56 protein-coding genes and 1 tRNA gene (1 of these 57 running past the window's edge) are annotated in these 56,438 nt (G+C 62.1%); 26 read left to right on the plus strand and 31 right to left on the minus strand.

The features are described 5' to 3' along the window. Positions 1-299: 299 nt before the first annotated feature. Complete coding sequence (locus GU3_RS00005; RefSeq protein WP_014290495.1) at positions 300-836, plus strand: gamma carbonic anhydrase family protein; 537 nt, start codon at positions 300-302, stop codon at positions 834-836. A 58-nt stretch (positions 837-894) separates the two neighbouring features. Here GU3_RS00005 and GU3_RS00010 read toward each other — a convergent pair whose 3' ends face one another. Together GU3_RS00010 and aroE are read right to left on the minus strand one after the other, a co-directional pair. Continuing rightward, on the minus strand, positions 895-1,155 hold the full coding sequence (locus GU3_RS00010) for a DUF1488 domain-containing protein (protein ID WP_014290496.1): 261 nt from the start codon (positions 1,153-1,155) through the stop codon (positions 895-897). Beyond that, a complete protein-coding gene (aroE, locus tag GU3_RS00015; RefSeq protein WP_014290497.1) occupies positions 1,152-1,976 on the minus strand; it encodes a shikimate dehydrogenase in 825 nt (274 codons plus the stop codon). The genes GU3_RS00010 and aroE overlap by 4 nt, the downstream gene beginning before the upstream one ends. A gap of 162 nt (positions 1,977-2,138) precedes the next feature. Between aroE and hdfR the strand changes: the two genes are divergently transcribed. Further along, a complete protein-coding gene (gene hdfR, locus GU3_RS00020) occupies positions 2,139-2,996 on the plus strand; it encodes an HTH-type transcriptional regulator HdfR (RefSeq protein ID WP_041543372.1) in 858 nt (285 codons plus the stop codon). Here the strand turns inward: hdfR and hemF are convergent. The 6 genes from hemF to GU3_RS17420 are packed head-to-tail and all read right to left on the minus strand — an operon-like array spanning position 2,993 to position 7,680. After that, positions 2,993-3,901, minus strand: a complete 909-nt coding sequence (gene hemF, locus GU3_RS00025) for an oxygen-dependent coproporphyrinogen oxidase (protein ID WP_014290499.1) — start codon at positions 3,899-3,901, stop codon at positions 2,993-2,995. The genes hdfR and hemF overlap by 4 nt on opposite strands. Positions 3,902-3,924: 23 nt before the next feature. Then, positions 3,925-4,488 carry an L-threonylcarbamoyladenylate synthase gene (locus GU3_RS00030; protein ID WP_014290500.1) on the minus strand — a complete coding sequence of 188 codons (564 nt, stop codon included), beginning with the start codon at positions 4,486-4,488 and terminating at the stop codon, positions 3,925-3,927. 33 nt (positions 4,489-4,521) lie between these two features. Continuing rightward, positions 4,522-5,064: a type I DNA topoisomerase gene (locus GU3_RS00035; RefSeq protein ID WP_014290501.1), complete on the minus strand. Its 543-nt coding sequence runs from the start codon at positions 5,062-5,064 to the stop codon at positions 4,522-4,524. 48 nt (positions 5,065-5,112) lie between these two features. Next, positions 5,113-5,586: a DUF494 family protein gene (locus tag GU3_RS00040; protein ID WP_014290502.1), complete on the minus strand. Its 474-nt coding sequence runs from the start codon at positions 5,584-5,586 to the stop codon at positions 5,113-5,115. Positions 5,587-5,588: 2 nt separating this feature from the next. Further along, complete coding sequence (gene dprA, locus GU3_RS00045) at positions 5,589-6,686, minus strand: DNA-processing protein DprA (protein ID WP_014290503.1); 1,098 nt, start codon at positions 6,684-6,686, stop codon at positions 5,589-5,591. After that, the gene (locus GU3_RS17420) at positions 6,667-7,680 is read right to left on the minus strand and encodes a LysM peptidoglycan-binding domain-containing protein (RefSeq protein ID WP_014290504.1); all 1,014 of its coding nucleotides are present in this window, start codon (positions 7,678-7,680) and stop codon (positions 6,667-6,669) included. Before GU3_RS17420 ends, dprA begins: the two co-directional genes overlap by 20 nt. A 153-nt stretch (positions 7,681-7,833) precedes the next feature. On the opposite strand from GU3_RS17420, the gene def reads away from it, so the two are divergent. Genes def through trkA form a run of 4 tightly spaced genes read left to right on the plus strand, consistent with a single transcriptional unit; the run spans position 7,834 to position 12,002 of the window. After that, positions 7,834-8,343, plus strand: a complete 510-nt coding sequence (gene def, locus GU3_RS00055) for a peptide deformylase (RefSeq protein WP_014290505.1) — start codon at positions 7,834-7,836, stop codon at positions 8,341-8,343. Between the two features lie 20 nt (positions 8,344-8,363). Continuing rightward, positions 8,364-9,308: a methionyl-tRNA formyltransferase gene (gene fmt, locus GU3_RS00060; RefSeq protein ID WP_014290506.1), complete on the plus strand. Its 945-nt coding sequence runs from the start codon at positions 8,364-8,366 to the stop codon at positions 9,306-9,308. Positions 9,309-9,333: 25 nt separating this feature from the next. Next, the gene (gene rsmB, locus GU3_RS00065; RefSeq protein ID WP_014290507.1) at positions 9,334-10,629 is read left to right on the plus strand and encodes a 16S rRNA (cytosine(967)-C(5))-methyltransferase RsmB; all 1,296 of its coding nucleotides are present in this window, start codon (positions 9,334-9,336) and stop codon (positions 10,627-10,629) included. Continuing rightward, the gene (gene trkA / locus GU3_RS00070) at positions 10,626-12,002 is read left to right on the plus strand and encodes a Trk system potassium transporter TrkA (RefSeq protein WP_014290508.1); all 1,377 of its coding nucleotides are present in this window, start codon (positions 10,626-10,628) and stop codon (positions 12,000-12,002) included. Before rsmB ends, trkA begins: the two co-directional genes overlap by 4 nt. Here the strand turns inward: trkA and rmuC are convergent. Genes rmuC through GU3_RS00085 form a run of 3 tightly spaced genes read right to left on the minus strand, consistent with a single transcriptional unit; the run spans position 11,978 to position 14,530 of the window. After that, positions 11,978-13,378: a DNA recombination protein RmuC gene (rmuC, locus tag GU3_RS00075; RefSeq protein WP_014290509.1), complete on the minus strand. Its 1,401-nt coding sequence runs from the start codon at positions 13,376-13,378 to the stop codon at positions 11,978-11,980. The two genes, trkA and rmuC, sit on opposite strands and share 25 nt — an antisense overlap. A 2-nt stretch (positions 13,379-13,380) precedes the next feature. After that, positions 13,381-13,614, minus strand: a complete 234-nt coding sequence (locus tag GU3_RS00080) for a hypothetical protein (RefSeq protein ID WP_014290510.1) — start codon at positions 13,612-13,614, stop codon at positions 13,381-13,383. Next, positions 13,607-14,530 carry a PfkB family carbohydrate kinase gene (locus tag GU3_RS00085; protein WP_014290511.1) on the minus strand — a complete coding sequence of 308 codons (924 nt, stop codon included), beginning with the start codon at positions 14,528-14,530 and terminating at the stop codon, positions 13,607-13,609. The genes GU3_RS00080 and GU3_RS00085 overlap by 8 nt, the downstream gene beginning before the upstream one ends. A gap of 250 nt (positions 14,531-14,780) precedes the next feature. On the opposite strand from GU3_RS00085, the gene GU3_RS00090 reads away from it, so the two are divergent. Beyond that, positions 14,781-16,463 (plus strand): methyl-accepting chemotaxis protein, encoded by a 1,683-nt coding sequence (locus GU3_RS00090; RefSeq protein WP_014290512.1) that lies wholly within the window; start codon positions 14,781-14,783, stop codon positions 16,461-16,463. Positions 16,464-16,517: 54 nt separating this feature from the next. Here the strand turns inward: GU3_RS00090 and GU3_RS00095 are convergent, their stop codons facing one another. Further along, positions 16,518-17,651, minus strand: coding sequence for an aminotransferase class V-fold PLP-dependent enzyme (locus GU3_RS00095; protein ID WP_014290513.1), 1,134 nt, complete (start codon positions 17,649-17,651; stop codon positions 16,518-16,520). 277 nt (positions 17,652-17,928) lie between these two features. On the opposite strand from GU3_RS00095, the gene ybcJ reads away from it, so the two are divergent. Next, positions 17,929-18,144: a ribosome-associated protein YbcJ gene (gene ybcJ, locus GU3_RS00100; RefSeq protein ID WP_014290514.1), complete on the plus strand. Its 216-nt coding sequence runs from the start codon at positions 17,929-17,931 to the stop codon at positions 18,142-18,144. Between the two features lie 46 nt (positions 18,145-18,190). Here ybcJ and GU3_RS00105 read toward each other — a convergent pair whose 3' ends face one another. Beyond that, a complete protein-coding gene (locus tag GU3_RS00105; protein ID WP_041543382.1) occupies positions 18,191-19,549 on the minus strand; it encodes a Na+/H+ antiporter family protein in 1,359 nt (452 codons plus the stop codon). Between the two features lie 93 nt (positions 19,550-19,642). After that, positions 19,643-20,455: a hypothetical protein gene (locus tag GU3_RS00110; RefSeq protein WP_014290516.1), complete on the minus strand. Its 813-nt coding sequence runs from the start codon at positions 20,453-20,455 to the stop codon at positions 19,643-19,645. Between the two features lie 206 nt (positions 20,456-20,661). On the opposite strand from GU3_RS00110, the gene GU3_RS00115 reads away from it, so the two are divergent. Then, positions 20,662-21,579 (plus strand): LysR substrate-binding domain-containing protein, encoded by a 918-nt coding sequence (locus GU3_RS00115; protein WP_014290517.1) that lies wholly within the window; start codon positions 20,662-20,664, stop codon positions 21,577-21,579. A gap of 55 nt (positions 21,580-21,634) precedes the next feature. On the opposite strand, the gene GU3_RS00120 is transcribed toward GU3_RS00115, so the two are convergent. Next, positions 21,635-21,711 (minus strand) — tRNA-Pro (locus GU3_RS00120). Positions 21,712-21,764: 53 nt separating this feature from the next. Then, on the minus strand, positions 21,765-22,463 hold the full coding sequence (locus tag GU3_RS00125) for an MOSC domain-containing protein (protein ID WP_014290518.1): 699 nt from the start codon (positions 22,461-22,463) through the stop codon (positions 21,765-21,767). Between the two features lie 194 nt (positions 22,464-22,657). On the opposite strand from GU3_RS00125, the gene GU3_RS00130 reads away from it, so the two are divergent. From GU3_RS00130 to GU3_RS00155, 6 genes are all read left to right on the plus strand, one after another. Beyond that, positions 22,658-23,647 carry a 2-hydroxyacid dehydrogenase gene (locus GU3_RS00130; RefSeq protein WP_014290519.1) on the plus strand — a complete coding sequence of 330 codons (990 nt, stop codon included), beginning with the start codon at positions 22,658-22,660 and terminating at the stop codon, positions 23,645-23,647. A gap of 9 nt (positions 23,648-23,656) precedes the next feature. Next, entirely contained in the window at positions 23,657-24,067 is a 411-nt protein-coding gene (locus GU3_RS00135; RefSeq protein ID WP_014290520.1) for an META domain-containing protein, read from the plus strand. Next, the gene (trxC, locus tag GU3_RS00140; RefSeq protein ID WP_193372539.1) at positions 24,064-24,498 is read left to right on the plus strand and encodes a thioredoxin TrxC; all 435 of its coding nucleotides are present in this window, start codon (positions 24,064-24,066) and stop codon (positions 24,496-24,498) included. Before GU3_RS00135 ends, trxC begins: the two co-directional genes overlap by 4 nt. Positions 24,499-24,658: 160 nt before the next feature. Then, positions 24,659-25,660: a glutathione S-transferase family protein gene (locus GU3_RS00145; RefSeq protein ID WP_014290522.1), complete on the plus strand. Its 1,002-nt coding sequence runs from the start codon at positions 24,659-24,661 to the stop codon at positions 25,658-25,660. After that, on the plus strand, positions 25,657-26,499 hold the full coding sequence (locus GU3_RS00150; RefSeq protein ID WP_014290523.1) for a pirin family protein: 843 nt from the start codon (positions 25,657-25,659) through the stop codon (positions 26,497-26,499). Before GU3_RS00145 ends, GU3_RS00150 begins: the two co-directional genes overlap by 4 nt. Positions 26,500-26,528: 29 nt before the next feature. Further along, positions 26,529-26,945: a CoA-binding protein gene (locus GU3_RS00155; RefSeq protein ID WP_014290524.1), complete on the plus strand. Its 417-nt coding sequence runs from the start codon at positions 26,529-26,531 to the stop codon at positions 26,943-26,945. A 164-nt stretch (positions 26,946-27,109) separates the two neighbouring features. Here GU3_RS00155 and GU3_RS00160 read toward each other — a convergent pair whose 3' ends face one another. The 5 genes from GU3_RS00160 to GU3_RS00180 form a co-directional block, all read right to left on the minus strand. Next, positions 27,110-27,598 carry a copper chaperone PCu(A)C gene (locus tag GU3_RS00160; protein WP_014290525.1) on the minus strand — a complete coding sequence of 163 codons (489 nt, stop codon included), beginning with the start codon at positions 27,596-27,598 and terminating at the stop codon, positions 27,110-27,112. Between the two features lie 136 nt (positions 27,599-27,734). Further along, positions 27,735-28,265 (minus strand): response regulator transcription factor, encoded by a 531-nt coding sequence (locus GU3_RS00165; protein ID WP_014290526.1) that lies wholly within the window; start codon positions 28,263-28,265, stop codon positions 27,735-27,737. Then, the gene (locus GU3_RS00170) at positions 28,262-29,530 is read right to left on the minus strand and encodes a HAMP domain-containing sensor histidine kinase (protein ID WP_014290527.1); all 1,269 of its coding nucleotides are present in this window, start codon (positions 29,528-29,530) and stop codon (positions 28,262-28,264) included. The genes GU3_RS00165 and GU3_RS00170 overlap by 4 nt, the downstream gene beginning before the upstream one ends. 129 nt (positions 29,531-29,659) lie before the next feature. Continuing rightward, positions 29,660-31,612: a Na+/H+ antiporter NhaC family protein gene (locus GU3_RS00175; protein ID WP_014290528.1), complete on the minus strand. Its 1,953-nt coding sequence runs from the start codon at positions 31,610-31,612 to the stop codon at positions 29,660-29,662. Between the two features lie 13 nt (positions 31,613-31,625). Continuing rightward, on the minus strand, positions 31,626-32,999 hold the full coding sequence (locus GU3_RS00180) for a glutamine synthetase family protein (protein WP_014290529.1): 1,374 nt from the start codon (positions 32,997-32,999) through the stop codon (positions 31,626-31,628). Positions 33,000-33,274: 275 nt separating this feature from the next. On the opposite strand from GU3_RS00180, the gene GU3_RS00185 reads away from it, so the two are divergent. The 3 genes from GU3_RS00185 to GU3_RS00195 are packed head-to-tail and all read left to right on the plus strand — an operon-like array spanning position 33,275 to position 36,916. Continuing rightward, entirely contained in the window at positions 33,275-34,024 is a 750-nt protein-coding gene (locus tag GU3_RS00185; RefSeq protein ID WP_014290530.1) for a gamma-glutamyl-gamma-aminobutyrate hydrolase family protein, read from the plus strand. A gap of 26 nt (positions 34,025-34,050) precedes the next feature. Then, complete coding sequence (locus GU3_RS00190) at positions 34,051-35,412, plus strand: aspartate aminotransferase family protein (RefSeq protein ID WP_041543385.1); 1,362 nt, start codon at positions 34,051-34,053, stop codon at positions 35,410-35,412. 10 nt (positions 35,413-35,422) lie between these two features. Continuing rightward, positions 35,423-36,916, plus strand: coding sequence for an aldehyde dehydrogenase (locus GU3_RS00195; protein ID WP_014290532.1), 1,494 nt, complete (start codon positions 35,423-35,425; stop codon positions 36,914-36,916). Positions 36,917-36,978: 62 nt separating this feature from the next. Here the strand turns inward: GU3_RS00195 and GU3_RS00200 are convergent, their stop codons facing one another. The 8 genes from GU3_RS00200 to GU3_RS00235 all read right to left on the minus strand — a co-directional run bounded on the left by GU3_RS00200 (position 36,979) and on the right by GU3_RS00235 (position 45,094). Beyond that, on the minus strand, positions 36,979-37,692 hold the full coding sequence (locus GU3_RS00200; RefSeq protein ID WP_237711160.1) for a response regulator transcription factor: 714 nt from the start codon (positions 37,690-37,692) through the stop codon (positions 36,979-36,981). Positions 37,693-37,834: 142 nt separating this feature from the next. After that, positions 37,835-38,941 (minus strand): class II histone deacetylase, encoded by a 1,107-nt coding sequence (locus tag GU3_RS00205; protein ID WP_014290534.1) that lies wholly within the window; start codon positions 38,939-38,941, stop codon positions 37,835-37,837. 20 nt (positions 38,942-38,961) lie between these two features. Next, positions 38,962-40,401: a Na+/H+ antiporter NhaC family protein gene (locus tag GU3_RS00210; protein WP_014290535.1), complete on the minus strand. Its 1,440-nt coding sequence runs from the start codon at positions 40,399-40,401 to the stop codon at positions 38,962-38,964. A 189-nt stretch (positions 40,402-40,590) separates the two neighbouring features. Beyond that, the gene (locus GU3_RS00215) at positions 40,591-41,169 is read right to left on the minus strand and encodes a cupin domain-containing protein (RefSeq protein WP_014290536.1); all 579 of its coding nucleotides are present in this window, start codon (positions 41,167-41,169) and stop codon (positions 40,591-40,593) included. 79 nt (positions 41,170-41,248) lie between these two features. Then, positions 41,249-42,247 carry an ArsA family ATPase gene (locus tag GU3_RS00220; protein WP_014290537.1) on the minus strand — a complete coding sequence of 333 codons (999 nt, stop codon included), beginning with the start codon at positions 42,245-42,247 and terminating at the stop codon, positions 41,249-41,251. Between the two features lie 369 nt (positions 42,248-42,616). Continuing rightward, positions 42,617-42,889: a cory-CC-star protein gene (locus GU3_RS00225; RefSeq protein ID WP_014290538.1), complete on the minus strand. Its 273-nt coding sequence runs from the start codon at positions 42,887-42,889 to the stop codon at positions 42,617-42,619. Then, complete coding sequence (locus GU3_RS00230) at positions 42,886-44,568, minus strand: carbon starvation protein A (RefSeq protein WP_014290539.1); 1,683 nt, start codon at positions 44,566-44,568, stop codon at positions 42,886-42,888. The genes GU3_RS00225 and GU3_RS00230 overlap by 4 nt, the downstream gene beginning before the upstream one ends. A 280-nt stretch (positions 44,569-44,848) precedes the next feature. Next, positions 44,849-45,094, minus strand: a complete 246-nt coding sequence (locus GU3_RS00235; RefSeq protein ID WP_014290540.1) for a DUF2960 domain-containing protein — start codon at positions 45,092-45,094, stop codon at positions 44,849-44,851. A 107-nt stretch (positions 45,095-45,201) separates the two neighbouring features. On the opposite strand from GU3_RS00235, the gene GU3_RS00240 reads away from it, so the two are divergent. The 8 genes from GU3_RS00240 (at position 45,202) to GU3_RS00275 (ending at position 55,049) form a co-directional block, all read left to right on the plus strand. Further along, entirely contained in the window at positions 45,202-47,037 is a 1,836-nt protein-coding gene (locus GU3_RS00240; RefSeq protein WP_014290541.1) for an ATP-binding protein, read from the plus strand. Next, on the plus strand, positions 47,034-48,389 hold the full coding sequence (locus GU3_RS00245; protein ID WP_014290542.1) for a sigma-54 dependent transcriptional regulator: 1,356 nt from the start codon (positions 47,034-47,036) through the stop codon (positions 48,387-48,389). The genes GU3_RS00240 and GU3_RS00245 overlap by 4 nt, the downstream gene beginning before the upstream one ends. Before the next feature lie 58 nt (positions 48,390-48,447). Beyond that, on the plus strand, positions 48,448-48,873 hold the full coding sequence (locus GU3_RS00250; RefSeq protein ID WP_014290543.1) for an OsmC family protein: 426 nt from the start codon (positions 48,448-48,450) through the stop codon (positions 48,871-48,873). 378 nt (positions 48,874-49,251) lie between these two features. Then, positions 49,252-51,453 (plus strand): TRAP transporter permease, encoded by a 2,202-nt coding sequence (locus GU3_RS00255; RefSeq protein WP_014290544.1) that lies wholly within the window; start codon positions 49,252-49,254, stop codon positions 51,451-51,453. 9 nt (positions 51,454-51,462) lie between these two features. Next, the gene (locus tag GU3_RS00260; protein WP_014290545.1) at positions 51,463-51,912 is read left to right on the plus strand and encodes a universal stress protein; all 450 of its coding nucleotides are present in this window, start codon (positions 51,463-51,465) and stop codon (positions 51,910-51,912) included. 49 nt (positions 51,913-51,961) lie between these two features. Next, positions 51,962-52,954, plus strand: coding sequence for a TAXI family TRAP transporter solute-binding subunit (locus GU3_RS00265; RefSeq protein WP_014290546.1), 993 nt, complete (start codon positions 51,962-51,964; stop codon positions 52,952-52,954). Between the two features lie 103 nt (positions 52,955-53,057). Continuing rightward, the gene (locus GU3_RS00270) at positions 53,058-53,618 is read left to right on the plus strand and encodes a TetR/AcrR family transcriptional regulator (protein ID WP_014290547.1); all 561 of its coding nucleotides are present in this window, start codon (positions 53,058-53,060) and stop codon (positions 53,616-53,618) included. Between the two features lie 72 nt (positions 53,619-53,690). Next, positions 53,691-55,049 (plus strand): hypothetical protein, encoded by a 1,359-nt coding sequence (locus tag GU3_RS00275; protein ID WP_014290548.1) that lies wholly within the window; start codon positions 53,691-53,693, stop codon positions 55,047-55,049. A 29-nt stretch (positions 55,050-55,078) separates the two neighbouring features. Here the strand turns inward: GU3_RS00275 and GU3_RS00280 are convergent, their stop codons facing one another. After that, positions 55,079-56,260 (minus strand): EAL domain-containing response regulator, encoded by a 1,182-nt coding sequence (locus tag GU3_RS00280; RefSeq protein ID WP_014290549.1) that lies wholly within the window; start codon positions 56,258-56,260, stop codon positions 55,079-55,081. Positions 56,261-56,270: 10 nt separating this feature from the next. After that, positions 56,271-56,438: the final stretch of a response regulator gene (locus GU3_RS00285; RefSeq protein ID WP_014290550.1), read on the minus strand. Its footprint extends 2,088 nt past the window's final position; only the last 168 of its 2,256 coding nucleotides appear in the window; its start codon lies off the right edge, out of view — the gene reads right to left on this strand; its stop codon occupies positions 56,271-56,273.

A 56,438-nucleotide genomic window follows, 5' to 3' on the forward strand; every position in this document is an offset into this window, starting at 1 on the left:
CTGCTTTCGCTGGTCAGGGCTGCGTATTCTACGCCGTCCTATTTATTCGTCAAGCATTGGAACCGAAGTTTTTACTGCTTGTTGACCGTGGCGTGTTCCGCCGTGTCAGTGAGGGCGCATTATAGGGAGCCGCGATTTTTGCGCAAGGGCTTTTTTGACAAAAAACGGGGTTTCAGCACCGAACGCTTATTAACCCAGCAAAATCACATGTTAGCCACAGAGTTATACACAGATCCTGCACTTTTATCTGGGTTTCGGTACTATATTGCCCTGTCAGCCCCCAATAAAGAGATGAAGGCATGAAATCATTAAAGGCATACCAGGGAATAGTTCCAACGCTGGGCGAGCGCGTGTTTGTAGAAGAGTCTGCCGTGCTCTACGGCGACATTACGCTGGGTGACGACAGTAGCATCTGGCCTCTGGTTGCCGCCCGAGGCGATGTGAACCACATTCGCATTGGTGCCCGTACCAATATTCAGGATGGCAGCGTGCTGCACGTCACCCGTAAAAGCGAATCACGCCCCGACGGCCTGCCTCTGCTGATCGGTGATGACGTAACGGTTGGCCACAAGGCCATGCTGCACGCCTGCACCATAGGAAACCGGGTACTGGTGGGCATGGGCGCCATTATTCTGGATGGTGCCGTAGTGGAAGACGATGTGATTATCGGTGCTGGCAGTCTGGTGCCGCCGGGCAAGCGGCTGGAAGCCGGCTTTTTGTATGTCGGCTCACCGGTGCGTCAAGCCCGGCCGCTGACCGAAGCAGAAAAAGCCTTTCTGCCCGAGTCGGCCGACAACTATGTACGCCTGAAAGATGAATATCTGCAGCAAGATTGAGGTGTGAGGTGTGAGGTGTGAAATATCTCCTCACTCCTCACCCTTTTCGCATCAGCAATTACAGGCTGATGCTGCCGTCCGGCGCAAAGGCCTCTTCTTCGATTCGTTCGCACACCAGCTCTTCGATATCGAAACGGACCTGCTCAAAAGCCAGGATCACACTGGCCTCGTCAGCCAGTTGCTGGCCGGACAGGTGCTCCAGCCGGTGCAACGCAATAAAGCAGGGAATTTGTCGTCCCTGCCAGTGGGTACTGAACGCCACCCGCTGATCATCGGGTTGCCAGTAAATTTCGTCACCGACGATGATGTCCTGATTCATTGTGCCTGCTCCAGCCTGGCCCTGAGCGCCAGCAACACCGGCTCCATGTCGGGGCGCACACCGCGCCAGAGATAGAAACTCTCCGCCGCCTGCCCCACCAGCATGCCCAGACCATCGTAACGTTTACTTACTCCCTGCTCGGCCGCCCAGCACAAAAAGGGAGTTTCTTCCCGGCCATACATCATATCGTAGACCTGAGTACCGGAATGACAAAGGCTGGCAGGCAGCGTTAGTCGCTCTCCCTGAAGGCTGGCGGAGGTACTGTTGATGATAAGATCAAAGGCACCCTGCAGATCATCCATTGTCTGGTGAGTCACCGGCCCCAGTCCGGCAAAGCGTGTTGCCAGCGCCTCGGCGCGGGCCTGGGTACGGTTGGCTACCACCAGCGCGGCCGGCCGTTCGGCCAGCAGCGGCCCCATCACGCCCCGGGCCGCCCCGCCCGCCCCCAACAGCAGAATGCGCTGCTCCGCCAGGGGTACGCCCAGGCGATGAAGATCCATCACCAGACCGGCGCCGTCGGTGTTGTCGGCCAACAGGCGGCCGTCTTCCAGCACCTTGAGGGTATTGACCGCCTCCGCCAGCGTGGCGCGCTCGCTCAGTTCATCGGCCACCGCCAGGGCATCGGTCTTGAACGGTACGGTAATATTGCAGCCACGCCCCCCTTCACGCACAAAATGACCCAGGCCGCCTTCAAAGTTGTCCAGCGGCAACAGCAGGCGCTCATAGCTCATGGCCTGCCCGGTCTGCTCGGCAAACGCCTGATGAATAAAGGGAGACTGACTGTGGGCAATGGGGTTACCGATAACGACATATCTGTCCATGATGGCTCTCGCTGCTGGTCGGGCGGCCGCCTGATCTCGGCGGCTAACCGTGATGTTCAAAGGGGATTGGAATTATATTGCCACGAACGGCGTTTTTTTGGTTGCATTAGCCGCTGAAACGAATAGATTTTGCGCTAACGAACAAAATAATTGTGGTTGGCCTTGGATACCGAACTTTTAAAAACCTTCCTGGAAGTGTCCCGTACCCGTCACTTCGGCAAGGCGGCAGAGCATCTTTATCTGACCCCCTCGGCGGTCAGCTTTCGCATTCGCCAGCTGGAAAGCCAGCTGGGGGTGACCCTGTTCACCCGGCTGCGCAACAACATTCAGCTGACTTCGTCCGGCGAGGCGCTGATCCCCCATGCCGAGTCCATGCTGCTGGCCTGGGCCCGGGCCCAGCACGAGGTGGCGCTGAGTGAACGGCAAACCCAGCAACTGGCGGTGGCCGGCACCGCCAACCTGTGGGACGCCTATCTGCAGAACGGCCTGCACCGGCTTTATTGCGAGCTGCCGGCGCTGTCGCTGCGGGCGGACATTCGCACGCCCGAGCAAATGACCCGGGCGCTGCTGAGCCGCACCCTGGATCTGGCCTTTCTCACGGATCCGGCCCGCATTGAGGGCGTACGTCATATCGCCACCCACACCATGGACCTGCAGCTGGTCTCCACCTACCCGGATCTCGATGCCGCCCGGGCCATGGCCCAGGACTATATTCGCATCGACTGGGGCACCGCCTTCAACACCCAGCACGCCAAATTGTTCAATACCGCCACCCCGCCGCTGTTGCACACCGGCTCGGTACGGATTGCCCTGGAATACCTGCTGCATCACGGTGGCAGCGCCTTTTTGCCGAGCTCGATGATCCGGCAATACCAGGATCAGGAGCGGCTGTTTCTGGTGGATGACGCCCCCACCATCAGCCGGGAGGTTTATGCCGCCTTTCTGCCCGGTGGCGAACGCCAGGCCTTGATCGACAAGGTGATCGAGCTGTTCGGTGCCTCCGAAGAGGCAACCGCTTAAACCCAGTCTCTGGGTTCCAGAAACGCCTGCAGCCGGGCCTCATTGGTGCCTGGCTCGGGCTGCCAGTTGTATTCCCAGCGCGCCAGCGGTGGCATCGACATCAAAATGGACTCGGTCCGCCCGCCGGTCTGCAGCCCAAACAGGGTGCCCCTGTCGTAGACCAGGTTAAACTCTACGTAACGCCCGCGCCGGTACAGCTGGAACTGGCGCTCGGTCTCGCCATAAGGGGTCTCCTTGCGGCGTTCGATGATCGGCAGGTAAGCATCCAGATACCCCTGCCCCACCGCCTGCATAAAGGCAAAACACTGCTCAAAGGGCCAGTCGTTGAGGTCATCAAAGAACAGGCCGCCAACTCCCCGGGTTTCATTCCGGTGTTTGAGGTAAAAATACCGGTCGCACCAGTCCTTGTATTTGGGGTAGACCTCCTCACCAAAGGGCTCGCACAGCGCCTTTGATACCCGGTGCCAGTGCCGGCAGTCGTCTTCCACCGGATAGAAGGGGGTCAAATCGAAGCCGCCGCCAAACCACCATACCGGATCGGCACCTTCCTTCTCGGCAATAAAAAAGCGTACATTGGCATGGCTGGTGGGTACATGGGGATTGTGCGGGTGGATCACCAGCGACACGCCCATGGCCTCAAAGGAACGACCGGCCAGCTCGGGCCGGTGTGCCGTGGCCGAGGCCGGCATGGCGGCACCGTATACGTGGGAGAAGTTCACGCCGCCCTGCTCGATCACGGCCCCGTTCCGCAGCACCCGGCTGCGGCCACCGCCACCCTCTTCCCGGCTCCAGTTGTCTTCCACAAAGCGCCCGGTGCCATCGGCCAGCTCCAGTTGCCGGCAGATACGGTCCTGCAGCTCCAGTAAAAACGCCTTCACGGCCGCGGTATCCGGTTTGGTACTCATCATGGTTCCTTGTTGATATGCAGTCAGGCCGGGCGCAGCACGGCGCCGGTAATGCCATCTCGAATAAGCGAGGGATTGGCCCGCCCCCCAGTGTTGCCCGGCAATATATAATCAAGTTCGTTCCCGAGCCGCCCGGCCAGCTCCTCGGCGCTGCGCGCCGGCTCTTCACCGCTTTTGTTGGCACTGGTCGAGACCAGCGGCTTGCCAAAGGCCAGGCAGAGATCGTGGGCCTGGGGATGATCGGTGACCCGCACCGCCAGCGAGTCAAAGCGGCCTTTCAGCCACTCGGGCACCTCGGGCCGGGCCGGAATAATCCAGGTATAGGGGCCCGGCCAGCTTTCCAGGATCACCTCCAGCCGCCCTTCCGGCAGCCGGGTCAGATCCAGATAGGGCAGCAACTGGCTGACATCGGCGGCGATCAGCACCAGCCCCTTGTCGACGGGGCGCTCCTTGATCGCCAGCACCCGCTGTACCGCCTCGCCGTTGTCGGGATCGCAGCCAATGCCAAACACCGCCTCGGTGGCATAGCCAATCACTCCGCCCTGCTCAAGCTGGTCAACGGCGGTAAAAAGCGCTTGCTGAGTCATTGAAACTGAATGTCCTTGTTGAATAAAAGCCGCTTACTGCTGGTAGCCACAGCCCTTGCAGGGGCAATGCAGGCGTCCCTTTCGCTCGGCCAGAATACCAAAGCCGCAGTCGGGACAGGCCTGGGCGACCGGTTTTTCATTGATGATATAACGGCAGCCGGGATAGGCATCGCAAGCATAGAAACGCTTGCCATAGCGGGACGTGCGGGCCACCAGATGACCCTTGCTGCACACCGGGCAGACCGGATCACTGTTGCCCTGATCATTGAGATCGGCCACGTAGTGACAGGCGGGGTAATGAGAGCAGCCGATAAAAAGCCCGTAGCGTCCCTTGCGAATGGCCAGGGTATGGCCACACAGGGGACAGGCGCTGCCTTCCAGCGGTTTCTCCACGTCTTCATCGTGTTCGATGACTTTCAGCGGGCGCAGGTAGTCACAATCGGGATAGGCAGAGCAGCCCAGAAAGGCGCCATGCCTGCCATGACGCAATTGCAGGGGCCGGCCACAGTCGGGGCAGGCCTCATCGGGCCGGGCCGGTGGCTTGCCACTGAACAGACTGGGATCAATTTTCGACATGCCGCGCCTCCGAATTCATCGCTCTGAATTCTACCAGCGCGGCCGGGTTCAGTGAACCGCTCCGTCGGGTTGATCGAACAACAGATCTTCCAGCTGGTGATAAGCCGACTCGCTGCCGGGTACATTGAACAGCACCATCAGCACCACCCACTTGAGGTCGTCAAGTTCGATGACCGGCGAGTCCAGTTCCATCACCCGATCGATCACTATCTCCCGAGTGTCGGCATTGAGTACCTTGATCTGCTCAAGAAACAGCAAAAAGCCGCGGCCCTCGGTATCAAGCTTGTACAGCTCTTCCGGGGTGTAGATACGAAATGAATCGGGGGCGGAACAGGCCCAGGACGGAGGTTCATCCGCTTCCTGCAGCTCGGCCAGACGTTCCAGCCAGGCCAGCGCCTTGAGGATTTCTTCCTTGTTGAAACCCGCTTCGGTCAGTTCTTCGGCGAGTTCATCCTGATCCACCATGGTGTCTACATCCGCATGGATGTAGGTCTCGAACAAGTACATCAGTACTTCGAACATGATCAGCTCCTCCTCGCTCTGACATAACCCCCAGGCACGGACTCCACCCAGCCAGCCAGTTCCAGCTCGACCAACCGGGTTATCACCTCATGCACCGGCTGCCGACAACGGCTTGCTATCACATCCAGCGCCGTTGCCTCTAAACCTACGGTATCCAACAAGTCCGGATAAGGCAATAATTGCTCCGTGGCGGTATGGTGAATTTTGACTGCCGCCGCAGAGAACTGCGCCAGTTCTTCGAGCACGTCGTCCGCCTCACACACCAACTTGGCCCCCTGCTGGATCAACCGGTTACAACCTGCTGCCTGCGGGTTTTGCCGGGCTCCGGGCACGGCAAACACTTCCCGGTTCTGCTCCAGGGCAAAGCGCGCGGTGATCAGCGACCCGCTGCGCTCGGCGGCTTCCATGACCAGCACGCCCAGGCTGAGACCGCTGATGATGCGGTTGCGGCGGGGAAACTGAAAAGCCTGGGGCTTTTCCCAGGGATAACATTCCGACAGCAGTGCACCACCGGCCTCGATAATCTGCCGGGCCAGGCGAGCATGGCGCTTGGGGTGGCACTGGGCCAGCCCGGAGCCGAACACCGCCAGGGTGGTGCCGCCGGCATTCAGGCTAGCCTGATGGGCCAGGCCGTCGATGCCCATGGCCAGCCCCGAGGTAATGGCCAGCCCCGCCTCCACCAGCGGCGGGATCAGGGTTTGGGTGTTTTCCTTGCCGACATAAGAAGGGTGGCGGCTGCCCACCACCGCCAGCTGGGGAAGATCCAGCACCTGCAGGTTGCCTTCCACAAACAGCAGCAAGGGGGCACCGGGCAGCCGGTTGAGCAAAACGGGGTAGCGTTCATCAGCGCGCGTCAATATATGCCGTTGGGGACCAGCCTGACACCACTGCAGCAACCGTTCCAGCAAGGCGTGCCGAGGCACCAGCAACTCGGTGCGCAACCCTTCGTCGATGCCCGCCTCGCGCAAGTGTTCAACATTTTGACAGCCGGCACCCAGCCGCTGCCACAGTGCCCAGCCACGCACCGGCCCCAGCCCGCGGGCCTGCTGCAAGGCAAGCCAGGGCAACAGGGAATGGGAGTCAAAGGCCCTGCTCGTCATATTCCGGCTCACCCAACTGATAGTGACGCTGCACCGGCTCCCGGCTGTCGAGCACCAGGGCCGCGCTGGCGTGTTCAAAGGTCTGGAACACCATGATCCGGGCCACCGCCAGGGGCGGCAGGGGGATCGACGTACCGCCCGGCGGGGCCGGGCGGTACACACCATAAAGGTCGCCCGTGCGCAGGCCGTCTTGCTGGCCCTTGTTCAACAGCACCACCTCATGGCGGGCGGCCACGGCCCCCTCATGGCCCATTGCCAGCACCCGGCCGTCGCCGAGGTCCGGGCCCGGTGCGGGCTGGTAAAACGCCGCCAACGCCTGCCCGGCCGACAGGGGCAGCAGCACATCGCCCGGCCGCATTTCCCGGCTCAGGCTGCGGATCTGCACGCTGGCAAAACGTGGCTCAAGCTGCTCACGCGCATGCACGACGCCCACCAGCATGGCCCGGTGACCATAAACCTCACGGCGGTGTTCGTCGGTCAGCCTGCCCCTGTGCCGATACACGCCATACAGCTGTCCGGGCTTGGTCCGGCCAGCCACGTAGGCCAGCTCGCCCTGGCGCAGCAGATCCCGTCCGTGCCGACTGCCCAGCAGCACCGGCGCCGAGGCCAGCTCGGCGGAGGACAGCAACTGGTAATCACGGGTGTAGTTGATGATGGCGGCCAGGGGCACCGTGGTTACCGCCGACTCGGGCCGCATGCGGGGCGACAACCTGACGACGCCGCCGGGCTGACCCGTGCCTTCGTGCACCAGCCGGGGCTCGCCGTTCACCCAGATCAGGGTCAGCCGGTCGCCGGGGTAAATCCGGTGGGGATTGGCAAGCTGAGGATTGGCCTGCCACAGCCGGGGCCACTGCCAGGGAGAAGCAAGAAAGCGGGCGGAAATATCCCACAGGGTATCCCCCTGACGCACGGTGTAACTGTCGGGATGGCTGGGTTTCAGCGCCAGGGTTCCGGCCTGAGGGGCGCCACAGATCAGCAGTAATATGCCGGTCAAAAGCCATGCTCTCGGTTTTATCATCCCTGCCGCCCCAGACATGCTGTTGGCCATAAATAACCACTCCTGCCGTGGTCTGCCGACTGTTGCTGATTTTTATGTCGCAAATGGCTAAAATACTGACAGTACCGAATACAGGAAAACAGTGTTGTTATGGCCAAAGTATTAGAAGTATTGCGCTTTCCCGATGAGCGGCTGCGTACCGTCGCCAAACCGGTTGACGCCTTCACCCCCGAGTTACAGACCATTGTAGATGATATGTTTGAGACCATGTATGCCGAAGAAGGCATAGGGCTTGCGGCCACCCAGGTCGACATTCATCAGCGCATTATCGTTATCGACGTGTCCGAGGATCGCGAGCATCCGCTGGTGCTGATCAACCCGGAGATCCTGGACAGCCACGGCAGCACCGGCATCGAGGAAGGCTGTTTGTCGGTGCCCGGCGCCCGCGCCCTGGTGCCCCGCGCCGAACGGGTGAAGGTTCGCGCTCAGGATCGCCACGGCGAGACCTTTGAGCTGGACGCCGACGATCTGCTGGCGATCTGCATTCAGCACGAGATGGATCACCTGATCGGCAAGCTGTTTGTCGACTACCTGTCGCCGCTCAAGCGCCAGCGTATTCGTCAGAAAATGGAAAAAATGACCCGCCAGGAACAGCACTGATTCACCGCTAAGGATTCCTCTTGAGCAAACTCAACCTCGTTTTTGCCGGCACGCCCGACTTTGCCGCCCGCCACCTGCAGGCGCTGCTGGATGCCGGCCACCATGTGATTGCCGTTTACACCCAGCCCGACCGCCCTGCCGGCCGGGGCAAGAAGCTCACCCCCAGCCCGGTCAAGGTCACCGCCGAGCAGGCCGGCCTGCCGGTATACCAGCCCCAGAGCCTGCGTGACGAAACCGCCCAGGCCGAGCTGGCGGCCCTCGGTGCCGACCTCATGGTGGTGGTAGCCTACGGCCTGATCCTGCCGCAAGTGGTGCTCGACACCCCGCGCCTGGGCTGCATTAACGTGCACGGCTCCCTGCTGCCCCGCTGGCGCGGTGCGGCCCCCATTCAGCGTGCCATCTGGGCCGGCGATGCCGCCACCGGCGTCACCATCATGCAGATGGACAAGGGCCTGGACACCGGCGCCATGCTGCACAAGGAAAGCCTGCCCATCGAGGCCGGTGATACCTCCGCCAGCCTGTATGAAAAGCTGGCCGTGCTCGGCCCACGAGCGCTGCTGCACACTCTTGGCCAGCTGGCCGACGGCAGCGCCGTGGCCGAACCGCAGAACGACGCCCTGGCCAACTACGCCGAGAAGCTGAGCAAGGAAGAGGCCCGCATCGACTGGACCCTGCCCGCCGCCCAGCTGGAGCGCTGCGTGCGCGCCTTCAACCCCTGGCCGGTGAGCTACTTTCTGGTCGGCGAGCACAACATCAAGCTGTGGCAGGCCGAGGTGCTGGATGAAGCCTCGGCTGCCGCCCCGGGCACCATCATCGCCGCCGGCAAAAATGGCATCGACGTGGCCACCGGCCAGGGCGTGCTGCGCCTGCTGAGCCTGCAACCGCCGGGCAAAAAGGCCATGAGCTGCCAGGATCTGCTCAACGCCCGCAAGGACTGGTTCACCCCCGGCAGCCAGCTGTCCTGACCACCGCCAACCAGAAGAGAACACCATGAAAACTCGCGCCGCCGCGGCCTCCGTGGTTCACCAGGTGATCAACCAGGGCCAGTCCCTTTCCACCCTGCTGCCCCGTTACCAGCAGGAGGTGGCCGCCAAGGATCGCGCCCTGTTGCAGGAGCTGTGTTTTGGCACCCTGCGCTGGTATAGCCGCCTCGACGCCATGGCCAAGCAACTGCTCGACAAGCCGCTCAAGGGCAAATACCAGCCGGTGCACGCCCTGCTGCTGGTAGGCCTGTACCAGTTGCTGTATACCCGCATTCCGGCCCATGCCGCCCTGGCGGAAACCGTCGCCGCCTGCAAGCGGCTCAAGGCCGAGCCTTTCAAGGGGCTGGTCAACGGCGTGCTTCGCAATGTGCAGCGCCAACAGCAGGAGCTGGAAGCCAAGGCCGATGCCCTGCCCCAACTGCGCCTGGCCCACCCCAACTGGCTGATGAAACGGCTGCAACAGGCCTATCCCGATCAGTGGGAAGCCATCATGGCGGCCAACAACCGCCATCCGCCCATGTGGATTCGGGTCAACGAAAACCATCACAGCCGGGAAGATTACTCGGCGCTGCTGGCGGAAAACGGCATCGAGGCCAACGCCGATCCCCTCGCCCCCCAGGCCCTGCGGCTGGCCCGGCCGGCGGACGTCACCACCCTGCCCGGCTTTGACCTGGGTCACTGCTCGGTGCAGGACGCCGCCGCCCAGATGGCGGCCCAGTTGCTGGACGCACAACCGGGCGAACTGGTGCTCGACGCCTGTGCCGCCCCCGGCGGCAAGACCGCCCATATTCTGGAACGCCAGCCGGCGCTGAGCCAGCTGGTGGCCATCGACATGGACGCCGACCGGCTGCAGCGGGTGCACCAGAACCTGGCGCGCATCGGCCTGACCGCCACCGTGCGGCAGGGCGACGCCGCTCACCCCGGCGACTGGTGGCAAGGGCCACAGTTCGATCGCATTCTGCTCGATGCCCCCTGCTCCGCCACCGGCGTGATCCGCCGCCATCCGGACATCAAGTGGCTGCGCCGGCCCGAGGACATCGCCCAGCTGGCCGCATTGCAATCGCAAATTCTCGATGCCCTGTGGCAACAACTGAAGCCCGGCGGTATGCTGCTGTACGCCACCTGCTCCATTTTGCCCGATGAGAACCGCGAGCAGATCAAGGCCTTTCTGGCCCGCACCCCGGACGCGGTGCACCGGCCCCTGCATGCCGGCGACACGCCGGACCAGCCGGGCTGGCAATTGCTGCCGGGTGAGGATGAGCGGGACGGTTTCTATTACGCCAGCATAGCGAAACAGGCATGAAAATCATCATTCTGGGGGCCGGCCAGGTGGGCGGCACCCTGGCGGAAAACCTGGTGGGTGAGAACAACGACATCACCATAGTCGACACCAACACCGAGCGCCTGCGCGAGCTGCAGGACAAGTACGACCTGCGGGTGGTCAACGGTCACGGCGCCTACCCGGCGGTGCTGCGCGAGGCCGGCGCCCAGGATGCCGACATGCTGGTGGCGGTCACCAACAGCGACGAAACCAACATGATCGCCTGTCAGGTGGCCTATTCCCTGTTCAACACCCCCAACAAGGTGGCCCGCATTCGCTCGCCGGAATTTCTGGCCGAGCGGGAGCGCCTGTTTCTGAACGAGGCCATTCCGGTCGATAACCTGATCGCCCCCGAACAGCTGGTCACCGAATACATCTACCGGCTGGTGCAATATCCGGGCGCCCTGCAGGTGGTGGACTTTGCCGAAGGCAAGGTTGGCCTGGTGGCGATCAAGGCCTATTACGGCGGGCCGCTGGTGGGCAACGCCCTGTCCACCCTGCGGGATCACATGCCCAGCATCGATACTCGGGTGGCCGCCATCTTCCGTCAGGACAGACCCATTCGCCCCCAGGGGACCACCATTATCGAGGCCGATGACGAGGTGTTTTTCGTCGCCGCCAGCGGTCACATTCGCGCGGTCATGTCGGAGCTGCAGCGGCTGGAAAACGACTACAAGCGCATCATGATTGTCGGCGGCGGCAACATCGGCGCCGGCCTGGCCCGGCGGCTGGAGCAGCGCTACTCGGTCAAGCTCATTGAGCACAACCCGGCCCGGGCCGAGCAGTTGTCGGAGCTGCTGGAGAACACCATCGTCTTCTGCGGCGATGCCTCGGATCAGGAGCTGCTGATCGAAGAGCACATCGACCAGGTGGACGTGTTTATCGCGGTCACCAACCAGGACGAGGCCAACATCATGTCGGCCATGCTCGCCAAGAAAATGGGGGCGCGCAAGGTGATGGTGCTGATCCAGCGCGGCGCCTATGTCGATCTGGTGCAGGGCGGTACCATAGACGTGGCCATCTCACCCCAGCAGGCCACCATTTCGGCACTGCTGACCCATGTGCGCCGGGCCGACATCGTCAACGTCTACTCCCTGCGCCGGGGCGCGGCCGAGGCCATTGAGGCCATCGCCCACGGCGACAGCACCACCTCCCGGGTGGTGGGGCGCAAGGTCGGCGATCTCAAGCTGCCGCCGGGCACCACCATCGGCGCCATTGTGCGCGGCGAAGAGGTGCTGATCGCCCACGACAAGACGGTGATCGAGCAAAACGATCATGTGGTGCTGTTTCTGGTCGACAAGAAGTTTATTCCGGAGGTGGAGCGGCTGTTTCAGCCCAGCCCCTTCTTTTTGTAACCGGCCTCGGCGGATGCGCCTTCAACACCGCCACTCCCGCCCTCCAGTTGTGCCACCGGGGCGCTGTCCCGGGCCTGTTCACGCAGGTGCTCGGGCAGCGGCTTGACCACCTCCACCCCCAATTCCCGAAACGCCTCGGCCTGGCGCACCAGGTTGCCCCGGCCGTGAGCCAGCCGTTTCATGGCCCGCTGGTAGCTGTCGTCGGCCCGGCGCAGCGAGGATCCCACCGCCTCCATGTCTTCGGTAAACAGCCGCAGTTTTTCATAGAGTTTGCCCGCCGACTCGGCAATACGCCGGGCGTTCTGGTTCTGCCGCTCCACCCGCCACAGGTTCTCGATGGTGCGCAGTGCCACCAGCAAATTGGTGGGGCTGACCAGCAGAATATTGTGGTCGAGGGCGTATTTCACCAACCCGGGCTCGTGCTCCACCGCCACCAGAAAGGCCGGCTCCACCGCCACGAACATCAGCACATAGTCCAGGGTGCGCACCCCCTGCAGCTGGTGATAATCCTTGCGCCCCAGCTCACGAATGTGGCCCCGCACCGAGGTCACATGCTCGCGCAGGGCCTGCTCGCGCTCGGCTTCGGTTTCCCCGTTGAAGTAACGCTCGTAGGCGGTGAGCGAGACCTTGGCGTCGATGATGATGTCCTTGTCCTGGGGCAGGTGCACAATCACATCGGGCTGGTAGCGCTTGCCGTCGGCGTTGGTCAGGCTTTGCTGAGTGCTGTATTCATGGCCTTCCCGTAAACCAGACTCAGACAGCACCCGTGACAGTACCACCTCGCCCCAGTTGCCCTGCTGCTTGCTGTCCCCCTTCAGGGCCCGCGTCAGGGCATGGGTGTCGGCGCTCATCTGCTTGTGCAGCTCGGCCAGGCGCTCGATTTCAAACTTCAGGCTGTGGCGCTGGCGGCTTTCGTCGGCGTAGGTTTCCTGCATGTTGCGGCGAAACCCCTCCAGCTGCTCCCTGAGCGGCCCCAGCAGGGCATCCAGGCTGGTCTGGTTCAGCTCCCGCAGATTGTGGGTCTTCTGCTCAAAGATGCGCTGGGCCAGGTTTTCAAACTGCTGCTGCAGCCGGGTTTCACTGGCCTCGAACTGGGCCTGTTTTTCCGCCGCCCACTGCCGCTCCTGGCGCAGCAGGGTTTCATACTCCTTGAGTCGGCCGTTCATCTTCAGCACCAGCTGCTGCTGTTGCTCCAGCCGCTGGCGGCTGTCCTGCAGCTCGGCACTGCGCTCTACCAGCGCCTGCTGCCAGTGTGCCCCCTGCTGGGTCGCCAGTTGCAGGCGCACGCCCATGGCCAGCCGGGTCAATCCCCAGCCGGCGAAGGCAGACAGGGCGGCCAGCCCCAGTGGCCAGTAGTGGGGCAACCAGTCGGTCATACTCATCTCCGTCTGGTGATCAGCGCCAGCACGCGACGGTTGAACCGCCACCACAACAGCACATAAAACAGGTAGAGGGACACCAGCACCCCTTTGTGATGATTGACGCCGTTATCGAACTCGGCGAGCGGCACACCCAGTATCTCCACATAGCCGAACACCAGCAGGGGAAACATCAGAAACACCGACCAGCGCCAGCACAACGCCAGGGCGGAAACCAGAAAACTGTCATTCACTGAAGCCGTCTCCACTCACCTTCTCTGTCACGAGCTTACCAGCGCCGGCCGGGAAATTCAGCTCACCGGCCAGGTAGTCCCGCAACAGCCCGGAGGGAATGGAGCTGATTGATGCCAGGGTAAAGGCCGCCCAGCGGCCGGCCTCGGTCAGGGCGTCGTCCATGGACGCACCGGCCACCAGGGCGTGGATCAGGCCACCGGCAAAGGCATCGCCGGCGCCGGTGGCATCCACCGCCGTGACCACCGGCGCCGGCACGCAAATGCGCCGTCCGGCAGAGATGGCCTCGGCACCGTCCTCTCCGTGGGTCAGCACCAGCCACTCCAGACCCTCGCCGGCCAGGGCCCGCGCCTGCTGCCAGGGGTCGGCCACCGCTCCCATGTCGGCGGCGGAAGCCATCATGATGCGGCAGGGCCGCGGCCAACGCCCGCCCCTGGGATACTGGCTGATCACCAGGCTATGGCGGTTCATGGCATCCATATAGGTGGCGACCTCGGCCCCTTCGGTGTTGACATAAAGGCAGTCAACGGGGGCCTGAGGCAGCCGGGCCGGCAACGCCGGCGCGCGGGCCTGGCGCAGTATGGTCCGCTCCCCCTGGCTGTCTACCAGCACCAGCAACTCGCCGGTGGCGTCGTCAACCCGCTCCACGTGGTCCAGGTTCAGCCCCAGTGCCTCGGCTTGCTGCAGCAGCCAGTCACCGGTAGGGTCCCGGCCCACTCGCGCCAGCACCGTCACCCGGTGCCCGGCCCAGCACAGTCCGGCGCCGGTATTGGCCGCCCCGCCCCCGAGCCGGCGCCCGGCATCCCGGTAGTGCAGCCGCGCCCCCGCCGTCAGGGGCGCGTCCAGCTGCAACACATGATCGCAGTTCAGATTGGCCAGCAGCATGATGTTCTTTTTAATGGTGTTGGCTCCCGGCATGATGATTCTCGACTGACATAAGGGCCGCATCTTACCGCCCGGCTCCCCCCCGGCACCAGCCCCTGATTGCCTTTCCCTTGATGCAGGTCAACCCGAAAGGACTCACAAGACTACCTTTGACGTTCTGAGTCCTGCTATGCTGCCCTGGCGATCAATACGGTCGCCATTTAGTCAAAATAGCAACAAGCATGGGACGCTTCAGCCCGCGGTTCGGGCTTAAAAGCCACCCTCAACCCGCACGAGGATGGATATGCAATTTTTCAATAACCTCAGTCTGCGCAACAAGCTGATGGCCATGGTCGTGACCCTGTTTATCGGCCTGCTGCTGGTACAGGGCTCGGCCATGAGCAGCCTGCACAACGAGCTGCTCAGTGCTCGCAAGGAAAAGGTGCAGGAACAGGTGGAAACCACGATTTCCCTGATCAACCACTTTTATGAGCAACGCCAGCAACTGGGCGAGAGCCAGAGCCGCCAGCTGGCGCTGGAAGCCGTGCGCGCCCTGCGCTATGGCAGCGAAGGCTACATGTGGATCAACGACATGCAGCACCGGCTGGTGATGCATCCGAAAAAGCCCGAGGAGGAAGGCCGCGACATGACCCGGGTGACCGACGCCGACGGCCGCCACCACTGGCAGGCCATGGTCACCACCGTCGCCAGCAACGGCGCCGGCTTTGTGGACTACACCTATATCGGCCCCCAGTTCGACCGTCCGCAACAGAAAGTCTCCTATGTACAGGGCTTTGCCCCCTGGGGCTGGGTGGTGGGCAGCGGCGTTTACCTGAGCGACGTCAATACCCTGTTCTGGCAGCAGGCGGGCAAATCCCTGGGGCTGCTGATGCTGGTGGTGCTGCTGGCGCTGGCACTGATCATCATCATTACCCGCTCCCTTACCTTTTCGGTGGCCCGGGTGCAGGAAGTGATCGCCCGCTTTGGCAAGGGCGATCTCGGTGCCCGTACCGGCGCCACCCGCACCGATGAAATCGGCCAGCTGTCCCGGGGAGTGGATGCCATGGGCGATCAGCTTTGCGCCCTGTTGACCCAGGTGCGCGAGGCCGCCACCCTGCTGGACGGCGAGGCCGAGGGCTTGAGCGTGAAAAGCAAACAGACCCGTGCCAGCATGCAAAGTCAGTTCAACGAGGTGGACCAGGTGGCCACCGCCATGAACGAGATGAACGCCACCGTGCACGAAGTGGCCCGCCACGCCAACGACGCCTCGGCGGCGGCGGAAAAGGCCAACCAGGAAGCCAACATGGGCCACGATGACGTGGTGCGCAGCATCGACAGCATGCAGCAACTGGCCGATTCGGTGGGCGAAGCGGGCCAGGCCATGCAGGAGCTGGAAAGCCAGACCCGGCAGATCGATTCGGTGGTGGAGGTCATTCGCAACATCTCCGAACAGACCAACCTGCTGGCCCTCAACGCCGCCATTGAAGCGGCCCGGGCCGGCGAATCGGGACGGGGCTTTGCGGTGGTGGCCGACGAGGTGCGCTCCCTGGCCCTGCGTACGCAGGAGTCGACCGGTGAAATCCAGCGCATGATCCAGCAGTTGCAAAGCCATGCCGGTACCGTGGCAGAACACATGACCAACAGTCAGGAGCAGGCCGCCATCAGCATGGACGTGGTGCGCGCCGCCGGCCGAGATCTGGAGCAGATCCTCAACGAGGTACAGAGCATCAATGACATGAACGCCCAGATAGCCACCGCTTCGGAAGAGCAGTCGGCGGTGGCGGAAGAGATCAACCGCAACCTGATCAACATCAACGAAGGATCCCGGGAAGCACTGCAGGTGGCGGATCTGATCTCCGAAAGCAGCCAACGGGTGTATCAGTCTTCCAACCAGCTGACCCGGCACATCGCCCACTTTAAACTCGAGCGCAACGACGGGACCGCGGCCCGGCGCGAGCCCCAGGGGCTGACCGAAGCCAGGACCTGATCAAAAACGCCGCTCCATTGAAGCGGCGTTTTGTTATTCAGGAAAGTGGCGGGATCAGCCCTTCAGCACCTTGTCCAGCGCGGCTTCAAACGTCGCCACGGTGCGGTCCACATTCTTCAGCTTGTCGAGACCGAACAGACCGAGACGGAAGGTCTGGAAGTCGGCGGGCTCGTCGCAGGCCAGCGGCACACCGGCGGCGATTTGCAGGCCCTCGGCGGCAAACTTGCTGCCGCTCTTGATACCGGCGTCGTCGGTGTAGCACACCACCACACCCGGCGCGGCAAAGCCATCGGCGGCGACGCTCTTGATGCCCCGCGCCGCCAGCGCCGCCCGCACCCGATCCCCCAGTTCCTGCTGACGCTGTTTCATCAGCGCAAAGCCCAGCTCCCGGCTCTCGACAATGGTATCGCGGAACGCCGTCAGGGCGTCGGTGGGCATGGTGGCGTGATAGGCATGACCACCCTGCTCGTAGGTTTCCATGATCTGCAGCCATTTCTTCAGATCAAGGGCAAAGCTGCTGCTTTGGGTATCTTCAATGCGCTCCCGGGCGAGCCGGCTCAGCATCACCAGACCGCAGCAGGGCGAGCTGCTCCAGCCCTTTTGCGGCGCGCTCAGCAGAATGTCGACCCCACAGGCTTCCATGTCCACCCAGATGGTGCCGGAGGCGATGCAGTCGATCACCAGCAGGCCGCCCACCTCATGCACGGCGTCGGCCATGGCACGCAGGTAGTCGTCGGGCAGCATCATGCCGGCCGCGGTTTCCACGTGGGCGGCAAACACCAGATCGGGTTTTTGCTCACGAATGGCGGCCACCACCTCCTCAATGGGCGCCGGCGCCATGGCGGCCTGAGGACCGTCTTCAATGGTGCGGGCCTTGAGCACGGTTTCCGACGCCGGAATATTGCCGGCTTCAAAAATCTGGCTCCAGCGGTAGCTGAACCAGCCGTTGCGCACCACCAGGCAGCGTTTGCCGGTGGCAAACTGGCGGGCGACCGCTTCCATGCCAAAGGTACCGCTGCCGGGCACGATCACCGCCGAGTGGGCGTGATAGAGCGTTTTCAGGTTGGCGGAAATGTCCTTCATCACCTGCTGAAAACGCGCAGACATGTGGTTAAGCGCGCGGTCGGTATAGACCACGGAATATTCCAGCAGACCATCGGGGTCGATATTGGGCAGCAATCCGGACATAATCACCTCTTCAAACGTAGTCGATACTGAAAACAGGGCCGCGGGCGCGCCGCCGAACACTCCCAAGAATGGCACAATCTCCATTCAAAGGGCTACCTCTCAATTGAGTCTTGTGAGGCAGGGGTGAAACGCGGCCGGGCAGAACCGTCAATAATGCCCAACCCGTTGCAAAACAGCAAAAAAACCATCAACAAAACTAAATATCAAGCAAATATGCAAAACTTAAAACTATTTTTAAGTTTTCAGGCAAATTAAATAACCACTCAAGAGAACACTCATGAACGAAACATTCAGCCTGGAAGGCAACGACTTTATTCCCCTGTGCAACCTGCTGAAGGTGCTGGGCTGGTGCGACTCGGGCGCCATGGCCAAGGGAGTGATCGACGACGGCGCCGTCACCGTAAACGGCCAGGTGGAAGTGCGCAAGCGCTGCAAGATAGTGGCGGGGCAGACCGTCCACTTCAACGGCCAGACGGTGACAGTCACCGAATAAGCACAACAAGGGGCCGTCCGGCCCCTTTTGCTTTGAGGGGGAATAGCTACAGCACCTGAGCCGCAATCCAGCCAAACAGGATCAGCGGAATATTGTAGTGAATAAAAGTAGGGATCACAGAGTCGCGAATGTGATCATGCTGACCATCCACGTTCAGTCCGGCGGTAGGCCCCAGCGTCGAGTCGGACGCCGGAGAGCCCGCATCCCCCAAGGCGCCGGCGGTACCCACCAGGGCAATAGTGGCCATGGGGGAAAAGCCGAAACTCAGTGCCATGGGCACAAAGATGGCGGCAATAATCGGCACGGTGGAAAACGACGAGCCAATGCCCATGGTAATAAACAGTCCGACCAGCAGCATCATCAGTGCGGCCATGGACGGACTGTCGCCAATCAGGCTGCTGGCCCCCGCCACCAATTCGGGAATGGTGCCGGTGGCCTTCATGACCCCGGCAAAGCCCGAGGCGGCGATCATAACAAAGCCGATAAAGGCCATCAGCCGCATGCCCTGAGTAAACACATCGTCTTGCTCCTTCCACCTGAACAGGCCGTTAATCGACAACAGGCTGAAGCCCAGCAGGCCACCCAGCACCATGGATCCGGTCAGCACCTGTACCGTCAGCGCCCCCACCACCGCCGCCGCCAGCACCGCAATCTGTAGCCCGGACAGCGATCCGGCCGTGTGCTGCTGTTCGTCATTGCCGCCCATGACCGGCTGGTGATACTCCACCTGATGGTAATCCCGAGGTTTGCGGTAACTGAAGAACACCGCCACCAGCAGCCCGGCCACCATGCCCAGGGCAGGGATCAGCATGGCTTTGGGCGCCATGCCATAGCTCACCTCAAGCCCCAGACCGGCACCGGCTTCATTGACGTTCTGGGTCAGAATATCGTTGAGAAAGATGGCGCCAAAACCCACCGGGGTAATCATGTAGGGAATGACAATACTGAAAGTCAGCACGCAGGCAATGATGCGCCGGTCCAGCTTCATCATGTTCATCAGCCCCAGCAGCGGCGGGATCAGCATGGGAATAAAGGCGATATGAATGGGCACTATGGTATCGGCGGAAAAGCCGATCACCACCAGGGCCCCGTAAATGCCCCATTTGACGTATTTCATGCGGGTGGCATCTTCACCCGCGCCAATCAGCCGCAGGATGCGTGCCGCCACCAGATCGGCAATACCGGTGCGCGACAGCGCCACCGCAAAGGCGCCCAGAGTGGCCGACGCCAGCGCCACCACGGCGCCACTGCCCAGACCGCCGTTAAAGGCGGCAATAATGTCATTCACCGGCATGCCCGCATGCAGGCCGCCCACCAGAGCAGAAATCACCAGGGCAATCACCACCGGCACCCGTAACAGGCTCAGGCCCGTCATGATCAGTACGGCCAATACTATGGTATTCATCGACACCTCCATGTCGTTTGCTTCCAACACTCCCCGCGCCCCGGCAAACCGGGGCAGACGGCCGGCCATGCCGTCCGTCTGTAAACCACGGACTTACAGACGGCCGTAAAAGGTCAGCCGGGCATTTTCCGACAGCGCCACGCCGGGCCGGTTGTTGTAGGCCAGCACCACCAGCATGCGGGTGATGTCGCCTTCGGTGGGCGTGACCCTGTGTATGGCGTTGCGGCCACGGAACAGCACCAGAGTGCCGGCATCCATGTTCAGCTTCTTGGGGGTGACCTCACCCGCCAGCACACGGTGCACTCCTTCGAAGTTCATGTCGCCGCGATCGGCATCGCGCAGGTTTTCCACGTATTCAAACACACCACCGCCGGCGGGTTTCTGGATCAGCAGGGTGGTGGCGAAGGAAGAATTATCAAAATGCCAGCCCAGCTCCTGGCCCTCACTGGCGTAATGCAGGTTGATGGACGACAGCGGATCGGCGTATTCATAGAGGGTTTCTTCCAGCACCTCGCCGAGAAACTCGCGGAATACCTCAGCATCGTAAAGGGTGCGCAGGGGCGTATCATGGCCGACGATATCATCGGTGATACAGCCCTTGGAGGAGGTGACCTTAGCGTTGCGCGGATGATCCTCGGCAAACGCCGGATCGGATTCGGAAAGATACACATTGTGCTGCTTGGCGGTGTAATGAGCCAGGTGCTGCTTGGCCAGGCCGTCCTGCCTTACCTGCTCCACCACCTCCGGCCTCATAAAACCCGGCAGCACCAGGGCGCCGGTCTGCTCCAGGGTCTGGCGGCAACGGGCGCGAAAGGCGGGGTCGTCAATGGGGTAGACACTCCAATCGACAATGCCCTGCAGCTTGTCCAGATCGCGGATGGGTGTCGGCTCGCTCAGGTTGCTCATATTATTGCTCCGGTCAGTTTAGGTCTTGGGGATTACTGCCCAGTCACCATACAAAACCCGACCGGAACCCAATAACGATAAAAACTTAACCCCTCATTAACATTTATTAACCCTCATCACCTCCGGCAAACTTGATTCATGCCCGGCAGGCTCGCATGATCACCCAACCTGTGCCTCAGGACGCAACATGACAAGGAAGGAATGTAATGGAGCAACCCAGTCACCGTCTGCCCAAACTGAGCAACATCATGGCCTTTGAGACCGCCGCCAAAACCGGCAGCCTGGCCGGCGCCGCCGATATTCTGTGCCTGACCCCGGCTGCCGTCAGCCAGCAGATCCGCCAGCTTGAGGATCATCTGGGGGTCAAGCTGTTCCTGCGTTCCAAGCACGGGGTGGAGCTGACCGAGGCAGGCACCAGCTACCTCACCTTTACCCAGGAAGCCTTTGAGTCGCTGCGGGTGGGGCAGCAGAGTCTGGCCCGCTATCAGGGTGAGCAGGTACTGACCATCACCGCCCTGCCCACCCTGGCCAGCCGCTGGCTCATGCCGCGCCTGCACCAGTGGATGGCCCGGCATCCTCATATTCAGCTGCGGGTACAGGGCACGCACAGCCAGATTGACTTCGGCAACGATCCTACCGACTTCTATCTGTCCTTTGGCGATGAGCACTACTCGTCCCAGCATTGTGTTGAGCTGTTCCGGGACAGAGTGATGGCGGTATGCAGCCCGGCACTCCTGCCCAATGGCAAGGTGATAGACTCATTTGAATGGATTGGCAGCCATGCCATGATCCATGTGGACTGGGGCCGGGACGGGCGCTTTCTGCCGGACTGGAGCGAATGGCTGCAGGCCGCGGGACACACGGCCAGCCCGGCCCGCCCCGGGCCATCCTTTAATCTGTCGTCCATGGCCATCGATGCTGCCCTCGCCGGCTGCGGTCTACTACTGGGCCAGCGCGCCTTTATTCGCGACGAGCTGTCCGACGGCCGGCTGGTAGCTCTGTCGGACGTGACCCTGCCACTAAACAAAGCGTATTATCTGGTGTACCCGGAGCGGGTGATGGGCAAGCCCGGCGCGCGGGAGCTGGTGAACTGGCTGCGCGAACAGGCCAACAACGAAGAATAATACGGGACAATGCAAACAAAAAAGCCCCGCATTGCTGCGAGGCTTTTTATGAATCTGGTCGGCATGAGAGGATTCGAACCTCCGACCCCTTCGTCCCGAACGAAGTGCGCTACCAGGCTGCGCTACATGCCGTTAACGGGGCGAGAATGTACCGAAACGCCGGTGCCCTTGCAAGCCCTTTTTCATCAAAAATCCGCTTTTGGGCCCAATAATCGCATGGTCCAGTCATCCACCCGACCGGCGGCCAAATAATCCGCCGCTTTTTTACGCCAACTGGCGGATAATTGTTCAATTCCGACCAGCTGGCGCAGCCCGTCGGCATCGAACCCCCGGTTGAACATAATATCGCCGGCCCGCTTTACCGGCATGGCGGGACAGGGCCGCTCCATCAGCTCAAGGGGCGAGATGGGGGTGACCACGCCTTCCTCCAGCACTCGCAGCAGCCAGCCGGTGCGGCCATTGGCCTGCACCAGCACCGAGAAAAAATCGTGACCAAAGCGGGCATTGAGCTTGTAGCAGGGGGAACGCGGCTGGCTGATCTGCACCAGGGCGTCCCCCAGCCGAAACACATCGCCAATGCAGGCGCTGTCTTCGGTCAGTCCGGTGCCGGACAGGTTTTCGCCAAAGGCGCCCGGCACCAGCCGCTTGCGGCTGTCGTTCAGCCCCATGCCCTCGAACCACTGGCGCCACACCGGGTAATGCTCCGCCGGATAATAATGCAGCGCCCGCTCGGGGCCGCCGTGAAACCGGGTGGACACCTGCGCATCTCCTTCCAGCCCGGTGCGGCGGCAAAGCAGGGCGGCGCCGACGGGCTGTTTGTCGATGGCGCTGTCGATGCCCGGCGCCAGCGGTTTTGCCTGTCCGGTGAGAAGGGTGACTCGCATGGGTGGCTCCTGTGGTGATATTCATCGTTACCCGTGATGACATCAAGCGGCAAAAATACCTTCACATAAAATCATTATTTACCCTATCGGGCAAGCCTCTTTAGAGCATCCATCCTGCTCACCGGCTTGAAAAAGCCGAACGGCGGGCCCAATAATCCTTACAACCTTATCGGCAAACGGAGCCGCCTTTATTCATGAAAATTGCCTTTTTCAGCACCCGCCCCTACATGCAGGCGCCCTTTGCCGAGCACAACCGCCACCACGGCTTTGACATCACCTGGTTCGATGCCGGCCTGAACGCCGACACCGCCGTGCTGGGCAAGGGCTTTGACGCCGTGTGCGTGTTCGTCAACGATCAGCTGGATGCGGACGTCATTCAGATCCTGGCCGACGGTGGCGTCAAATGCATCGCCCTGCGCTGTGCCGGCTATAACAACGTGGATCTCCGGGCCGCCACCAACGCCGGCATCGAGGTGGTGCGGGTACCCGCCTATTCTCCCGAGGCGGTTGCCGAACACACCGTGGGCCTGATGCTGAGCCTCAACCGTCATATTCACAAGGCCTATCAGCGCACCCGGGACGCCAACTTCTCCCTCAATGGCCTGGTGGGTTTCAACATGCACGGCAAAACCGCCGGTATTATCGGCGCCGGCAAAATCGGCCTGGCCACCCTGCGTATTCTCAAAGGCCTGGGCATGACCCTGCTGGTGCACGACCCGCTGCAAGATCCCGAGGTGCTGGCCCTGGGCGCCCGTTACGTGGAGCTGGAGCAACTGTTTGCGGCGTCCGACGTCGTAAGCCTGCACTGCCCGCTGACCCCGGATAATCACCACCTGCTCAACCGGGACAGCTTTGCGCAAATGAAGGACGGGGTGATGATCATCAACACCAGCCGGGGCGGCCTGCTCAATGCCAGGGATGCCATTGCCGCCATCAACAGCGGCAAAATCGGCCACCTGGGGCTGGATGTGTACGAGGAAGAAGAGCATCTGTTCTTTGAAGACAAATCCAGCGAGATCATTGATGACGAGATCTTCCACTTGCTTTCAGCCTATCCCAACGTCATTCTCACTGGACACCAGGCTTTTTTAACGAACGAAGCACTGGGCGCTATCGCCCGAACCACCCTCGACAACCTGCAATGCCTGGCCGATGGCCGGCCCTGCGATAACAAGATTAACTAAGGAGCACTTATGAAACTCGCCCTTGCCGCCACCACCGCCCTGCTGCTTACCGCCTGCAGCGGCGGCCTGAAAGTGGTTGAATCGGATCTGCAGCATCATCACTGGAAGCTGGCCGCCATCGACGGCGTGGCCGTCGACTCAGACATTCAGTCAGAGCTGGAAATCGGCGAGCACTTTTCCATTAACGGCCAGGCCGGCTGTAACCGCTTCTTCGGCAGTGCCACCCTGGAGCAGGGCGTGCTCAAGGCCGAGCCCCTGGGCGTGACCCAGATGGCCTGCTCGCCCCTGGCACAACAGGTGGAAACCGCCGTGCTGGATACCCTCACCAAGGGCGCCGTGGTCCGCCACCAGGGCCAGCAGCTGGAGCTGAAGGGCGAGCAATACACCCTTTCCTATGAACTGGCCGACTGGATGAAATAATGAGTGAACATTACCTTGTGTGTCCGGCCTGCCAGGCCCGCAACCGGGTACCCGCCGAGCGCCTGCAACAGGGCCCCAAATGTGGCAAGTGCAAGGCCGCGCTGACCCCGGCCACGGCCCTGGAGCTGGACGGCCCCAGGCTGGACCGGCTGCTCGCCAACGAAAGCCTGCCGCTGATTATCGACTTCTGGGCGCCCTGGTGCGGCCCCTGCAAAATGATGGCACCGGTGTTTGAGGCCGCCGCCGGCGAGCACGCCGGCCGGCTACGCCTGGCCAAGCTCAATACCGAAGCCCACCAGCAGGCCGCCGGTCGCTTTGGCATTCGCTCCATTCCCACCCTGATCGCCTTCAGAGACGGAGAGGAAATCGCCCGCCAGTCCGGGGCCCTGTCCGCCAGCCAGCTTAGCCAGTGGCTGCGTCAGTTTTATTGATAATCCTTACGAGCGCTTTGCCCTGAAAGCGCTCATTATTCTGTTCGGACAAGACTTTCTACATTCATATTTTTTGAATATTCGGCTCGAATATTCCCGCTATATGCCAGCCTTCGTTCATCCATAATGATCCTGTACTCATCATTGACAGGAGCATTCCATGGGCAAGCTGATCGAGGGCGTCTGGCACGATGTCTGGTACGACACCGACAAAAACAAGGGCCGGTTTGAACGCAGCGAAAGCCAGTTCAGAAACTGGATCACCCCGGACGGCCGCCCCGGCCCCACCGGTGATGGCGGCTTTGCCGCCGAGCCGGATCGCTACCACCTTTATGTGTCTCTCGCCTGCCCCTGGGCCCACCGTACCCTGATACTGCGCCGGCTGAAGGGGCTGGAGAGCCTGATCTCGGTGTCGGTGGTACACCCGCTGATGGCCGAGCACGGCTGGACCTTCGACAGCGGTGTTGAGGGCAGCACCGGCGACTCATTATACGGCCACGACTACCTGCACCAGCTCTACACTCAGGCCGACGCCCGTTACTCGGGCCGGGTCACGGTGCCGGTGCTGTGGGACAAGCAGCGTCAGACCATCGTCAGCAACGAGTCGGCAGACATCATTCGCATGTTCAACAGCGCCTTTGACAATGCTGGCGCAACCGAGGGTGATTACTACCCGGCAGCACTCCGGGAAGAGATCGACGCCCTGAACCGTACCATTTACGACCACATCAACAACGGCGTTTACAAGGCCGGTTTTGCCACCTCGCAAAAGGCCTATGACGAGGCCATCACGCCCCTGTTTGACACCCTGGGCGAGCTGGATCAACGCCTGGGCCAGCAGCGCTGGCTGCTGGGCAACCGGCTGACCGAGGCGGATATTCGGCTGTGGACCACCCTGGTCCGCTTTGATGCGGTCTATCACACCCATTTCAAGTGTGATCGCCACCGTATTGCTGATTATCACAACCTTTACGGCTTTTTACGCGATCTTTACCAGCAGCCCGGCATGGCCGATACCGTCAATATGGCGCACATTCGTCATCACTATTTTTGCAGCCACGCCACCATTAACCCCCACGGCATTATTTCCACCGGGCCGCAGCAGGACTGGTGGCAGCCCCACCATCGGGCAGCCCACTTTCCATCAGGAGCAACCAGATGACACCACGTTCCATTACCACCCTTTACCCGGCTCTGGACACCCAGGACGGGGCCGGCGTGCGGCTGCGCCGGGTGCTCGGGCAACACCCCGGGCAGCGGCTGGATCCTTATCTGATGATGGATCATTTCGCCTCGGACGACGCCAGCGACTATATCGCCGGCTTTCCCGACCATCCCCACCGGGGCTTTGAGACCATTACCTATATGCTCGACGGCCACATGCTGCACCGGGACCACATGGGCAATGAAGGCCACCTGCGCCCCGGCGATGTGCAGTGGATGACCGCCGGCCGGGGCGTGATCCATTCGGAAATGCCCCAGCAGGAAGCCGGCCGCATGCAGGGCTTTCAGATCTGGCTCAACCTGCCGGCGGCGCTGAAAATGCAGCCGGCCCGCTACCGGGACATTGCCGCCGACCAGCTGCCGCGCATTCCCTTGGACGGCGGCGAACTGGTGCTGCTGGCGGGTGAACTGGCCCTGGCCGGCCGGGTCTGGCAGGGCCCGATCCACAGCGAGCAGACGCAACCACTGATCGCCGATATTCGCCTGGCCCCGGATGAGCGGCTGAGCCTGCCGCTGGCGGCGGAACTCAGCGCCCTGGTGTATGCCTTTGAAGGCGAGCTGAGCATCAACGAGCGGCGGCTGCCACACGGGCAAAGCGCCCTGCTCAGCGCCGGCGATGCCCTGGAGCTCACCGCAGGCGTTAACGGCGGCCGGCTACTGCTGCTGGCCGGACGTCCACTCAACGAGCCGGTGGTGCAATACGGTCCCTTCGTGATGAACACCCAGGCGGAAATCGAGCAGGCGATCATGGATTATCGGGCCGGCAAACTGGTATAACAGGCATTTTCAGCCAGCAGGAAATCATTATGGATGCGCCGGAGCAGCAACGCCTGAAACGTATTCTTACCGACACTCGCAATATCGCCCTGGTGGGCGCCTCGAACCGGCCGGAGCGGGCCAGTTACCAGGTGATGGAGTACCTGCAGCAACAGGGCTACCGGGTTTATCCGGTCAACCCTCAGCTGGCCGGGGCCGTGATCCTGGGAGAGACCTGTGTGTCGGGCCTGGAAGATCTGGATCAGCCGGTGCAGCTGGTCAACGTGTTCCGCCGGGGCGAGTTCGCCGCCGACATCGCCCTGGATGCCATCGAGCACGAGGCCCTGTGCCTGTGGTTGCAGGAGGGCGTGAGCAGCCAGGCCGCCGCCGACGCCGCTGCCGAGGCCGAGCTGGAATACGTGGAAGACCGCTGCATCAAGGTCGTGCACCGGGAACTGCTGGGGTAAATCGTCTTCTGCAGCCATGAAGCCAGGTCGCACAAAGGAACAACTTCACGACACGCTTCGATCGTGAAGCTGCTCCCTTTGTTCTCCTCATTGGCATGTTTGCATGCCTGTTTGAAGCGCATGCAACAAAAGTAGAAAAGGGGCCTTTCGGCCCCTTTTATTTGTCAGTGGTGCTGATGCCCATCGTCGTGAGCCGGCTTCGCCGGTTTTTCATGAGCCGCTTCCACCGAGATTTCCACTGCCACCTCCCCCGCCTGCTCAAAGTTCAGGGTCAGGGGAAAGCGCTCGCCTTCTTTCGGCGCCTGCTTCAGGCCCATCAGCATCAGGTGATGGCCGCCCGGCGCCAGGGTAACGGACTCCCCCGCCGGTACCGGCAGCGTCTCCAGCTGGCGCATTTTCATCATGTCGCCGTCCATCACGTGAGTATGGATCTCCACCCGCTCGGCCACCGGGCTCTCGGCACCGAGCAGTACGTCACCGGCCTGGCCGTGGTTGTTGATCACCAGATAGGCGCTGCCGTTGACCGCCATGGGCGGGGCCGGACGACTCCAGGGGTGATCGATGTGCAGCCCGCCCTGCTCATAGTCATGGGCCAGGGCGCCGGTGGCGCTCAGCAACAGCAGGGAAGCGATGGCAGTGCGTATTCTGTTCATGTTTTCACTCCTTAACCTAAAAAAGTGCGGTGCCGCTCGGCACCGCCGGAATCCATTGCACGGGTAGTGAAAGATGAGTCCCGTCCATACTAGAAAAAAGTCACCTCTCGCACCATGCGGCGCATTGTCGCAGCCCTCAACGACCGACGGCGTGCTTTTGCAGCATGCGCTGCAGGGTACGCCGGTGCATGCCCAGGGCCCGGGCGGTGGCCGAAATATTGCCGTCGTGCTGCTGCAGCACAAACTGCACATATTCCCACTGATGACGTTTGAGCGACGGGGATTCTTCCTCGATACTCAGGCCCGCGGTCTGCTCGGCATCATCTTCTTCAAAGGCGGCAAGAATGGCGTCGATCTCCGCCGGTTTGGGCAGATACTGCACCGCGCCAAGTTTGATGGCGGCAATGGCGGTGCTGATGCTGGCATAGCCGGTAAGCACCACAATACGCGCCGCGGGCTGGGCTGCCACCAGTTCGGGCAGCAGTTGCAGGCCGCTTTCCCCGTCCAGGTTCAGATCCAGCAAAATGCCCTGGTAGTGGGCCGGCAGCGCCAGTGCCTCGGCCCCGGCTTGCGCCCAGTCCAGGGTCAGCCCCCGACGCTTAAAGCCCCGGCACAGCAAGCGGGCAAAGGTCTCGTTGTCATCCACCAGCAGAAAGTCGGTCATCATGACGCCACCTCCAGCGGCAGCAGGATACGGGCATAAACCCCGCCCTCGGCGTGATTACTGAGCTCCAGCCGGCCGTTCAGCCGCGACAGGGTGGCGTGGGACAGCCAGACTCCGAGCCCGAGGCCAGCGGGTTTGCCCGAGTCGAACTGATCCAGCCCGGCCCGGCGCAACTGGGCGTCGCTCAGCACGCCGCTGCGGTTATGCACGCCCAACTCCCAGTCACCGTTGTCGTGCAAGTGCGTATGCAGCTCGATGCGGCCTTCGCCGGCGTCGGCGGCATTATTGAGAATGTTGAACAGCGCCGGCCAGAACAGCGGGCTGAGCCGGACTTCCCGATCCTGCGCCGCGACCGGACGCCGCCAGTCGACCCGCACCTCCGGCCGCAGGTTCTGCCACTGGGCCAGCCGCTCGCCCAGGGTGCGGTACAGCCACACCGGCTCCCGCTCCGCCTGGCTCTGAGATTTAAGCCGGCTCAGAATATCGGCGCATTGCGCCAGCTGGGTATGAGCCAGTTGCAGATCCTCCTGTACTGCCCCGGGCAGGTTGGGGGTTTCGCGCAGCTCTTCGTTAAGCAGAAACAGGTTGTTGAGGGGCGTGGATAGCTGGTGAGTGAGGCTTGCCGCCTCCATCGCCAGAACCAGCAGCCGTTCGTCGGTATCCTGGCGCTGGTAGGCCTGATTGAGCCGCCGCTCCCGCTCCCCCAGAATGCGCACCAGCCGGGACACACTGGCGGTGATCAGCCCCGCCGACAAGGCAAAGGTCAGCCACATGCCTGCCAGATGCAGATTGAACAGGGCCTCGTGGTCGCCGTGGCCGGCGTGCTCCCCCGCCGGCAGCGGCACATGCCAGAAAAACAGCAGCAAATAGAGGACGGTGGCGATACCGGTGAGCCCCCAGGCAAAACGCGCCGAACACACCAGTGCGGCCATCACCAGCGGCAGCAAAAACAACACCGCCAATGGGTTGCTGGCGCCACCGGTCAGCCCCAGCACCAGTCCCAGCGCCAGCACATCCAGCAACAGGCCACGCTGCAACAAGACCCGGGCCGCCCCCCGGCGCCCGGTCCGGGCCAGCCACCCATTGAGCCCGGCCATGCTCGCCGCCACCACGGCCAGCGGCAGCAGCGGCAAGCCGAGTTGCAGCAGGTAAAACACCAAAGTGCTGGTGCCCAGCACGGCCACAAACACCCAACGGCTGTACAGGCTGAAACGCAGCACGCGATCCAGATCGAGCAATGGCAGGGTGGCGGAAAGGGGTCTGGTCATGGCGGCGGAACAACACACAAACAAAGCGCCATGGTAGCACGAATAAAAACGCCACAAGTGCGGCAAAATGTCGCACTTGTGGCGTGTCGGCGAAGAGCAACCCTGCTGCTGCTTCGCATTGCCAAATCCTCAAGAGGGTGTTTTGGCTACCTTAACAGGCTCAACAGTGACCGGCTCGCTTTCCTCGGCGTCGGCCCGCTTGCCCAGTAACCGCAGGCCGGCGGCCATGGCCAGGGTGCAGAGCACAATGCCCAGCCACCAGGGCATGCCGTAGGCCACGGGCACCACACCGAACAGGGTGGCGATCACCCCCACAAACAGCGCATAAGGCAGCTGGGTGCGCACATGCTCCACCAGGCCGCAGCCCGAGGCCATGGCCGCCAGCAGCGTGGTCTCGGCCAGGGGCGAACAATGGTCGCCCCAAACCGCCCCCGCCAGCACCGCCGCCACCGAGGCGTAGAATAGGTGCATGGCCTCCGGGTCGCCGGCCAGGCCGTGGTGCTGCAGCACCGCCCAGGCCAGGGGTACCACCAGGGGCATCATGATGCCCATCACCCCCCAGGAAGAGCCGGTGGCAAAGGCGGTAAAGGCCGACAGCACAAACACGCTCACCGGAATCAGCTCCGGCTGCAGGCTGTCGCTGAGCACGCTCACCAGATAATCGCTGGTGTTCAGGGTTTCGTTCACCGACGACAGTGCCCAGGCCATCATCAGAATGGTGATGGGCAGCAGCATCGACTTCACCCCTTCAAACCAGTAATGAGCGGCTTCATCCATGCTCAGCAGGCCCTGAATCCGGGTCATCACCAGTGCCACCAGGGTACTGAGCAGGGAGCCCCACATCATGGCGGTAAAGGAGTCGCTGTTACCGAACACGTCACGCAGGCTGGCCTCGGCGGGGAAACCCAGTTCACTCAGGCCGGTGTACCAGATGCCGCCAAGGGTGGTCACCACCAGCACCGTCATGGGAATAATGGCGTTCAGGGCGCGGTGGGGAATGCCCGGCTTGGCATCGATGCTGGCTTCCTCAGCAATGGCTTCCCGGTCGGTCAGGCCATCGTCCACTTCCGCCTGCCGGCGCACCGCCCGCTGTTCGGCCCTGAGCATGGGGCCAAAGTCCCGGCCGGAAAGGCTTATCATGAACACGAACACCAGCGCCAGAATGGGATAAAAGCTGTAGCTGATGGACGCCATAAACACGCCATAGGCGGAGCCGTCAAAGCCGTCCACCAGACTGAGCGCCTCGTCAATCAGCCCCACCTGAAAGCCAATCCAGGTGGTCACCAGCAAAATGGCGGACACAGGCGCGGCGGTGGAGTCCACCAGATAGGCCAGCTTTTCCCGGGAGATGCGCAGCCGGTCGGTGATGTTACGCATGGTATTGCCGACGATCAGCGCATTGGCGTAGTCGTCAAAGAAAATGGCGGTGCCCAGCAGACCGGTGGTGGTCTGGGCGCTGCGCCGGCCGCGCACAAAGCGGGTAATGTGCCGGGCAATGCCCACGGTGCCGCCGTTACGAGAAATAATGCCCACCATGCCGCCGATCAGCAGACAGAACAGCACCACCGACATATGCTCCGAGTCGCTGGCGGCGGCCAGCACGTGCACGTTGACCGAGTCGAGCACGCTGTTAAGCAGCTTGTCGCCGGCCAGGCCATAACCCAGCCAGCCGCCGCAGCAGATGGCCACAAACAGCGCCAGTATCACCTGCCGGAACGCCAGTGCCAGCACAATGGCCAGCAGCGCCGGCACCACCGACAGCCAAGCGGCAATGGCCGGGCTGGCTGCTTCGGCCAGCACAGTGCCGGCCTCATTCTGCAGGCTGAGCGCCAGGCTGTCGGCCTCGGTGACCAGCTCAATGCTGGCCTCGCCGTCCACCGGCATCAGGGCATGACGACGCTCCCCCTGCACCAGCCACAGCGGCTGGTCGGTGGTGCCGCTCACCGTCACGTCAAAGGGAATGCCCTTCAGCACCAGGGCCGGGACGTCAAGGGTGGGCTCGCTGGCCCGGGCCAGCCCGGGCAGCAGTAAAACAAGGGCCAGCAGCGACGTCAGCCAGCGCCGAACATTACATCCTTCCATGGGACTTCTCCTGTCAGACCGAACGCAGGTACCAGTCATACTCTTGCGAGCTGACGTGGCGCATAAACAGTTGTCGCTCGCCGTAGCGGTTGGCGTGGTACACCCGGCAAAACTCCTGACCCAGGTATTCCGGCAGGATTTCGTTGCGCTGCCACTGATCCAGCGCCTGGATCCAGCTGTTGGGCAGGCTGGGCGGATGGCTGGCATAGGCGTTGCCGGTAACGGGCTCGGGGGCGCTCAGCCGGTGCGTCAGGCCATAGTGAATGCCGGCCAATATGCTCGCCACCAGCAGGTAGGGATTGACATCGGCACCGGCCACGCGATGCTCCAGCCGGCGGGCGGCGGGGTTGCCGCCGGGAATGCGTACCGCCACGGTGCGGTTGTCGGCGCCCCAGGTCTGGCTCATGGGTACGTAAAAACCGGGCTGAAAACGACGGTAGCTGTTGGCATTGGGGGCAAACACCACCATGGACTCGGGCATCAGCGCCAGTACCCCGGCCACCGCCTGTTGCAGCAGCTCGCTACCCAGCGGATGGTCGTCATCACCGCAGCAACGGTTGTTGCCCTCGCTGTCCACCAGGCTCACGTGAATATGGGTGCCGCTGCCCGCCTCCTGGTTATAGGGCTTGGCCATAAAGGTAGCTTCCATGCTGTGGCGGGCCGCCACGCCTTTAATCAGCCGCTTGAGCAGCACCGCCTCGTCGCAGGCCTGCATGGCATCGGGTCGGTGCTTGAGGTTGATCTCGAACTGGCCCGGCGCACACTCGGCAATGGCGGTGTCTACCGGCAGATTCTGGATCAGCGCCGCATGCTGAATGCTTTCAAGAAAATCGCAGTAGTCATCCAGATCCGACAGCGAATACACCTGGCACTGACGATCCCGCTTGCCGCTGACCGGCGACAGCGGCGGCTGCAGCTGATGATCGCGGTCCCGCTCCCGATCGATCACGTAGAACTCGGTTTCCACCGCCACCACCGGCGTCAGGCCCAGGGTGGCAAAGCGATCCAGCACCCGCTGCAGCACATGGCGGGGATCGTACACAAAGGGACTGCCGTCGTTTTCATACATGCTCATCAGCACCTGGGCACAGGGTCTGTCCTGCCAGGGCACCCGGCTCAGGGTGCCGGGCACCGGAAAGCACAGCCGGTCGCCTTCACCCTGATCCAGCCCCAGTCCGGTTTCCTCAATGGTGTTGCCGTTAATGTCGAGGGCAAACAGCGAGGCCGGCAGGCAAACCCCTTCCTCGTAGGCCTTGAGCAGGCTGTCCCGGGGAATACGCTTGCCGCGGATCACCCCGTTGATGTCGCCGATCATCAGATCGATGGAATTGATATCCGGGTTTCGTTCCAGAAACTCCCGGGCCTCTTGCATGCCCCTGTCACTCATGGTGACCTCCATGTTGTGTTTTGATAACCATCAAGAATGTGACTTGTTATAGGATAATGAACAAAACAAGGCAATCACTCAGGCGTCACAATGGTTAACAAATTGTAAAAAAGAGTTAACTCTGTCACATATTTCAAACCAGACCTTCCTTTTAAAGCCTATTTTCACTGGATTTAGGCTGATTGGCGTGCTTCCATGAGGTTATGGATTCGGCACTCAAGGCCGTTGAATATATAAACCAATCGGTTTGAGCGGGTGAAAATATGGAAAGAATAATGCACAAGCCCCTGATCGGCGTGACCGCCTGTCAGCGACAGATTGAAGGACACCATTGCCACATGGTGGTGAACAAGTACGTGGACGCCCTGCGCCATTCGGCAGGGGTGGAAGTGGTGCTGCTGCCGGCCCTGGCCGAAGGCCTGAATGAAGGGATCCTGGCGCGGCTCGACGGCCTTTGCCTGACCGGCAGCTACAGCAATGTGGATCCGCGCCATTACGCCGCGGATCGGGATCATCCCGACTACCGACTGGATCCGGATCGGGACGGATCCGCACTGTCACTGATCCGCGCCGCCCGCCGGCTGAAATTGCCCCTGCTCGGCATCTGCCGCGGCCTGCAGGAAATGAACGTGGCCTGGGGCGGCAGCCTGCGCCAGCCGCTGCAGGAGCTGCCCGGCCTGATGGATCACCGCGAGCCGGACAGCCCAGGTGTTAACAGCCACTACGAGCCCGCCCACGCTCTCAGCCTGAATCCGGACGGCCTGCTGCACCGGCTGACCGGCGAGCTGAATTTTGAGGTGAATTCGCTGCACCAGCAAGGCATCGACCGCCTCGGCGATGGCCTGCTGGCCGAGGCCCTGGCACCGGACGGTCTGGTGGAAGCCATCAGTGATCCCACCCTGCCCTTTGCCTTGGGCGTGCAGTGGCATCCGGAATGGCGCACCGACGAACACCCGCTCTATGCCGCCATCTTTACCGCCTTTGGCACCGCCTGCGCGAACTACCGCCAGCGCGTCAACGCCTGAAAAACATGAAGAAAAAGGACACCATCATGCATCAGTACAACACTCAAGCATTACGCGAACAGGACGGCCAGCACCACCTGCATCCCTTTACCGACACCAAGGATCTGGGCAGCAACAGCCGCATCATTACCGGGGCTGAAGGCATTTATATTGTTGACTCCGAAGGCAACCGCATTCTCGATGCCATGGCCGGCCTGTGGTGCGTGAACCTGGGCTATGGCCGTCAGGAGCTGGTGGACGCCGCCGCCGCCCAGATGACCGAGCTGCCCTACTACAACAACTTCTTCAAGACCGCCCACCCGCCGGCGATCAAACTGGCCAAAAAGCTCACCGAGCTGGCCCCGGAGCACATCAACCACGTGTTCTTTACCGGTTCCGGATCCGAGTCCAACGACACTGTGGTACGCATGGTGCGCCGCTACTGGCAACTCAAGGGCCAGCCGGAAAAAACCGTGATCATCGGTCGGCGCAACGGCTACCACGGCTCCACCGTGGCCGGCGCCAGCCTGGGCGGCATGGCCCCCATGCACGAGCAGGGCGGCCCCATGCTGCCGGACATTGAACACATCGCCCAGCCCTACTGGTTTGGCGAAGGCCGGGAAATGAGCCCGGAAGCATTCGGCCTGCTGGCGGCCCGGTCGCTGGAGCAGAAGATCAAGGAGCTGGGTGTGGACCGGGTGGCGGCCTTTATTGCCGAGCCGGTGCAGGGTGCCGGCGGCGTGATCATTCCGCCCGAAAGCTACTGGCCCGAAATTCAGCGCATCTGCGATCACTACGGCATTCTGCTGATTGCCGACGAAGTAATTTGCGGCTTTGGCCGGCTGGGCCAGTGGTTCGGCAGCCAGCACTTCAATATCAAGCCCGATCTCATGCCCATCGCCAAGGGACTGTCTTCCGGTTACCTGCCCATCGGCGGCGTGCTGGTGGGCGACCGGGTGGCCGAGACCCTGATCGAGCAAGGCGGCGAGTTCTACCACGGCTTTACCTACTCCGGTCATCCGGCCTGCGCCGCCGTAGCCCTGCGCAACCTGGAGCTGATGGAAGAAGACGGCGTGCTCGAGCATGTGCGTAACGAGGCCGCGCCCTACTTTGCCGAACGCTGGGCCAGCCTGGCGGATCACCCGCTGGTGGGCGAGGCCCGCAGTCTGGGACTGCTGGGTGCGCTGGAGCTGGTGGCCGACAAAACCACCCTGGCCCGTTTTGAGCCGGGTATCGGCGGCCGCTGCCGGGACAACTGCTTTAACACCGGCATCGTCATGCGCTCCGTGGGCGAAACCATGGTGGTGTCTCCGCCCCTGGTGATCACCAAGCCCGAGATTGACGAGCTGGTGCGCCTGGCCCGTGAGAGCCTGGACACCACAGCCCGCCAGCTCGGCATCATGAGCTAAGGAGACGACCATGAGCCAACACACCCTTGCCCACTGGCAAGCCCTGAGTGAAGGACTGCGGCCCGAGGGCCGCGCCTTTATCAACGGCTGTTACTGCAACGCCATTGCCGGCGAACGCTTTGCCAGTGTTAACCCGGCCACCGGACAGCCACTGGCCGAGGTGGCCAGCTGCGACGAGCAGGACGCCAACCTGGCGGTAGCCCACGCGCGCACCGCCCTGCCCCACTGGGCCGGACTCGCACCGGCCGAGCGCAAACAAGTATTGCTGCGCTTTGCCGACCTGGTAGAGCAACACGCCGAGGAGCTGGCGCTGCTGGAAACCCTGGACATGGGCAAGCCTATTTCCAACAGCCTGGAGGTGGACCTGCCCGCGGCGGTGCGCTGCCTGCGCTGGAACGCCGAGGCCATCGACAAGGTGTATGGCGAAATCGCCCCCACTGCCGCCAGCAGCCTGGGGCTGGTGACCCGGGAACCTTTGGGCGTGGTGGCCGCCATCGTACCCTGGAACTTTCCGCTGATGATGGCCTGCTGGAAAATCGCCCCGGCCCTGGCCGCCGGCAATACCGTGATTTTAAAGCCCTCGGAGAAGTCCCCCTTAAGCGCCCTGCGGCTGGCGGCCCTGGCCCATGACGCCGGCCTGCCCGCCGGCGTGTTGCAGGTGCTGCCCGGCTACGGTCATACCGTGGGCAAGGCACTGGCGCTGCATATGGACGTTAACGCCCTGGCCTTTACCGGCTCCACCGGCGTGGGCAAGCGGCTAACCCAGTATGCGGGCGAGTCCAACCTAAAGCGCACCTTTATGGAGTGCGGCGGCAAGAGCGCCAATATCGTGTTTGCCGACGCCGGCAATCTGGATCGCGTGGCGCAACAGGCGGCCCAGGCCATTTTCTACAACCAGGGCGAGGTGTGCATTGCCGGTTCCCGACTGCTGGTGGAAAACGCCATCAAGGACGAGCTGGTAGAGCGCATTGTGCACCACGCAGCCGCCTGGCAGCCGGGCAACCCGTTGGATCCGACCACCACCATGGGGGCCATTGTGGATGCCACCCAGCTCGACGGCATTGCCGGCCATGTGGCGGCGGCACACAAGCAGGGCGCGCGCCTGCGCACTGGCGGCGAGCCGGTGAGCATAAATGGCGGCCTGTATTTTGCTCCCACTGTGTTTGATAACGTGGACAACAACATGGCGCTGGCGCGGGAAGAGGTGTTCGGCCCGGTGCTGGCGGTGATCGGCTTTGACAGCGCCGACGAAGCGGTGGCCATTGCCAACGACTCACCCTACGGCCTGGCGGCGGCGGTCTGGACCCAGAATCTCGACCGCGCCCTGACCACGGCGCGGCGGCTGGAGTCGGGCCAGGTATTCGTTAACAACTACGCCGGTGGCGACATGACGGTGCCCTTTGGCGGTTACAAGCAGTCCGGCAACGGCCGCGACAAGTCGCTGCATTCTCTGGCCGAATACAGCCAGCTGAAAACCACCTGGATAGAGTTTGGGGCGGGATGATGGCGGTGTGAAACACAAACAGGCCGAAAAACACCAAGGGCGCCGAAAGGCGCCCTTTCTTTTTACTCCACTCCCAACTGCCGCAAAAACAGCTGAAATAGCTCAGCCTGACTGTTAATGGCGAGTTTGCCGTAAATATTCTTGCGGTGGTTCTTCACCGTGCCGGGGCTGATACACAGCAGGTCGGCAATGGCCGGGGCACTGTGCCCTTGCAAAAACAGCCGTGCCACCTGCTGCTCACGCTCGCTCAGACGTTCATCCATAAACTCTTCAGAGCCCGCCCCATCGTCACCCGCAGGCTGCCAGTGGTGCTTTTCCAGCAGCGCCTGCAACAGGGGGAACAGGTAGGCCATTTTTTCGCTAAGCAGGTGACCGTCAGGGTGCGGCTGGGGCTGATAAAAGCCAAAGGAAAAAGCCAGGGTGGCATTCGTGTTGGGTGAGAAGAAACACATCAGCTCGTCATGCAAGCCCAGTCCGGTGTAGTAGGTCAGAAAATACTCGGTGCGCCGAAACTCGGAGGGGGCAATGTCGTCCAGACGGAACACGCCGGCGGCAGGCCGGTTCAGCCAGTGCTGGTAAAAAGGGTCGAGCTGATACATGCCGGCACAGTAAGGATGCAGGGTTTTCGCTTCCTGACGGTGGTTCAGATTATGCAACAGTATTTCGGGGCTGCGCCGGCGGTGAAACCGGCATAACACCAGATCGATACCGGCAAAGTAACTTTCCAGGCAGGCCTGAAGCTCGGGAAGAAATCCCTTGCAATCAACTTGTGACAACAGTTGAGCCAGGGGTTCAAGAGAAGTGGGTGCAATATCCTTTTGCATGAACGCCATATTCACCGACCAATAAAACGGTGAATAAAATGTAACACTCCAAACAGGCCCTGACCAGTTTTTGCGCTGGTTCAGGGCCGGGTCATCAGGCGTGAATATCCGTCAGCAAGGGCACAAGACTTTCGAGCAGCGCCGCCTGGTGGGGCTGCAGTTCCTGCTGGCCCCAGCGGGCGATATCACCGCCGGCGGGATCGGGCACATGAATGTCACTCTGGCTCAGGGTTTCGATCACCCGGTGACCGCAGAAGGGCACATAACCTTCCGAATAGCCCCCTTCGTGCACCATCACCAGCCGGCCCCGGCACAGGCGATCGGCGGCGGCCATCACGTTGGCGGTGAGCTGGCCAAAAGCATCGGCATTGAGCAGCATGCAGCCGAGCGGATCCATGGCGCTGGCATCAAAGCCACAGGCCACCACGATCAGCTCCGGCTTGAAACGATCCAGTGCCGGGATCACCAGTTGATCCATGGCCGCCAGGTAGGTACCGATACCGGATCCGGCCGGCAGCGGCACATTAAGGTTATAACCAAAGCCGGCGCCGCTGCCCCGCTCCTCCGCGCTGCCCGAGCCCACGGGATAGTTGTTGTCGTGATGCAGGGAAAGGGTCAGCACCTCCGCATCCTCATAAAACGCCTGCTGGGTGCCGTTGCCATGGTGCACGTCCCAGTCGATGACCGCCACCCGGCGCACCAGGCCCTGGGCCTGAGCCGCCCGAATGGCGATGGGAATATTGCCAAGCAGGCAAAACCCCATGCCCCGGTCCGCTTCGGCGTGATGGCCGGGCGGACGCGACAGGCAATAGCCGTTGTCGACCTCGCCGTTGAGCACCGCCGCCACCGTGGCCATGGCCAGGCCGGCCGAGCGGCAGGCAATGGGAAAGGCATCCTGGCGAAAGGGCGCATACTGGCCGGCATCACCGAAGCCCTGCTCGCTCATGACGCTGAGCTCGTCGATGTAACGCTCGGTATGAAAGCGCAGCAAATCTTCCCGCGCCGCCGGTGCCGCGTTCACCGGCGTCAGCTGCTCCAGCAGGCCGCTGACCGCCAGCAGGTTGCGCAGCCGGCGCTTGGTTTCCGGGTGCTCGGCGGCGGCGGCGGGCTGCACAAAGCCACCGGGTCGGTCGAACACCGAGCAGGGGCCGGCATCGTGCCACAGGCAGTGTTCGTGAAAGGCGAATCCAGTTCGTTTCATCTTGCTCTCCTTGTTCGGAATCAGGCCAGCAGCCACAACAGCAGGGTGGTGACGGCGGCGGCAATCAGGGTATAGGGCAGTTGGCTGAGGGCATGCTGCATCGGGCTGATGCCGCATCCCCGGGCGGAAATCACGGTGGAGTCGCCAAAGAAGCAGGCGTGGCTGCCAAAGGCACCGGCCGACACCAGGGCGCCCAGGGTCAGCGCCATGTTGGCGTCCAGAGCCTGAGCCAGGGGCACCATGATCGGAAAGGCGATGGCATAGACGCCCCAGAAGGAGCCGGTGGCAAAGGTCAGCCCGGCCAGTACCAGAAAGCTGAGCGCCGGCAGCCACTGGGCGTTCATGTAGGGGGTGATGGTGTCGATCAGATAGGGCGCCAGCCCCAGTTTCTCGTTGACCGCCTGTAGCACGAAGGCCGCGAACACGATGCCCAGGGGCAGTAACATGGTAGCCATGCCCTGAATAATTTCATCAAACAACCGGGGCAGGCTGGCCAGCCCCTGCAGCCGGTACAGCACCAGCGACACCACCAGGGCACAGCCCACGCCCATCAGGGCATCGATATCGAAATACCAGGTGGCCAGCAGCAGGGTCAGTACCGGCAGCATGAAGTTCATCAGCCGCGGCGGCTGACGGTGGCCCGGCTCGTCCTGATCCACCGACATGCTGTTGCCTGCAAGGCAGTCCCGCTCTGCCTTTTTCATTGAACCAAACAGCGGGATCACCCCAAAGGCCACCAGCGGCACCAGCAGCAGCGCCACCCAGGGGTACACCAGATAGGGCAACAGGCTCAGGTAATAATTGAAGCCTTCCCCTTCGGACACCAGGCCATTGGCTTCAATCAGCCCGGCGAGATAAATCACCCAGGTGGAAAAAGGGATCAGCAGGCACACCGGCGCCGAGGTGGAGTCCACCACATAGGCCAGCATGTCCCGGGAGATTTTCAACTTGTCCGACAGCTTGCGCATGGCGGTGCTAACGGTCAGGGCGTTGAGGTAGTCATCGATAAAAATGGCAATGCCCAGCAGCCAGCTGGCCACCAGGGCATGAGAGCGGCGCTTGACGTATTTGCCCAGGGCATCGCTGAAGGCCAGGGTGGCGCCGGAAAACTGCAGCAGCGCAATCAGGCTGCCGAGCAGGCCGCACACCAGAATAAGCCAGCCCATGATGGGCCCCTGCATTACCTCCAGGGTGCTGGCCACAAAGTTGTGCAGCGTCCGCTGTGGCTCCACCAGGGCAAAGCCCGTCAGGGCACCGGCCAGCAGCGGCTCCAGGGTACGTCGGGTCAGCAACGCCAGCCCCAGCACCACCAGGGTGGGCAGCAGGGCAAAGAGCCCGAATTCGCCTTCGCGGTTGCCCGCACCCAGAGATACCGCCAGCATCACCAGAGCGCTCAATATCATCAGCCGTAGCCAGCCGATGGGTAGCTTATCCACGCTGGGGGTCAGTATTTTTTCCATTGCCTCTTCCTCGTCTCTCCATTGACGCTTCATCATAGAAGGAGGCAGGATGTGGCCAACATGTCCCCCAAGGGACATTTGACGTGAGCAGGATCACATCAACAATTAACCATTTAAAAACACTTTGAATACAGCTTACAAACAAGTCGGCCGATCAGGCATAACGAGGGCACGCGCCCTCGCTGAAGATCAGAAATGCTTGGCGGGGGTGGAGCAGCTGACGATGCGGCAGGGCTGGTCACTGATATTGCGAAAGCGGTGGGGCTGGGTGGTGGAGAAGTAATAGCTGTCGCCGGCCTTCAGCAGCCGGTGCTGGGCACCGATGGTGATTTCGATTTCTCCTTCAATCACCACCCCCGCTTCCTCGCCGTGGTAGGCCATCATGTCGTGGCCGGTGTCCACGCCGGGCGGGTAGGTTTCCACAATAAAGGACATGGCCCGGTTCTTGCGGTTGTAACCCACCAGTTTCAGGGACAGGTTGCCGCTGCCCACGTCCTGCAGCTCGTCGGGGCTGAAAAAGATCTGATCGGTGTTTTGCAGATCCAGGGTAAAGAACTCGCCCACCGTCATGGGTATGCCGTCCAGGATCTTCTTGAGCGAGCTCACCGACGGGCTGACCTTGCCCTGCTCAATCAGCGACAGGCTGGAGTGGGTCACACCGGTGCGTTTGGCCAGCTCCCGCTGGGAAATATTGCGCATCAGGCGCACGGCCTTGAGGCGGGTGCCCACATCATTGGCGTCGTCGCCGCCCTGCTTCGCTGTTGTCATATTTCTCCGTTCACTATCAGAAAACCCTCGGCCAAATTCTACTCAAGGGAGGATTCGGCTGTAAATTGAATTAAGACACTTACAGCCCGGCCTGCTCCAGCCGGGTGGCCATATCATCCAGGCCGTCCAGCCCCTGAATATCCGTGGGCTGCAGATATAACGGATAGCGATTCAGGCCGGCAAAAGTTCGCTCTATCTCAGCCAGATGTGTTTTTTCCTGGCTTCGGCGTTGTGCCAGAAAAGCACCGTCAGCTTCATCAGGCAGAATGCGGTTCACCACCAGGCCGGCCAGGGGCAACTTTTCTTCCCGCAGCGCTGTTACCGCCCGTTCGGTTTCCAGTATCGGCAGCTTTTCGGGGGTGAGCACAAACAGCAGCGCGGTCTGTGTATTGTCGGTCAGCAGGCGGCGAGTGCGCTGAAACAGCCGCTGGCGCGCCAGCAGGGTGTCGGTAATGGACTTGGTGCGTTCGTCCATGCCGGCGGTTTCGTGGGTTCGCGGGTCACCAAAGGGGCTGTCCAGATCCTTGCCCGGGGTTAAATGGTTCAGCACCTCACCCAGTTTTTCCGAGCGCTGGTTGCTTTTCAGCATGCCTTGCGTCCAGGCCGCCATGGCCTCGGGCAGGCTGAGCAGGCGCAGGGTGTGGCCGGTGGGCGCCGTATCGAAAATCACCAGGTCATGAGTTTGCAGCCCTTCTTCCATCACTCTGGCCATGCGCTCCAGCAGCGCCGCTTCCTGGGCTCCCGGCGACTGACGGGTAAGCCGCATCTGTCGCTCCACCTCGCCGTACATTTCCGGGCGGGTAAAACGCTTGAGCTGGGCCAGCACTCGGGCCAGGTGCTGCTCCACCTCGTGATCCGGATCCAGCTCCAGACCATCGAGGTTGGGGGCCAGCCGGGTAATGGTGTCGCCGATTTCCCGGCCAAAGGCATCGGCCAGGCTGTGGGCGGGGTCGGTGGATACCAGCAGGCAGCGCTTGCCCCGGCGTGCCGCCAATAGTGCCAGGGACGACGACACCGTGGTCTTGCCCACGCCGCCCTTGCCGCCCACCAGCAACACCCGCTTGTCGGTCAGTAACATGTCATCTCTCCAAACAGTAAGGCCGGCACACAAAGCCGGCCCCGGCATGCGAAGCCGGCCCCGGCATGCGAAGCGACAGCAGGGTTACCTTCTTCGACACGCTTCAAGCCCATCCCTGGGACGCTCGGCACATGCCATCCCTGGCATGTGACGGTCGAATACGGCAATCCCTGCTCCCGCTTCGTCAAACAAAGGCGTTGCCTGACTTGTATTACAGGCAACTGAGTGCTCGGCAGGGAGGGAAAAGGGAACGGCTCCACCGACCCTCTGCGCCATGGATGGCGCAGCGGAGCCCCCAAGGATGGGTTTACGGCGAGTCGGTGGCGCCGGCCCTTTTTCCGACCTTTGCCAAGCCAGAAGACAACTCAATCAGCAACAGCGGAAGTGATCCAGCGGTGAGTGCTCCATGCCCATGCGCTGGTGCCAGTCGTGAAACCGCTCCAGCAGCAGCGGCTGCAGCTCCAGGGTGTAATAGGAGGCCGGATTCGGCACCCCCATCATTTCCGAGAACACCAGCAGCATAAAGAGGTCGTCTTCCTCGCGCCGGGCCCGGGCAATGGCCGCCCGGTACGGCGCGTTGTACACCTCTTCCGCATAGCGGCTGGCCCGGTTAACCCAGGCCAGCATCCGCTTGATTTTCACGACTTGTCCTCTACCTGCCCGGCCTTACCACCACGCAGCCGGGTCAGGGTGGCGCCACACTCCAGGGCCACCAGAATGGCTGCCGCCAGCACCACCAGATCCAGACCGAACAGGAACCAGTTGGCCTGCTCATAAAAGCCCTTGAGCTGAATCAGCAGCGCCAGCACCGTCATCACCAGCAGGAACAGCAGCGGCACCAGCGTCACGTACATGGGCCGGCCCAGACGCGCCAGCATCACGGTGATCACCAGCAAGGTCAGCCCCGCCAGCAGCTGGTTGGTGGTGCCGAACAGCGGCCAGATCAACAGACCGCCGGAGCCGTCTCCGCCGGAGCCAAAGGCCAACAGCAGACAGGAAGCCACCGCCAGCAGGGTGGCCGGGGCGGCCTTTTGCATCCAGTTAATCTTGTAGATGACACCCCATTCCTGAAAAATGTAGCGCTGCAGCCGCAGGCCGGTGTCCATGGTGGTACCGGCAAAGAGTACCGCCATCACGGTGAGAATGGTTTGCGACAGCTCGATCTCAAAACCCAGGCCATTGCTCAGAATGTTGGCGCCGCCCTGCACAAAGGCGGCCACGCCGCCCTGGCCAAAGCCGCTGTAAATGGCCTGCCAGTCGGCGAGCGTCGCAAAACCGGCGGTGGCGGCAATGATCGCAGCCAGTGCCAGACAGCCTTCGCCGATGGCGCCGAAGTAACCCACAAAACGCAGGTCGGTTTCCTTGTCGAGCTGTTTGGAGGTGGTGCCGGACGACACCAGACCATGAAAGCCGGAGATGGCACCACAGGCGATGGTCACAAACAGCAGCGGCAGCAATGACGGCGTCCCTTCCGGTACGTTGTCGTTAAAGGCCGGGGCCACCACCTCCGGGGCCGACAGCAGCACGGCCCCGTAGAGCAGGCCCAGGCCCACGAACAGCTGCAGGCCGTTGATGTAGTCCCGGGGCTGCAGCAGCATCCACACCGGCAGCAGCGAGGCGATGGCGGCATAAACAAACAGCAGAATGATCCACTGGGCCTTGTCGGTCAGTCCCAGAAACAGCTCGGGCAGTGCCAGCGGCAGGGACGGCCCCACCCAGATCAGGGCGTACAGGGCGATCACCCCCACCACGGAGACGGTGAGCAGGCCAATCATTTTGCGATAAATCAGCTGGCCGATGATCAGCGCGACGATGATGGCGCCCCATACCGGCACCACCGAGGTCTGAAACTGGGTGAGCAGGCCGGCGATGACCACGGCGAACACCGCGTTCACCATCAGCAATACCAGGAAGATGACGATCATGAAGATGCTGCGGGCGCGCTTACCCACCACGTCGCCGGTAAGCGCGCCCACCGATTTGGCCTTGTTGCGGTTACTGGCCCATATGGCACCGGCATCGTGCACACCGGCAAAGAAAATGGTGCCGAACACCACCCACAAAAAAGCCGGCACCCAGCCCCAGATCACCGCGATGGCCGGTCCGACGATGGGCGCGGCCCCGGCCACCGAGGTGAAGTGATGGCCCCAGAGCACGAACTTGTTGGTGGGCACATAGTCCACGCCGTCTTCAAACTCATGGGCCGGCGTGCGAAAGTTGGGATCCAGCCGAAATATTTTTTCGGCCACGAATTTCGAATAGACAAAATAGCCGAGCGCCATGGCGCCCAGCCCGATCAACATCAGGAATATGGCATTCATTCAACCGCTCTCCCGTAAAGAGATGTTCTTATCATTGTTAGCATTCCCGGCGTCGTCAAACCGGGACCCGAAAGCCCCAATAAAAAGGAAAAACAAAACAGAATCAACACGGTAACGATAAATTCAAATGAAACCCAAAGAGCCCGAAAAAATACCCCAAGGCTAAAATCGAAAATAACAAAAAAAACCACCACAAAAAATAAGCAAGGCAGTTTATAAAGCCAAATTCAACCCGTAACCTGGAATAATAAATAAATCCACCCCTACTCCTATTCGAGGTTTATTCGTCCCGAAAAATGGTGATCTGGCTGAAACCCAGCTTGCGGAAATATTCCTCCCGAAATTCCTTCATGGTTTTCCGGTCGTTGCGGCTGATATTGGCCAGCTGATCTTCCATGCGGCGAAACTCCGCCAGGTCCAGCTCTTCGGCGCTGGCAATGGCATCATAAATGCTGTGATGCTTGTCATTGGCATAGCCGATTTCTTTTTGCTGCTTGCGGTAGTGGTAACGAATGCGAAAGGCCATGGGGGCTCCGTAAAAAGTGTCATTGTCGCTGCAAACCGCCTTCGCGCTCAAGAGTGCGGGAAACATCACGTCAACCGGCGGCCGAAAGGCGCATAATACCGGGCATCATGATCCAGCCTTCCACCCGCTTTGTCACCCGCCTGCGTCGCTTCGCCCTGCCGCTGCTGTTACTGCTCGGCACCCTGCTGGTGACCACCGGACTGTTCCTGCATGCCCGCCACCAGGGGCTGGCGCAGATCCGCCAGGACGCCGAAGCCAGCCTGGGCCGCTACATCATCAACCTGCGTCACCAGCTGGCCCGGCACCGGGATCTGCCAAAGCTGCTGGCCAGCCAACAACAGCTGAAAGCCTTGCTCAGCGATCCCGGCAATCCCCACAAAACCAGCGCGGCCAACCGCTATCTGGCCTGGGTCAACGCCACCATGGGCGCCACCGACAGCTACCTGATTAACAGCAATGGCCTCACCCTGGCTGCCAGCAACTGGGATCAGCCCCGCTCCTTCATCGGCAACGACTACAGTTTCCGGCCCTATTTCCAGCAGGCGATGGAAGGCGGCCAGGGCCGCTATTTCGCCCTGGGCAACACCTCCCGGGTGCGGGGTTATTTCTTCTCCGCGCCGATCCGCGAGGCGGATCAGATCGTCGGCGTGGCTGTGGTCAAGGTGGATCTGGAAGACATCGAAGACAGCTGGAACGATCCGCTGCAGGATATTCTGGTGATGGACGAAGACGGGGTGATTTTTATTTCCACCCGCCACGACTGGCGCTTTCGGCTGCTGCCCCAGGACGGCGCCCTAGTGCCGGATCCGCAGTTGCTGGTGCGCATTGAAGCCAGCCGCCGCTACGAGAACGCCGAAGTGCGCCCCCTGCCACTGCAACACCGGGATACCACTCCCAGGGGTAACCCGCTGCTGACCCTGGATGGGCGCGATGCGGCCGGCCATTACCTGCTGGTGAGCGAACTGCTGCCGGAAGCGGGCATGCGGGTGGCGGTACTGGCCAACCTGAGTCCGCTCAAGTCCCGTATCGCCCGCACCCTGACGGTGGGCCTGGGCGCCTTCTGGGCCCTGGCCGCCCTGGCGCTGTTCCTGCGGGCCCGCCACCGCATGCAACAACGCCACCAGCACGAATTGCAGCAGGCCCACGAAGCCCTGGAGCGACGGGTGGAGCAACGCACCCGGCAGCTGACCGACAGTAACCAGCGGCTGAAGCAGGAAGTGGCCGAGCACCGCCAGACTCAGAACCAGCTGGTGCAGGCCGCCAAACTGGCGGTGCTGGGCCAGTTGTCGGCGGGCATCAACCATGAGCTGAACCAGCCGCTCACCGCCATTCGCCAGTTCGCCGACAATGGCCGCAAATTGCTGGAGCGGGGCCGCCCCGAGGCGGTGGCCGGCAACCTGCAGGAAATCGGCGGTCTGGCGGAGCGCATGGCCGCCATTTTGCAGCCGCTCAGGGAATTTGCCCGTCAGCGCGATGCCGACGGTGCTCACACCCGGCTCGACCAGCTGCGTCAGGGGGTGAGGGTGCTGATGGGCGGCGAGCTGGAAAAACGTCACGCCGGGCTGAACTGGCCGCAGGAACACGACGCGGTGGTGGTCACCGGCGATCCGGGCCGGCTGGAGCAGGTGCTGGTCAACCTGATTGGCAACGCCCTGCAGGCCATGGCCGATAACCCGTCACCCCGTATCGACATTGGCGTGACCACCACCGCCGAACGCGTCACCCTGACCGTGCGCGATCAGGGCCCCGGCCTCAGCGAGCAGGCCCTGGCGCATATTTTTGAACCCTTTTTCACCACCAAGTCCACCGGCCTGGGGCTGGGGCTGTCCATCTCCCACCGCATTGCAGAAAGCCTGGGGGGTCAACTGACCGCCGCCAACCACCCGGACGGCGGCGCCGTCTTTACGCTGGTGCTGAACCGAGCCGACAAGGAGCCCGCATGACCTCACCGCAAATCCTGCTGATCGACGACGACGCCGCCATTCGGCGCTCCGCCGGCCAGACCCTGGAGCTGGATGATTACCGGGTCTGCGCCCTGGACAGTGCCGACCAGGCCCTGCCGCTGCTCAGCGAGGACTTTGCCGGCATCGTCATTACCGACATCAACATGCCCGGCCTTACCGGGCTGGAGCTGCTGGAACGGGTCAGGGCGCTCGACCGCGACATTCCGGTCATCCTGATCACCGGCTTTGGCGATATCTCCATGGCGGTGAGCGCCATCCGCAACGGTGCCTACGACTTTATCGAAAAACCGTTTTCCTCGGATCTGCTGCTCGATGTGGTACACCGGGCCCTTGAAAAACGCACCCTGACCCTGGACAACCGCCGCCTGCGCCGGGAGTTGCAGGCCCAGAGCGCGCCGGGCCCACGCATTATCGGCAACTCAACCGCGGTACAGGATCTGCGCCGACTGGTACAGACGGTGGCGTCCAGCCCGGCGGACATTTTGCTGATGGGGGAAACCGGCTCGGGCAAGGATCTGCTGGCCCGTTATATTCACGAACACAGTCCGCGCCGCCACAACAACTTTGTGGCCATCAACTGCGGCGGCATGCCTGAAAGCCTGATCGAATCGGAGCTGTTCGGTCACGAAAGGGGCGCCTTTACCGATGCGAAGGAAAAGCGCATCGGCAAGTTCGAGCATGCCCAGGGCGGCACCCTGTTTCTCGACGAGATTGAAAGCATGCCCATGAGCCTGCAAATCAAGCTGCTGCGGGTGCTGGAAGAGCGCGCCATTGAGCGGCTGGGCTCCAACCGCCTGATACCGCTGGATATTCGCATTATCGCCGCCACCAAGGCGGATCTGCGCGCCCTGGCCGACGCCGGCGAATTCCGGGAAGATCTCTACTACCGGCTCAACGTGGTGCGCATCGACATTCCCCCGCTGCGCGCCCGTCCGGAAGATATTCCCTTGCTGTTTCAGCACTTTGCCCTGCTCGCCTCGGCGCTGTATGAGCGGGAAATCCCGCCGCTGTCGGCCGAGCGGCTGCACCTGCTGCTGAGCCATACCTGGCCGGGCAATGTGCGCGAGCTGCGCAATCTGGCGGAGCGTTACGTGCTGCTGGGCGAAGCCTGCTCCTTTGACCTGAATGAACAGGGCCATAACGACACTCCGGCCGCCGGCCAGGGCCTGGCGGCCCGGGTGGATCGGTTCGAAAAAACCCTGATCCAGACCGAGCTGGCCCGTCACGGCGGCTCCATCAAGCACACTCAGGAAAGCCTGCAACTGCCGCGCAAAACCCTGTACGACAAGATGAAAAAACACGGCCTCGACAAGAACGACTACAAGGGCTGAACGCTTGCTTTTAACGCCGCCCGACTTAATATAAGAAAAAACTAAATTAGAGGTGTTTATGGCAATCAAGACATACAAGGTCACCACCGAGATGACCGATGGCTGGCAGGTGCGGGCAGAGGTGGGAAAACATCAGATGGTGATCGATCAGCCGGCCGCCGGCGATACCGGCCCCAATCCCCTGGATACCTTTCTGTTTGCCCTCGCCGGCTGCATTTCCACCATCGCCAAAATGACCGCCCGGGAGCAGGGCTTTGAACTGCGCGGCATTCGCGTGGAGGTCAGCGGCGAGCTCAATCCGGCGGGGCTGGCCGGCAAGCCGAGCGACGATCCGGTGGGCTTTAAACACATCGACATTCGCGCCGACATCGATGCCGACCTCAACGAGGCCGACAAGCAGGCTTTTCTTGAGCTGGTGTGTGCCCGCTGCCCGGTGCACGACAACCTGCTGCGGGCCACACCAGTCAGCCACCAAAGCCGTTAATCCTTTAATGGGTGGAATTCCACCCATTCTTTTTGTCACTCCCGAGAAGGCGAGGAGTCCAGACGCACCTTCAGCTCTGTCGTCGCTATCCCACTGAGTAAGCCATGCTCTGGATGCCCGTCTGCACGGGCATAACAGGGTCTGGCATCACGGCCGCTCTCCCCAATGGGTGAAAACCCGCCCATGGCTTCTTATTAATGGGTGGATTTCCACCCATTTTTTCACCCTATCGAAGTCACTCTCGCGTCCGCATTGCTTCCAAGCCCCCTTTTGGTGCGGGTCTCGCCGGCATGCACCAAAGTTGGCCTGCCTTTTGCTAACAACATGTTAATGAAAACGGCGGCATGTTGGCGGCCGATGAAAAAACGAGGTTAAGGAATGTCACAGCAACAACAACAGCTCGACGGACTCAGCCCCGAGGAGCAGAAAAAGCTCAAGGAGCTGATGGAAAAGGACGCCAAGTCCGAGCGCAAGCTCACCGGGCCCTGGGCCTGGCTGGTGGCGGGGCTGGCCGCAGCCATGGTGGCCCTCTACTTCTACGGTGCCGGCGTCGCCGCCCTCAGCACCCAGTATCACCTCGGCATTTATGTGCTGATCACCTTTGTGCTGGTGTTTCTGCTCTACCCCGCCGGCAGCCGCGCCGCTCACGGGGGCCTGTCGGTGGTGAGCGCCGCCCTGCTGGCACTGCTGGCCGGCTGCTTTGTCATCTACGACTCCCCCACCGCCCTTTACCAGCAGTTCACCCTGTTTCGGGAAACCTGGGAGTACGATGGCCTGGGCATGGCGCTGGAGCAGGATCTCGACCGGCTGCACTATGTGCTGCTGCTTATCCTGCCCTTTGCCGCCCTGATGGTTCCGCTCGATCAGTGGCTGAGCCGGCGCAACGGCAACAGCCCCACCGCCAGCGACGTGGTGCTGGCGCTGATGGTGGCCGGCACCGTGCTGTACTGGATCAGCCAGTTTGAAGCCCTCAACTACCGGGCCGGGGCCGAGAACGAAGTGGACATGCTGGTGAGCGTGGTGGGCCTGCTGCTGTCGCTCGAGATCTGCCGCCGGGTGCTGGGCTGGTCCATCACCCTGATCGGCGTGGGCATGATCGCTTTCGCCCTGTTCGGCCCCTACCTGCCGGAGCTGTTCGCCCACCGGGGCTTTCGCTTTGAGCGCCTGGCCACCGCCCTGTTCCTGACCACCAACGGCGTGTTCGGGGTGATGGCCAACGTGCTGGCCACCTACGTGATTTTGTTCATCTTCTTCGGCGCCTTTTTGCAGAAGTCCGGCGCCGGCAAGTTCTTTATCGACTTGCCCCTGGCCCTGGCCGGCCGCTCCACCGGTGGCCCCGCCAAGGTGGCGGTGATCTCCTCCGCCCTGTTCGGCTCGGTGTCCGGCTCTGCCATCGCCAACACCGTCTCCTCCGGTGCCTTTACCATCCCGATGATGAAGCGGGCCGGCTTCAAGCCCCACGTGGCCGGCGCCATCGAGCCCGCCGCCTCCATCGGCGGCATGTTCCTGCCCCCCATCATGGGCGCGGGCGGCTTTCTGATGGCCGAGCTCACCGGCACCCCCTATTCCACCATCATGATCCTGTCCATCGGGCCGGCCATTCTGTATTTCCTGGCGGTGTACTGCATGGTGCACTTCGAGGCCAAAAAACACGGCCTGGTGGGTGTGCAGGGCGAGGAAATCCCCCACTGGAAAACCGTGTTCAAGGGCGGCTGGTACTACGCCCTGCCGCTGGTGATCATCACGGTGCTGCTGCTGGCCGGCCGCTCCGCCGGCAACTCGGCGTTCTGGGCCACACTGTCGTGCATCGCGGTGAGCTGGGTCAACAAGGAAACCCGCATGGGGCCGAAACAAATCTGGGAAGCCATCCAGGTGGGGGCGCGCAACACCCTGATCGTGGGCGCCACCATTGGGGTTATCGGCGTGATTGTGGGCACCATCTCGCTCACCGGCATGGGCCTCAAGTTCTCGGATCTGATCATCTCCATGGCCGGCGACAGCCTGCTGCTGGCGCTGGTGCTGGTGGCCATCGCCTCCCTGGTGCTGGGCATGGGCGTGCCGGTGACCGCCGCCTACCTGATCGTCGCCGTGCTGGCGGTGCCGGCCCTGGGCGAGTTCGGGGTCTCCGCCATCGCCGCCCACATGATCGTCTACTGGCTGTCCCAGGACTCCAACATCACGCCGCCGGTGTGCGTGGCCGCCTACGCCGGCGCCGCCATCGCCGGCTCGGACCCCTGGAAAACCGGCTGGACCTCCTTCAAGTTCGCCAAGATGCTGTACGTGATGCCGCTGCTATTCGCCTATGTGCCGGCCATGCTGCTCGACGGCACCACCCTGGAAATCATCACCGCCTTTACTTCCGCCACTCTTGGGACCCTGGCCTTTGGCGCCTTTGCCATGGGCTATCTGCGTCGCCAGACTCGGTGGCACGAATGGCTGTTGCTGGGCGCCGGCACCCTGCTGCTGTACTGGCCGACCTTTGTATCGGATATCGCCGGCCTGGCGCTGGTGGCCCTGGTGTGGTGGCTGCAGCGCGAAGGCAGCCCCGGCGCCGCCGTTCATCATTCCAACGCCCATTAAGGAGGGCCCATGTCACGGATTCATTCCATCCTGTACGCCACCGACTTTTCCGAAGGGGCCGCCGAGGCGGCGGCCCTGGCTCGGAACATGGCCGAAACCCATGGCGCCCGGCTGCATCTGCTGCATGTGATCACCGAGCTGGACGACCGCCACCGCCGTGGCATTCCCGCCAGCGTGATGGAAGCCTTTGTGAAGGAAGTGAAAACCCAGGCCATGGCCGACCTGCACGCCTTTCAGCAACGCCATTTTGCCGGCTTTACCGGTGAACTGAGCACCGAGCTGAGACTGGGCCACGATGCCGAGGAAATTCTGGCCGGTGCCGCCGCTTGCCAGGCCGATCTCATCATGCTCGGCACCCACAGCCGGCGTGGCATGGAGAAACTGCTGCTCGGCTCCACCGCCGAGCGGGTGATCCGCCAGTCGAGCCTACCGGTGCTGACGGTGCCCGAGCGCCGCTGACCCTGATTCATTGGAAGACCATAAACCTAACGACAACGAGGAAATCACCATGACCAAGCACACCACATCCTTTCGTGTACTGACCACCCTGGCCGTGGCCACCGTCGCCAGCCTGGGCACCGGTGCCGCTCAGGCCCAGACCGAGCGCCTGGCCTTTTCCGGGGGCCCCGACGGCGGTACCTTTCAGTATTTCTCCAACGGCATCTCCACCCGGCTGTCCCGCACCCTGGACGGCGTGGAGGTGTCCAACATGGCCTCTGCCGGCTCGGTGGAAAACCTGCGTCGGGTCAACTCCCGGGATGCCGACTTTGGCATCGTCTACTCCGGCGACATGTACCTGGGCCAGAACGGCCAGCTGACCAACGATACCCGCAAGTACCGCAACGCCAGAGCGGTGTCCTACCTCTACGGCGCGCCGGCCCACCTCATTGTGCTCGACGGCGCCGGTATTACCGAGGTGTCCCAGCTGGAGGGCAAGAATGTAGCCGTGGGCCCGGCCGGCTCCGGTGCCGCCGCCTCGGCCCAGCGTTTTTTTGAAAGCGTGGGCCTGTGGGACAAGATCACCCCTCAGTACATCGGCTACAACCAGGGCGCCTCGGCCCTGGGCGACCGCCAGATAGACGCCCTCTGGGTGTTTGCCGGCTTCCCCAATGCCTCGGTGATCCAGGCCGCCTCCAGCAACGACATTCGCCTGCTGCAGGTGCATGAAGCCGCCAGCGCCGGCACCCTGTTCCAGGATCACCCCTACTACGCCGAGGTGACCATTCCCGCCGGCACCTACCCGGGCGTGGACTACGACGTGGTCACGGTGCAGGACTCCGCCCTCTGGGTGGCCGGTCGTCATTTGTCCGCCGACCGGGTGGCCGACAGCCTCAAGCAAATCTATTCCGAGGAAGGCCTGACCTTTATGCGCTCCGTGTCCCAGGCCGCCGCCTCCATGAGCATCGACACCGGCACCATGGGCATCGTGACCCCGCTGCACGACGGCGCCAAGGCCTTCTGGACCGAGCAGGGCAAAACCCTGACCGAGCAACAGCAGTAACCTTTTTTCCTGCCTCCTGGAAGATCATAACGGGCCCATCGCGGCCCGTTTTCTTATTCCGGGCCTTCTATACTGAACAACAGTCTTTCAGCCGGAGTTCACCATGACCCACCTCAGCGCCGAACGGGATGCCCTTCTCGACACCGCCCTGCACCTGGCCCTGCACCGGGGCTGGCACGGCTTCAGCCTGTACGAACTGGCCGACGCCCGGGAGCTGAGCCTGGCGGAGCTGAGCCGGTATTTTCGCTCCCGGGATGACCTGGCCGAGGCCCTGTTCGACCGGGCCGACCAGGCCCTGCTCAGCCTGCCACTGGACCCGCAGGAGCCCATGCATGAGCGGCTGCTCACCGGCATCATGGTCTGGCTCGACTACCTGGCACCCTACCGCCATCTGGTCAGGGAGATGCTGGGCTACAAGCTGGAGCCTGGTCACCTGCATCTGCAGGCCCACGGTATTACCCGCATCAGCCGCACCGTGCAGTGGCTGCTGGAAGCCGCCGACTGGCAGGCCGGCGGCCTGCACCGCTCGGCGGGGGAAGTGGCGCTCACCGGCATCTACCTCACCGCCATGGCCAGCTTTATGGTGGACACCAGCGACCACCTCAACACCACCCGTACCCTGGTCCACGGCCTGCTTGCCCGTACCGGCCGGCTGCTGCAATAAACCCTTTCGGCCCCCGGCCTGTGGGAGTAGCATAACCACAACACCCTGTTTTGACTGGGAAAGCCATATTTCGTGATCACCGCTGAACGCAAGGACGGCCACATCCTCAGGCTCTCACGTATTTTACGGGAAGCCACCGAGCACCGGCTGGATCTCTATCTGTTCGTGCCCGGCGAGCTGGGGCTGAACAGCCACGTCGTGCCGGAAGAACACTTTTACCACAACGCCATTCACAGCAGCCGCACCTATTTCAGCGATCGGCCCCACCTGCCGCTGGTGCACAGCCGGCTGGCCGAGCGCGGCAAACTCACGCCGGAACAATACCGGTTGAGCCTGAGCCTCTATGGCTACCAGTATGTGGTGGGGCTGGAGCAATCCTGCCATGAGCTGCGCCACCGCATGGACACCGTGTCCCAGGCGGAAGTGGAGGAGGTCGTCGCCCTGGCCCAGGACATTCTCGGCCGGCTGCGCCGCCGGGTGCCGAGCGACGACACCCTGCGCAAGTACTACGCCAATATCGACAACTATGTGTCCTGGTTCACCGAACAGCGGCTACTGTCGCTGGTGGCCCACCTGCCCCGCAACGGCGATTATAAAAACGTCAAATCGCTGCTGCTGGAAGTGGGCGCCATTGAGCGCCAGCACCGCATCGACAACCAGTACAACACCGCCCACGCCAACGACTCGCTGTCGCGCATTTCCAACAAGATGCGGCTGCTGCGCCGGCTGATTGAATATCCGGTAACCCTCAAGGAACGCACTCGGGAGCTGGGCGGCGGCGAGCAGAAGCTGCTCAAGGCGGTGGTCACCGCCGTGGTGATGACCACGGTGTCGCTGGCCGCCTACGAGGTGCGCGAAACCCTGGGCGGTATTTCCATGATGGTGATTTTCGCCCTGGCCCTGCTGTACGCCCTGCGCGAGCTGTTCAAAGACGATCTGCGCAACACCCTGTGGCGCTGGCTGCGCAAGGGCCGGCCCAAGTGGCGGCGGCAATACTTTGATGTGCACAGCACGCAATTGGTGGGGCGCCAGCTGGAGTGGTTCGACTATCAGCGCCCGTCCCGGGTGCCCGACGACGTGCGCGCCGTTCGCCGGGCCAACATCAGCCAGCGGGAAGAAGTGGTGATGCACTACGGCAGCCACTCGCGCATGCTGCCCACCCGCTTTCTGACCGGCTATGAGCAGACCCGGGAGAGCCTGCAGCTGGATCTGGCCCTGCTGGCCCGGCTGATGGAGAAGGGCTCCCACCATGTATACCAGCTGAAAGACAACCAGGTCTCCCGTCAGCCGGTGGAAAAGCGCTATCTGTTCAACCTGATCACCCGCGAGGTGCAGGGCCAGAAGCCGCCGGTACTGCAACGCTGGAAGGTGGTGGTCAGCCGCTCCAAAATCGTGGAGGTGGAGGAAATTCCCCAGTCCCGGCGCCCATAACAACACTCGGGCCCGGGCACAGGGGCCCGTCAGGCGTGTCGTTTGATCTGGCGCAGGGGAGTGGGTAAGGAGGCATGCCTGGCAAACCAGCTTTCGAAATCCGTAGCCGTCATCGGTTTGCCAATGACGTAGCCCTGGCCCTGCTCGCACCCCATTTCCACCAGCATCTGCTGCTGGCGCTCGGTTTCAATCCCTTCCGCCACCACCCGCATGCCCAGGGATTGCCCCAGGCTGATGATATTTCTGACGATGGCACAGGCATTGTGGTCCTGCTCTATCTTGCTCACGAACAGACGATCGACCTTGAGCTCACTGAAGGGGATCTGATAGAGCTGATTGAAAGAAGCATGACCGGTGCCAAAGTCGTCCAGGGACAGGTCGACCCCCATGATCCTCAGCCGGGTCATGGTTTCCAGCCCCAGCATCAGGTTGCCCACCTCGGCGGTCTCCGTCAGCTCCAGCGTCAGCTGGGACGGCTCTATGCCATGCTCATCCAGCAGGCGCGTCGTGATATCACACACATCGGTACGCGAAAACAGCACTGCCGACATGTTAATCGCCATGCTTACCCGAATCCCGGTGGCCTGCCAGCGGGCCAGTTGCGCCAGCGCCACGTCCATGACCCACCAGGTGATGGGCGCAATATGGCCATGGGTTTCGGCAAAACGAATAAACTTGTCCGGCGGAATCACCCCAAGCTCGGGATCCTTCCAGCGCAGCAGGGCCTCGACCGATACCGGCCGGCATGACACCAGATCAATCTTGGGCTGATACATCAGAAAAAAGTGTTCGTTTTCAAGCGCCAGGTTCAGCGCGTCGTGACTGACCGGGTTGGAGACCCGATCAAGCTGCGCCACCAGGGTCGTCAAGTCGGGCAGTTTGAGCGGTTTGGGCAAAAAGCCGATCATGTTCAGCCCACTGGCCTGGCCAACCCGAATCACGCTCTGCGCGGTACGGGCATCACAACTGCTGATCAGCAGCACCGGCGAAACCAGCCGAATGCGGTTCAGGTACTGCAGCACCTCCAGCCCGTCCCGGCGACCCAGGTTGAGATCGAGGATCAGCAAATCCACTTTTTCACTTGCCAGGTGAAGGCTGGCCTCGTTCAGCGAGGCAAAGCCCTCCACGGTATGCCCCTTTTTTTCCAGCAGCATTCTGGCCAGGGTTCTGATTTCAATGTCATCATCGATGACCGTGATAGTTAACGCCATAAGATCATCCCTAAGGTGCTTCTGTGTCACCCGTCCGTCTGTTATCCCGATGCTGCGCCACTCGGGCCGTAGTCCACTGCGCCAGCGCCTGCTCGGAGCGGGATCTGAGTTCCTCCAGCGTGGTCAGCAGTTGCTCCGGCACCACGGCATGCTGCCGCTCAACGCGATGCTCGTATTC

The organism is Oceanimonas sp. GK1 (assembly GCF_000243075.1).
In the GTDB taxonomy this organism is placed as follows: domain Bacteria; phylum Pseudomonadota; class Gammaproteobacteria; order Enterobacterales; family Aeromonadaceae; genus Oceanimonas.

Coding starts and splice junctions, on each gene's coding strand:
- GU3_RS00255 (WP_014290544.1), top strand. CDS start 49,252: ATGTCACAGCAACAACAACAGCTCGACGGACTCAGCCCCGAGGAGCAG.
- GU3_RS00160 (WP_014290525.1), bottom strand. CDS start 27,598: ATGAACAGAATACGCACTGCCATCGCTTCCCTGCTGTTGCTGAGCGCC.
- rsmB (WP_014290507.1), top strand. CDS start 9,334: ATGAAAACTCGCGCCGCCGCGGCCTCCGTGGTTCACCAGGTGATCAAC.
- GU3_RS00135 (WP_014290520.1), top strand. CDS start 23,657: ATGAAACTCGCCCTTGCCGCCACCACCGCCCTGCTGCTTACCGCCTGC.
- GU3_RS00270 (WP_014290547.1), top strand. CDS start 53,058: ATGACCCACCTCAGCGCCGAACGGGATGCCCTTCTCGACACCGCCCTG.
- GU3_RS00155 (WP_014290524.1), top strand. CDS start 26,529: ATGGATGCGCCGGAGCAGCAACGCCTGAAACGTATTCTTACCGACACT.
- GU3_RS00105 (WP_041543382.1), bottom strand. CDS start 19,549: ATGAATACCATAGTATTGGCCGTACTGATCATGACGGGCCTGAGCCTG.
- GU3_RS00180 (WP_014290529.1), bottom strand. CDS start 32,999: ATGAGTGACAGGGGCATGCAAGAGGCCCGGGAGTTTCTGGAACGAAAC.
- GU3_RS00175 (WP_014290528.1), bottom strand. CDS start 31,612: ATGGAAGGATGTAATGTTCGGCGCTGGCTGACGTCGCTGCTGGCCCTT.
- GU3_RS00195 (WP_014290532.1), top strand. CDS start 35,423: ATGAGCCAACACACCCTTGCCCACTGGCAAGCCCTGAGTGAAGGACTG.
- GU3_RS00235 (WP_014290540.1), bottom strand. CDS start 45,094: ATGGCCTTTCGCATTCGTTACCACTACCGCAAGCAGCAAAAAGAAATC.
- def (WP_014290505.1), top strand. CDS start 7,834: ATGGCCAAAGTATTAGAAGTATTGCGCTTTCCCGATGAGCGGCTGCGT.
- GU3_RS00280 (WP_014290549.1), bottom strand. CDS start 56,260: ATGGCGTTAACTATCACGGTCATCGATGATGACATTGAAATCAGAACC.
- GU3_RS00190 (WP_041543385.1), top strand. CDS start 34,051: ATGCATCAGTACAACACTCAAGCATTACGCGAACAGGACGGCCAGCAC.
- GU3_RS00165 (WP_014290526.1), bottom strand. CDS start 28,265: ATGATGACCGACTTTCTGCTGGTGGATGACAACGAGACCTTTGCCCGC.
- rmuC (WP_014290509.1), bottom strand. CDS start 13,378: ATGACCGACTGGTTGCCCCACTACTGGCCACTGGGGCTGGCCGCCCTG.
- GU3_RS00205 (WP_014290534.1), bottom strand. CDS start 38,941: ATGAAACGAACTGGATTCGCCTTTCACGAACACTGCCTGTGGCACGAT.
- trkA (WP_014290508.1), top strand. CDS start 10,626: ATGAAAATCATCATTCTGGGGGCCGGCCAGGTGGGCGGCACCCTGGCG.
- GU3_RS00130 (WP_014290519.1), top strand. CDS start 22,658: ATGAAAATTGCCTTTTTCAGCACCCGCCCCTACATGCAGGCGCCCTTT.
- GU3_RS00145 (WP_014290522.1), top strand. CDS start 24,659: ATGGGCAAGCTGATCGAGGGCGTCTGGCACGATGTCTGGTACGACACC.
- GU3_RS00085 (WP_014290511.1), bottom strand. CDS start 14,530: ATGCCGGGAGCCAACACCATTAAAAAGAACATCATGCTGCTGGCCAAT.
- GU3_RS00030 (WP_014290500.1), bottom strand. CDS start 4,488: ATGACTCAGCAAGCGCTTTTTACCGCCGTTGACCAGCTTGAGCAGGGC.
- hemF (WP_014290499.1), bottom strand. CDS start 3,901: ATGAGTACCAAACCGGATACCGCGGCCGTGAAGGCGTTTTTACTGGAG.
- GU3_RS00110 (WP_014290516.1), bottom strand. CDS start 20,455: ATGAGCAACCTGAGCGAGCCGACACCCATCCGCGATCTGGACAAGCTG.
- GU3_RS00170 (WP_014290527.1), bottom strand. CDS start 29,530: ATGACCAGACCCCTTTCCGCCACCCTGCCATTGCTCGATCTGGATCGC.
- GU3_RS00210 (WP_014290535.1), bottom strand. CDS start 40,401: ATGGAAAAAATACTGACCCCCAGCGTGGATAAGCTACCCATCGGCTGG.
- GU3_RS00150 (WP_014290523.1), top strand. CDS start 25,657: ATGACACCACGTTCCATTACCACCCTTTACCCGGCTCTGGACACCCAG.
- GU3_RS00265 (WP_014290546.1), top strand. CDS start 51,962: ATGACCAAGCACACCACATCCTTTCGTGTACTGACCACCCTGGCCGTG.
- dprA (WP_014290503.1), bottom strand. CDS start 6,686: ATGACGAGCAGGGCCTTTGACTCCCATTCCCTGTTGCCCTGGCTTGCC.
- ybcJ (WP_014290514.1), top strand. CDS start 17,929: ATGAACGAAACATTCAGCCTGGAAGGCAACGACTTTATTCCCCTGTGC.
- GU3_RS00250 (WP_014290543.1), top strand. CDS start 48,448: ATGGCAATCAAGACATACAAGGTCACCACCGAGATGACCGATGGCTGG.
- GU3_RS00185 (WP_014290530.1), top strand. CDS start 33,275: ATGCACAAGCCCCTGATCGGCGTGACCGCCTGTCAGCGACAGATTGAA.
- GU3_RS00215 (WP_014290536.1), bottom strand. CDS start 41,169: ATGACAACAGCGAAGCAGGGCGGCGACGACGCCAATGATGTGGGCACC.
- GU3_RS00220 (WP_014290537.1), bottom strand. CDS start 42,247: ATGTTACTGACCGACAAGCGGGTGTTGCTGGTGGGCGGCAAGGGCGGC.
- GU3_RS00240 (WP_014290541.1), top strand. CDS start 45,202: ATGATCCAGCCTTCCACCCGCTTTGTCACCCGCCTGCGTCGCTTCGCC.
- GU3_RS00245 (WP_014290542.1), top strand. CDS start 47,034: ATGACCTCACCGCAAATCCTGCTGATCGACGACGACGCCGCCATTCGG.
- aroE (WP_014290497.1), bottom strand. CDS start 1,976: ATGGACAGATATGTCGTTATCGGTAACCCCATTGCCCACAGTCAGTCT.
- GU3_RS00040 (WP_014290502.1), bottom strand. CDS start 5,586: ATGTTCGAAGTACTGATGTACTTGTTCGAGACCTACATCCATGCGGAT.
- GU3_RS00095 (WP_014290513.1), bottom strand. CDS start 17,651: ATGTCCGGATTGCTGCCCAATATCGACCCCGATGGTCTGCTGGAATAT.
- GU3_RS00230 (WP_014290539.1), bottom strand. CDS start 44,568: ATGAATGCCATATTCCTGATGTTGATCGGGCTGGGCGCCATGGCGCTC.
- GU3_RS00035 (WP_014290501.1), bottom strand. CDS start 5,064: ATGTCGAAAATTGATCCCAGTCTGTTCAGTGGCAAGCCACCGGCCCGG.
- GU3_RS00115 (WP_014290517.1), top strand. CDS start 20,662: ATGGAGCAACCCAGTCACCGTCTGCCCAAACTGAGCAACATCATGGCC.
- GU3_RS00010 (WP_014290496.1), bottom strand. CDS start 1,155: ATGAATCAGGACATCATCGTCGGTGACGAAATTTACTGGCAACCCGAT.
- GU3_RS00005 (WP_014290495.1), top strand. CDS start 300: ATGAAATCATTAAAGGCATACCAGGGAATAGTTCCAACGCTGGGCGAG.
- GU3_RS00260 (WP_014290545.1), top strand. CDS start 51,463: ATGTCACGGATTCATTCCATCCTGTACGCCACCGACTTTTCCGAAGGG.
- GU3_RS00090 (WP_014290512.1), top strand. CDS start 14,781: ATGCAATTTTTCAATAACCTCAGTCTGCGCAACAAGCTGATGGCCATG.
- GU3_RS00125 (WP_014290518.1), bottom strand. CDS start 22,463: ATGCGAGTCACCCTTCTCACCGGACAGGCAAAACCGCTGGCGCCGGGC.